56 protein-coding genes and 1 tRNA gene (2 of these 57 only partly in view) are annotated in these 55208 nt (G+C 69.8%); 22 read left to right on the top strand and 35 right to left on the bottom strand.

Going from position 1 to position 55208, the window contains the following annotated elements; all coding sequences use genetic code 11:
* From EAT51_RS10255 to thrS, 17 genes are all read right to left on the bottom strand, one after another.
* Nucleotides 1-35: the start of a GumK N-terminal domain-containing glycosyltransferase gene (locus tag EAT51_RS10255; RefSeq protein ID WP_228257879.1), read on the bottom strand. Its footprint begins 1165 nt before the window's first position; the window shows 35 of its 1200 coding nt (coding positions 1-35); its start codon is at nt 33-35; its stop codon lies beyond the left edge, outside the window.
* Nucleotides 36-298: 263 nt separating this feature from the next.
* Complete coding sequence (locus tag EAT51_RS10250; protein ID WP_425478224.1) at nt 299-1795, bottom strand: lipopolysaccharide biosynthesis protein; 1497 nt, start codon at nt 1793-1795, stop codon at nt 299-301.
* Between the two features lie 4 nt (nt 1796-1799).
* Nucleotides 1800-2903 carry a glycosyltransferase gene (locus tag EAT51_RS10245; RefSeq protein ID WP_205953519.1) on the bottom strand — a complete coding sequence of 368 codons (1104 nt, stop codon included), beginning with the start codon at nt 2901-2903 and terminating at the stop codon, nt 1800-1802.
* Nucleotides 2903-4033, bottom strand: coding sequence for a glycosyltransferase family 4 protein (locus tag EAT51_RS10240; protein ID WP_130517558.1), 1131 nt, complete (start codon nt 4031-4033; stop codon nt 2903-2905). The genes EAT51_RS10245 and EAT51_RS10240 overlap by 1 nt, the downstream gene beginning before the upstream one ends.
* Nucleotides 4030-5352 carry a polysaccharide biosynthesis protein GumE gene (locus EAT51_RS10235; RefSeq protein WP_130517557.1) on the bottom strand — a complete coding sequence of 441 codons (1323 nt, stop codon included), beginning with the start codon at nt 5350-5352 and terminating at the stop codon, nt 4030-4032. Before EAT51_RS10235 ends, EAT51_RS10240 begins: the two co-directional genes overlap by 4 nt.
* A 3-nt stretch (nt 5353-5355) precedes the next feature.
* Complete coding sequence (locus EAT51_RS10230; RefSeq protein WP_130517556.1) at nt 5356-6822, bottom strand: undecaprenyl-phosphate glucose phosphotransferase; 1467 nt, start codon at nt 6820-6822, stop codon at nt 5356-5358.
* Between the two features lie 287 nt (nt 6823-7109).
* Nucleotides 7110-8534, bottom strand: coding sequence for a GumC family protein (locus tag EAT51_RS10225; protein ID WP_130517555.1), 1425 nt, complete (start codon nt 8532-8534; stop codon nt 7110-7112).
* On the bottom strand, nt 8531-9235 hold the full coding sequence (locus EAT51_RS10220; protein ID WP_130517554.1) for a polysaccharide biosynthesis/export family protein: 705 nt from the start codon (nt 9233-9235) through the stop codon (nt 8531-8533). The genes EAT51_RS10225 and EAT51_RS10220 overlap by 4 nt, the downstream gene beginning before the upstream one ends.
* Before the next feature lie 501 nt (nt 9236-9736).
* Nucleotides 9737-9813, bottom strand: a tRNA-Pro gene (locus EAT51_RS10215).
* 112 nt (nt 9814-9925) lie between these two features.
* Entirely contained in the window at nt 9926-10282 is a 357-nt protein-coding gene (locus EAT51_RS10210) for a MerR family transcriptional regulator (RefSeq protein WP_093136322.1), read from the bottom strand.
* A complete protein-coding gene (locus EAT51_RS10205) occupies nt 10275-10580 on the bottom strand; it encodes an integration host factor subunit alpha (RefSeq protein WP_093136318.1) in 306 nt (101 codons plus the stop codon). Before EAT51_RS10205 ends, EAT51_RS10210 begins: the two co-directional genes overlap by 8 nt.
* A 19-nt stretch (nt 10581-10599) precedes the next feature.
* Nucleotides 10600-12975, bottom strand: a complete 2376-nt coding sequence (gene pheT, locus EAT51_RS10200) for a phenylalanine--tRNA ligase subunit beta (protein ID WP_130517553.1) — start codon at nt 12973-12975, stop codon at nt 10600-10602.
* A gap of 124 nt (nt 12976-13099) precedes the next feature.
* Nucleotides 13100-14095, bottom strand: a complete 996-nt coding sequence (gene pheS, locus EAT51_RS10195) for a phenylalanine--tRNA ligase subunit alpha (protein WP_130517552.1) — start codon at nt 14093-14095, stop codon at nt 13100-13102.
* 160 nt (nt 14096-14255) lie between these two features.
* Nucleotides 14256-14615, bottom strand: a complete 360-nt coding sequence (rplT, locus tag EAT51_RS10190; RefSeq protein ID WP_130517550.1) for a 50S ribosomal protein L20 — start codon at nt 14613-14615, stop codon at nt 14256-14258.
* 11 nt (nt 14616-14626) lie between these two features.
* Nucleotides 14627-14824, bottom strand: a complete 198-nt coding sequence (gene rpmI, locus EAT51_RS10185) for a 50S ribosomal protein L35 (protein WP_014160066.1) — start codon at nt 14822-14824, stop codon at nt 14627-14629.
* Nucleotides 14825-15106: 282 nt separating this feature from the next.
* Complete coding sequence (infC, locus tag EAT51_RS10180; protein ID WP_224096549.1) at nt 15107-15634, bottom strand: translation initiation factor IF-3; 528 nt, start codon at nt 15632-15634, stop codon at nt 15107-15109.
* A 58-nt stretch (nt 15635-15692) separates the two neighbouring features.
* A complete protein-coding gene (thrS, locus tag EAT51_RS10175; RefSeq protein WP_130561581.1) occupies nt 15693-17597 on the bottom strand; it encodes a threonine--tRNA ligase in 1905 nt (634 codons plus the stop codon).
* Between the two features lie 301 nt (nt 17598-17898).
* Between thrS and EAT51_RS10170 the strand changes: the two genes are divergently transcribed.
* From EAT51_RS10170 to EAT51_RS20870, 3 genes are all read left to right on the top strand, one after another.
* Entirely contained in the window at nt 17899-18807 is a 909-nt protein-coding gene (locus tag EAT51_RS10170) for an acyl-CoA thioesterase (RefSeq protein ID WP_130517544.1), read from the top strand.
* Nucleotides 18808-18816: 9 nt separating this feature from the next.
* On the top strand, nt 18817-19353 hold the full coding sequence (locus EAT51_RS10165) for a hypothetical protein (RefSeq protein WP_130517542.1): 537 nt from the start codon (nt 18817-18819) through the stop codon (nt 19351-19353).
* A gap of 61 nt (nt 19354-19414) precedes the next feature.
* Entirely contained in the window at nt 19415-20563 is a 1149-nt protein-coding gene (locus tag EAT51_RS20870; protein ID WP_130517540.1) for an RNA polymerase sigma factor, read from the top strand.
* 110 nt (nt 20564-20673) lie between these two features.
* Here the strand turns inward: EAT51_RS20870 and EAT51_RS10155 are convergent, their stop codons facing one another.
* Entirely contained in the window at nt 20674-21303 is a 630-nt protein-coding gene (locus EAT51_RS10155) for an EF-hand domain-containing protein (protein ID WP_130517538.1), read from the bottom strand.
* Between the two features lie 309 nt (nt 21304-21612).
* On the opposite strand from EAT51_RS10155, the gene EAT51_RS10150 reads away from it, so the two are divergent.
* Nucleotides 21613-22350 carry an arginyltransferase gene (locus tag EAT51_RS10150; RefSeq protein WP_425478223.1) on the top strand — a complete coding sequence of 246 codons (738 nt, stop codon included), beginning with the start codon at nt 21613-21615 and terminating at the stop codon, nt 22348-22350.
* A gap of 182 nt (nt 22351-22532) precedes the next feature.
* Nucleotides 22533-23708, top strand: coding sequence for an endonuclease/exonuclease/phosphatase family protein (locus tag EAT51_RS10145; protein WP_228257886.1), 1176 nt, complete (start codon nt 22533-22535; stop codon nt 23706-23708).
* A gap of 30 nt (nt 23709-23738) precedes the next feature.
* Here EAT51_RS10145 and EAT51_RS10140 read toward each other — a convergent pair whose 3' ends face one another.
* Nucleotides 23739-24632 carry a LysR family transcriptional regulator gene (locus EAT51_RS10140; RefSeq protein WP_130517534.1) on the bottom strand — a complete coding sequence of 298 codons (894 nt, stop codon included), beginning with the start codon at nt 24630-24632 and terminating at the stop codon, nt 23739-23741.
* Nucleotides 24633-24742: 110 nt separating this feature from the next.
* Between EAT51_RS10140 and EAT51_RS10135 the strand changes: the two genes are divergently transcribed.
* Nucleotides 24743-26269: an MFS transporter gene (locus tag EAT51_RS10135; RefSeq protein ID WP_130517532.1), complete on the top strand. Its 1527-nt coding sequence runs from the start codon at nt 24743-24745 to the stop codon at nt 26267-26269.
* Between the two features lie 57 nt (nt 26270-26326).
* On the opposite strand, the gene EAT51_RS10130 is transcribed toward EAT51_RS10135, so the two are convergent.
* Both EAT51_RS10130 and purT read right to left on the bottom strand, forming a co-directional pair.
* Complete coding sequence (locus EAT51_RS10130) at nt 26327-27106, bottom strand: nucleotidyltransferase domain-containing protein (protein ID WP_130517530.1); 780 nt, start codon at nt 27104-27106, stop codon at nt 26327-26329.
* 10 nt (nt 27107-27116) lie between these two features.
* Nucleotides 27117-28313 carry a formate-dependent phosphoribosylglycinamide formyltransferase gene (purT, locus tag EAT51_RS10125; protein ID WP_130517528.1) on the bottom strand — a complete coding sequence of 399 codons (1197 nt, stop codon included), beginning with the start codon at nt 28311-28313 and terminating at the stop codon, nt 27117-27119.
* Nucleotides 28314-28461: 148 nt separating this feature from the next.
* Here purT and EAT51_RS10120 point away from each other — a divergent pair, with 148 nt between their 5' ends.
* From EAT51_RS10120 to EAT51_RS10095, 6 genes are all read left to right on the top strand, one after another.
* Nucleotides 28462-29346 (top strand): SPFH domain-containing protein, encoded by an 885-nt coding sequence (locus tag EAT51_RS10120; RefSeq protein WP_130517526.1) that lies wholly within the window; start codon nt 28462-28464, stop codon nt 29344-29346.
* 93 nt (nt 29347-29439) lie between these two features.
* Nucleotides 29440-29625: a type II toxin-antitoxin system antitoxin gene (locus EAT51_RS10115; RefSeq protein WP_130517524.1), complete on the top strand. Its 186-nt coding sequence runs from the start codon at nt 29440-29442 to the stop codon at nt 29623-29625.
* The gene (locus EAT51_RS10110) at nt 29622-29807 is read left to right on the top strand and encodes a DUF4177 domain-containing protein (RefSeq protein ID WP_130517522.1); all 186 of its coding nucleotides are present in this window, start codon (nt 29622-29624) and stop codon (nt 29805-29807) included. The genes EAT51_RS10115 and EAT51_RS10110 overlap by 4 nt, the downstream gene beginning before the upstream one ends.
* The gene (locus EAT51_RS10105; RefSeq protein WP_130517520.1) at nt 29804-30610 is read left to right on the top strand and encodes a CPBP family intramembrane glutamic endopeptidase; all 807 of its coding nucleotides are present in this window, start codon (nt 29804-29806) and stop codon (nt 30608-30610) included. The genes EAT51_RS10110 and EAT51_RS10105 overlap by 4 nt, the downstream gene beginning before the upstream one ends.
* On the top strand, nt 30607-31209 hold the full coding sequence (locus tag EAT51_RS10100) for a hypothetical protein (RefSeq protein ID WP_130517518.1): 603 nt from the start codon (nt 30607-30609) through the stop codon (nt 31207-31209). Before EAT51_RS10105 ends, EAT51_RS10100 begins: the two co-directional genes overlap by 4 nt.
* A gap of 10 nt (nt 31210-31219) precedes the next feature.
* On the top strand, nt 31220-32032 hold the full coding sequence (locus EAT51_RS10095) for a M15 family metallopeptidase (RefSeq protein WP_130517516.1): 813 nt from the start codon (nt 31220-31222) through the stop codon (nt 32030-32032).
* 24 nt (nt 32033-32056) lie between these two features.
* Here the strand turns inward: EAT51_RS10095 and EAT51_RS10090 are convergent, their stop codons facing one another.
* From EAT51_RS10090 to EAT51_RS10075, 4 genes are all read right to left on the bottom strand, one after another.
* A complete protein-coding gene (locus EAT51_RS10090) occupies nt 32057-32422 on the bottom strand; it encodes a DUF423 domain-containing protein (protein WP_130517514.1) in 366 nt (121 codons plus the stop codon).
* 115 nt (nt 32423-32537) lie between these two features.
* Nucleotides 32538-33701, bottom strand: a complete 1164-nt coding sequence (locus EAT51_RS10085) for a polyketide cyclase (RefSeq protein ID WP_130517512.1) — start codon at nt 33699-33701, stop codon at nt 32538-32540.
* Between the two features lie 660 nt (nt 33702-34361).
* Nucleotides 34362-35003: a response regulator gene (locus tag EAT51_RS10080; protein ID WP_130517510.1), complete on the bottom strand. Its 642-nt coding sequence runs from the start codon at nt 35001-35003 to the stop codon at nt 34362-34364.
* Nucleotides 35000-36235, bottom strand: coding sequence for a sensor histidine kinase (locus EAT51_RS10075; RefSeq protein WP_130517508.1), 1236 nt, complete (start codon nt 36233-36235; stop codon nt 35000-35002). The genes EAT51_RS10080 and EAT51_RS10075 overlap by 4 nt, the downstream gene beginning before the upstream one ends.
* Before the next feature lie 149 nt (nt 36236-36384).
* Here EAT51_RS10075 and EAT51_RS10070 point away from each other — a divergent pair, with 149 nt between their 5' ends.
* The 7 genes from EAT51_RS10070 (at nt 36385) to EAT51_RS10040 (ending at nt 42352) form a co-directional block, all read left to right on the top strand.
* Nucleotides 36385-36981, top strand: a complete 597-nt coding sequence (locus EAT51_RS10070) for a GNAT family N-acetyltransferase (RefSeq protein ID WP_130517506.1) — start codon at nt 36385-36387, stop codon at nt 36979-36981.
* A complete protein-coding gene (gene minC, locus EAT51_RS10065; RefSeq protein WP_130517504.1) occupies nt 36978-37739 on the top strand; it encodes a septum site-determining protein MinC in 762 nt (253 codons plus the stop codon). Before EAT51_RS10070 ends, minC begins: the two co-directional genes overlap by 4 nt.
* A gap of 83 nt (nt 37740-37822) precedes the next feature.
* The gene (gene minD, locus EAT51_RS10060) at nt 37823-38632 is read left to right on the top strand and encodes a septum site-determining protein MinD (protein WP_130517502.1); all 810 of its coding nucleotides are present in this window, start codon (nt 37823-37825) and stop codon (nt 38630-38632) included.
* Between the two features lie 2 nt (nt 38633-38634).
* Nucleotides 38635-38889: a cell division topological specificity factor MinE gene (minE, locus tag EAT51_RS10055; protein ID WP_130517500.1), complete on the top strand. Its 255-nt coding sequence runs from the start codon at nt 38635-38637 to the stop codon at nt 38887-38889.
* A 53-nt stretch (nt 38890-38942) separates the two neighbouring features.
* Nucleotides 38943-39467, top strand: coding sequence for a hypothetical protein (locus EAT51_RS10050; protein ID WP_130517498.1), 525 nt, complete (start codon nt 38943-38945; stop codon nt 39465-39467).
* Nucleotides 39468-39513: 46 nt separating this feature from the next.
* A complete protein-coding gene (locus EAT51_RS10045; RefSeq protein WP_130517496.1) occupies nt 39514-40206 on the top strand; it encodes a YrbL family protein in 693 nt (230 codons plus the stop codon).
* Between the two features lie 70 nt (nt 40207-40276).
* Entirely contained in the window at nt 40277-42352 is a 2076-nt protein-coding gene (locus EAT51_RS10040; protein WP_130554022.1) for a M2 family metallopeptidase, read from the top strand.
* Nucleotides 42353-42357: 5 nt separating this feature from the next.
* Here the strand turns inward: EAT51_RS10040 and EAT51_RS10035 are convergent, their stop codons facing one another.
* From EAT51_RS10035 to EAT51_RS10020, 4 genes are all read right to left on the bottom strand, one after another.
* A complete protein-coding gene (locus tag EAT51_RS10035; RefSeq protein WP_130554021.1) occupies nt 42358-42882 on the bottom strand; it encodes a GNAT family N-acetyltransferase in 525 nt (174 codons plus the stop codon).
* A gap of 5 nt (nt 42883-42887) precedes the next feature.
* Nucleotides 42888-43292 carry a hypothetical protein gene (locus EAT51_RS10030; protein ID WP_130554020.1) on the bottom strand — a complete coding sequence of 135 codons (405 nt, stop codon included), beginning with the start codon at nt 43290-43292 and terminating at the stop codon, nt 42888-42890.
* A gap of 225 nt (nt 43293-43517) precedes the next feature.
* Nucleotides 43518-44513 carry an LLM class flavin-dependent oxidoreductase gene (locus EAT51_RS10025; protein WP_130554025.1) on the bottom strand — a complete coding sequence of 332 codons (996 nt, stop codon included), beginning with the start codon at nt 44511-44513 and terminating at the stop codon, nt 43518-43520.
* 76 nt (nt 44514-44589) lie between these two features.
* Nucleotides 44590-45261, bottom strand: coding sequence for a glutathione S-transferase (locus EAT51_RS10020; protein WP_130554019.1), 672 nt, complete (start codon nt 45259-45261; stop codon nt 44590-44592).
* A 113-nt stretch (nt 45262-45374) separates the two neighbouring features.
* On the opposite strand from EAT51_RS10020, the gene EAT51_RS10015 reads away from it, so the two are divergent.
* Nucleotides 45375-46457, top strand: coding sequence for a GGDEF domain-containing protein (locus tag EAT51_RS10015; protein ID WP_130554018.1), 1083 nt, complete (start codon nt 45375-45377; stop codon nt 46455-46457).
* Between the two features lie 2 nt (nt 46458-46459).
* On the opposite strand, the gene EAT51_RS10010 is transcribed toward EAT51_RS10015, so the two are convergent.
* A complete protein-coding gene (locus tag EAT51_RS10010; protein WP_130554017.1) occupies nt 46460-47197 on the bottom strand; it encodes a sulfurtransferase in 738 nt (245 codons plus the stop codon).
* 20 nt (nt 47198-47217) lie between these two features.
* Nucleotides 47218-47583 (bottom strand): DUF6164 family protein, encoded by a 366-nt coding sequence (locus EAT51_RS10005; protein WP_130554016.1) that lies wholly within the window; start codon nt 47581-47583, stop codon nt 47218-47220.
* A 101-nt stretch (nt 47584-47684) separates the two neighbouring features.
* Between EAT51_RS10005 and EAT51_RS10000 the strand changes: the two genes are divergently transcribed.
* Nucleotides 47685-48122, top strand: a complete 438-nt coding sequence (locus tag EAT51_RS10000) for an FKBP-type peptidyl-prolyl cis-trans isomerase (protein ID WP_130554024.1) — start codon at nt 47685-47687, stop codon at nt 48120-48122.
* 278 nt (nt 48123-48400) lie between these two features.
* On the opposite strand, the gene EAT51_RS09995 is transcribed toward EAT51_RS10000, so the two are convergent.
* A complete protein-coding gene (locus EAT51_RS09995) occupies nt 48401-50008 on the bottom strand; it encodes a serine hydrolase (protein WP_130554015.1) in 1608 nt (535 codons plus the stop codon).
* Nucleotides 50009-50118: 110 nt separating this feature from the next.
* Between EAT51_RS09995 and EAT51_RS09990 the strand changes: the two genes are divergently transcribed.
* A complete protein-coding gene (locus EAT51_RS09990) occupies nt 50119-51372 on the top strand; it encodes a TIGR03862 family flavoprotein (RefSeq protein ID WP_130517476.1) in 1254 nt (417 codons plus the stop codon).
* Nucleotides 51373-51697: 325 nt separating this feature from the next.
* Here the strand turns inward: EAT51_RS09990 and EAT51_RS09985 are convergent, their stop codons facing one another.
* The 3 genes from EAT51_RS09985 to thrC form a co-directional block, all read right to left on the bottom strand.
* On the bottom strand, nt 51698-52294 hold the full coding sequence (locus EAT51_RS09985) for an HD domain-containing protein (RefSeq protein WP_130517474.1): 597 nt from the start codon (nt 52292-52294) through the stop codon (nt 51698-51700).
* 279 nt (nt 52295-52573) lie between these two features.
* Entirely contained in the window at nt 52574-55009 is a 2436-nt protein-coding gene (locus EAT51_RS09980) for a DUF3772 domain-containing protein (RefSeq protein ID WP_228257878.1), read from the bottom strand.
* 103 nt (nt 55010-55112) lie between these two features.
* Nucleotides 55113-55208: the end of a threonine synthase gene (gene thrC / locus EAT51_RS09975; protein ID WP_130517472.1), read on the bottom strand. 1197 nt of this gene lie beyond the right edge of the window; only the last 96 of its 1293 coding nucleotides appear in the window; its start codon lies beyond the right edge, outside the window; it ends in the stop codon at nt 55113-55115.

Genomic DNA, 55208 nt, shown 5'->3' with positions numbered 1-55208 from the left:
GCGGTGGCGGAAGGCGAAGCGTCGAAGGCCGGCATGGCAACTCCAGTGGGGGGATGGAGAGCGGGTACGGTCGCTACAGCGTCGTGGCCTGCAGCGACGGCAAGCATGTGTCGGCCGCCACATCCAAGTCCGGGTGCTGCGTCGCAAAAATCACGGCCCGGGGCCTGGAATCGGCCGGTCACACCAGCGAGGGTGGCCCGCGGCGCGTTCACCGAACATGAGCCAGGAGGCGTCATCGACGCCGAAACTGAACCCGCGCGGCCTTAAATCACGCGCGAGATGCGAAGTGCGAACTCCATCACGCGGCCGAGCCGCGCCGGCGTAGCAGCTCGCGGCTGCTCAGGATCGTGGCCACGTCCCGCCGGAACGCCGGCCACAGCAGGCACACCAGGCCGAACGCCAGGACGATCGCCACGAAGCCGATCGCCAGCTCCAGCACCGGCGTCTGCGTCCAGTGTCGCGCCGCCGCCCACGAGGCCGCGCCGCACAGGCCGTAGCCGACCAGCGCCCGCAGCCCGTTGTTGAACATCGCCCTGCCCGGCGCCTGGCCGATCCGGGTGACCCAGATCACCGACATCGGCCACATCAGCGCCAGGCCCAGCGCATAGCCGACCGCCACGCCTAGCGCGCCCCAGTGCGAGCCCACCAGGATGCACACGATCAGCAGCGCGCGTGCGATCACCGAGTAGATCAGCTGCGCCCGCATCAGGCCCAGCGACAGGAACACCCAGTAGGTCGCATAGGCCACGACCTGGAACACGCCACCCAGCGTCAGCACCTGGAAGATCGGCACCGCCCCGCGCCACTGCTCGCCCAGGAACAGCCGGATCAGCGGCTCGCCCTGCGCGCAGGCGAAGGCGAAGATGGCCACGATCAGATGGACCATCACCGTCTGCCCGCGCAGCAGGAAGGTCGAATAGCGTTCGCGCTCGTCCTGCAGCTTGGACAGCACCGGCAGGGCGACGGTGGTGGCCGGCGCGTTGATCTGGTTCAGCGGCATCATCAGCAGCTGGAAGGCGCGGTTGTAGAGGCCCAGCGCCTCGGCGCCGAGGCGATAGCCGATCAGCACCTGACCGATGTTCTGGCTGGCGTAGCCCAGCGCCTGGGCAGCCATCAGGTTCCAGCCGAAGCTGAGGAAGTGGCGCATCTCCACGCCACGCTGCGGGCGACCGGGCAGCCAGCGCGCGGCGATCATCGCGACCAGCAGGCCGACCGCGCCGCCGACCACCTGCTGGATCACCAGCGCCCAATAGCCCAGGCCGGCCAGCGCGGCGATCACCGCCGCGATCAGCCCCAGCGACTGCCCGCCGACATCGCTCAGCGCCAGGCGACCGAACATCAGCTCGCGGCTCAGATGCGCGCGGTACTGGGTATTCATGCCGCTGAGCAGGAAGGTCACCGACATGACCTGGCTGACCGCCGCCAGGCGCGGCTCGTGATAGAAGCGCGCGATCCAGCCGGCGCCCGCGAACACCATCAGGCCCAGCACCAGGCCAATGGCACTGTTCATCCAGAACAGGTTGTCGCGCTGCGCCTTGGACAGGCTCTTGGCCTGGATCGCGGCCGAGGACAGGCCGAAGTCGCGCAGGATCTCGCAGATGCCGACCAGCGCGGTCACCATCGCCATGACGCCGTAGTCTTCCGGGCTCAGCAGGCGCGCCAGCAGGATGATCCCGCCGAACTGCACGACCATGCGCGCGCCCTGCCCGGCCATGGTCTTGGCCGCGCCGGCCGCGGCCCGGCTGCCCAGGCCCGGATGCGACGCGCCCGCGTCCGACTTCACGGCCACCGACACGCCCTCACCGGCTGCGGTCGTCCGCGGCGCGCCGATCGCGCGCGGGGTCGGTGTCGGCCGCCTGCGTCTGGCCACGGCGCTGGCGGAGCGCGGCGAGATAGCTGCGGTAATGCAGCTGCCCGGCCTGCGACCAGTCGCGCCGCGACAGATCGGGCGTCGGCGCGCGGGGCGTGTTACGCGCCTGCGCCAGGCCCCACTGGATCACCTGCGCATCCAGCTCGCCCTCGTACATGAAGACCCAGCCAGGCCCCACTTCGGCGGCGACGGCCGCGTTGTTGGCCGTGCGCGGCACCAGCACCGGCCGGCCCAACGACAGGGCCAGCAGCAGGGTGCCGGAGTTGTGCATCTCCTTGTAGGGCAGCACGACCAGCTCGGATTCGGACACTTCAAGGGCCAGCGTCGGATCGTCGACGTACTGCAGCAGGGCGCTGACCCGCGGATAGCGTGCGCAGGCCGCCTCCACAAGCGCGCGCATCTGCGGGCTGGCCGGGTTGCCCACCACGCGCAGGCTGCAGCCGGGCTCGTCGAGGTCGGCCATGGATGTCAGCAGGCCTTCCACGCCCTTGTAGGGCCGGATCAGGCCGAAGTGCAGCAAGCGCCCGGCCACCGGCCTGCCCTGCGGATGCGGCGCGAACCAGTCGATGTAATGGCCGTGCAGCGCGGTATCGGTGCCCGGCGCGCGCGGCTCGGTGGTCTCGTTGATGCGGATCCAGCGCGAGGTCATGCGGTCCATGCGCCGCAGCAGCCAGCGCTCGACCGCGCCGCCCTGCTCGTGCGGGGCCAGGTTGTGCAGCGTGCGCACGATCGGCGTGCGCAGCACGGTCCAGCGCAGCAGCAGCAGCGCGACGGCGCACTGGCGCAGGCCGCGGCCCAGGGCGGTGGCATGCCGCATCGTGTATTCGGGCCAGTGCAGATGCACCACGTCGTAGCGCGAGAGCAGCGCCGTGCGCAGCGACCAGAAGCGCACGCGCACCAGCGGCGACAGGGCCGCCAGCAGCTGCACCAGGTAGGGGTTGGTCTTGGGCGTCGGCGCGTTGAACTGCTGCAGCACGGTCAGCAGCGGCTTGCCGGTGTCGCGCGCCTGCGCGTCCTGGTCGTGCGTCGCCATCACGCGCGCCCCGCCGTGCCCAGCGCGGCGTGATATTCGTCCACGTAACGTCCCACCACGTGGCGCCAGTGGTAGCGCTGCACGAAGTCCATGGCCGCCTGACGACGCGTGGCGAAGGCCTCTTCGGGCACGGCCGTCAGCGCCTGCGCCGCCTGCGCACCGGCCTTGGGTTCCATCGGGTCGACCAGCACGCCCAGTCCGGATTCCTCCACCAGCCGCCGGAACGGCGGGATATCGCTGAGCACCGGGATCAGTCCGGCGCTCATCGCCTCCACCGGCGCGATGCCGAAGCCCTCGTGCCGCGACAGGCAGACGAAGTACTGCGCACGTTCCAGCAAGGCGGCCAGCTCGGCCTCGGAGGGCGAGGCCACAACCTGCACGTGACCGGTCAGCCCGCGCGCGGCGATGTCGCGCGCCAGGCCGTCGGCGGTGAGGTCGTATTCGCGGCCGGCGATGATCAGCTTCCAGTCCGGATCCAGCGCGCGCAGCGCTTCGAACAGCGCCAGCGTCTCCAGCAGCCCCTTGTTGACCGACCAGCGCCCGAAATAGATCAGTGTCCGGCCCGGCGTCTGGCTGCCGCGACCGGCGAACTTCTGCACGTCCACGCCGTTCTCGATCACGCGCAGGCGCTTGGGCGCCACCACACGGGAGAACAGGCTGCCGTCGTTCTCGCTGGTCGCCACCACGCGCTGGTAGGCATGAGCCGAGGCCCGCGTGATGCTGGAAAACCACAGCTGCTTGAGCCGCGAGGCGTAGCCGGTGTGGAAGAAGCCGCCGTGCGTGGACACGATCATCGGCTTGCGATGCACCAGCCGGGTCGCGGCCAGATAGTCGAAGAAGAAATCGATGCCGTGCACATGGACCACGTCCGCCGACCTGATCGCGCCCAGCACGCTCGGCGTGAGCGGATAGCGGCTGGATCCGGACCACGGCAGGCGCCTGACCGGGATCTCGCGATGCGCGGCCTGGGCAGGCAGGCGCACCTCGGGCTCGCTGAAGATGCGATCCAGCGTCACCACTTCCACCTGGTCCTGGCTGTTGTCGCGATGATGCAGGGCGACGTTCAGCACCACGTCTTCCAGCCCGCCGACGGAGGGGTGGAACTGACGCACCACATGGACGACCTTCATCGCGCGACCTCCGGCGATGGCGCCACGGGGGGCCCCATCGCATGCGCCTCCTGCGCAAGACCGGTCGGCGTGCGCCAGGGCACGCCCTTGAGCTGCCACAGCGCACCGCAGACGAACCACCACAGCGCCGCGGACTTGACCGAGAACAGGCTGTTGGACACCAGCAGGCCGACGGAGAACGCCAGCATGAAGAAGTTCTTGAACGCCTGCCCGTCCTCGGTCGGCATGTCCAGGCCGAAGGCGTAGGCCAGCAGGAAGAAGCCCACCACCATGATCGACTGCGAGGCGATGAAGTAGGCGATGCCGCTGTCGAAGTACTTGTAGGGCGCGTCGAAATCCAGCCCCATCCAGGCCTCGGCCGGCATCTGCAGCATCGCATTCACGGTTAGGTAGACGCGGCCCAGCGTGTTGTCCTGGTAGGCGCTCACGCCCGAGATCCAGACGATCGCCGCCGCCCCCAGCAGCACCAGCGGCATGATCAGGAACGAGAGCCGTTGATCCAGACGTCTGAGGAACGGAGCACCCAGGATCAGCAGGAGACTGGTGCCCACCGCAAGCCGTCCGTCGGTGGCCACGATCAGGAACAGCAGCAGGCCCACCGACAGCGCCACCTGCCCCAAGCGCATCGAGCGCCAGAACGTCAGCAGGATCGCCACGAAGAACACGATGAAGTTGCCGGCGGTCACCGGCTCGACGAAGATCGAGGACGCGCGCGGCAGGTTGCTGCCCGGCAGGAAGTTGCGCTCGCCCGGACGCGTCGCGCTGACGAACAGGTTGCTGTCCTCGTTCCAGAAGCCGCCCTCGTCCAGGCCGCGCGTGTTGACGTAATAGCTCTTCGGGTTGACCCAGTCGCCATACAGATCCGGCGCGGCCAGCTCGAAACCGGCCACCAGGCTGATGATGACGGCCATGCGCACGAACAACTTCGGCAGCGAACCGCCGTACGCCGATCCGAGCACCAGGAAGGCGAACGGAATGATCGCGTCGCGGATGAACTTCGCGTCCACCCGCCACTCGATCAGATAGCGGAACAGCAGCACCGCGACGATCACGGTGATCCCGGCGATGAGCGCCACGACCTTGGAGCGCTCCAGGGTCCAGATCCCGATGCCGAAGCAGCCGGCGTAGATCAGCAGCTCGGCGACATAGGTCAGCGCCGGCGAGACCGGCGTGACCTTCGCGTTGACGAAGGCGAGCAGGAAGTTGTAACCGACGGCGAACAGCAGCAGCAGCTCGATCAGCAGATCGCGTTGCCGGTGCGTGGCCCGCGCGTGCGTGGCAGCGCGCACCGGCACGGCCTCATGGGGAACTGCGGCCATGGATCAGTACGCGGTCTTCTGGCCAAGCACACGCACGGCCGTGAGCACGATGATCTTGCAGTCCAGCCACAGCGACCAGCGGCGGATGTAGTCCAGGTCGTACTGCACGCGCTTCTTCATGGTGCGCAGCTCCGGCGTCTCGCCGCGGAAGCCGTTGACCTGCGCCCAGCCGGTGATCCCCGGCTTGACGTAATGGCGCTGCATGTAGCGGTTGATCAGCTTCTCGTAATGGCTGTTGTGCTGGGCCGCATGCGGGCGCGGCCCGACGATGGACATGCTGCCGCCGAGCACGTTGAAGATCTGCGGCAGCTCGTCGATGCTCGTGCGGCGCAGGAACCCGCCGAAGCGCGTGATGCGCGCATCGCCCTTGGTCGCCTGCTTCACCTCGCCCTTGCCCGCGCCGGGCTGGTCGACATACATCGAGCGGAACTTCAGCATGTAGAACTCGCGGCCGCCTAGGCCGTTGCGCTTCTGGCGGAAGAACACCGGGCCGGGCGAGCTGAGCTTGACGCCGATCGCCACGGCCAGCAGCAGTGGCCACAGCACCAGCAGCGCGCCGATGGCCACGATCTTGTCCTGCAGCGACTTGGCCACCACGAAGTAGTTGTTGCGGTCCACGCCGCCCTGGCGCAGGTTGATCACCGGCACGTTGCCGATCTGCTCGCCCTGCTGGTTGAGCATGCCGAAGTCGAACAGGTCGGGCACCAGCTTGACCGTGATCGGATAACGGTCCAGCACCTGCAGCAGCGCCTTGATGCGGTCGCGGTCGCCCAGCGGCATGGAGATCCACACCTGCTCGATGGTGTTCTCCTGCAGGTAGCGCTCGAGCTCCTCCGGCGCGGAGATGCCCAGGCACGGCAGGCGGCTGGACGCGGCGCTGGGCACCATGTCGTAGCGGCTCTGGAAATAGCCGACCAGCTGCAGACCCACCCAGCTGTTGCGCGACAGGTAGTGCTGCAGCTTGAACACCGGCGTGCGCAGGCCGATCACGACCACGCGCTGGGTATCCAGGCCGCTGCTGCGCAGCGCGCTCAGCACGTTGCGCAGGACGGTACGCGAGGCCACCAGGCCGACGAACCCCAGCAGATACCAGGCGCCGAGCCAGCTGCGCGAGACGAACTGCCCCATCTGCACCACCAGCGCGTGCACCGCGAACAGCGCGAACACGCCGCTCCAGGCCACGCCCAGCACCATTACCTCGCGGCCCAGGCCGCGCCCGCGCCAGCTGCGATACAGCGGAAAGGCGGTGAAGCAGATCACCGCATAGAGCAGCGTGGTGCCGATCACGCCGCGGTAGCCCACCGCCGGCAACCAGGTGTCAAACCGCAGCCGATAGGCGATCAGGGCCGCCGCGACCACCACCACGATGTCCGAGACCCGCAGCAAGACATCCGCCGCCGCCGAATACTTGGAAAGCAGACGCGGCGAGGTGCTTGTATCGGTACCGCTACTGAGGTCAGCAAGAAGCATGGCGCTCTCCAATCTGGTGCTTCACTGGCATGGCGCCTGGGCGCGCATGCCGGGAAACGATGCTCGATGTGGTTAACCCTTCCGGTTAACGCGCGAAACGCTTGAGAGCGTCCCGGACGTCAGGCCGACGGCCACCACCTCGCACTGGAGCACTGCATGTCCCCCTGTTCACCGAATAACTTCCCGGCGAACAAACCAGTTGCTGCGGTGCAACACTCGCAGAAAGACTGCGAAGGTTCTGTGCACCAGCTCACGGGTCGGGGCTCGAATGCAGGCTCCTCGTCTATTCAGTTTTGATGCGTCGTGTGGGGCTGCGAGCGTCGCAGCGAACCGGCCAGATGCAGCAGCAGCGCGAGCACCAGGCCGAGGAAGAAACCGAACACCAGGCCCAGTGCCAGGTTCACCACCAGCCGCGGCGAGCTGGGCGTGCTCGGAATTTCCGCCTTGTCGATGACCGAGATATTGTTGGCCCCGACGTTACCTGCGACGCCGATCTCCTTGAAGCGCTGCAGCAGCGCGTCGTACAGCTGACGGTTGGTGTCCACATCGCGCTTGAGCATGTTGTAGCGGATGCTGCGCTCTTCCAGATCCAGCTGGTCGTGCTTGAGCGCACTGATGCGCTGCTCGGTGAGCTGCTCCTGCTGGGCCGCCGCATCGTATTGCGACTTCAACGAGGCCCGGATGACCGCCACCTCGCGGCGGATCTGCTGGTTGCCCGCATCGATGCGGCTCTTCAGGCGCTGCATCTCCGGATAGTCGGGCTTGTAGGTGGCCAGCTTCTGGTTGTACTCGGTCTCCATCTCCGACTGCGCTTCGCGCAGGTTCTGGATCAGCGGGCTGGAGACCACCTGCGGCAGGTTCATCCCGTCGCCGGCGCGCGCCTCGTTCCAGGCGGCCTCGGCCTGCAGCTTGGCCGCCTGCGCGGTGGCCAGCATGCCGTTGAGCTCGCTCAGGTTCTGCGCGGGCAGCGAAGGCTGGTTGTCGCCGATCGAGACGATCTGCTGATCGCCCGAGTAGTCCACCAGCGCCCGCTCGGATTCCTCCACCTTGCCGCGCAACTGCTCCAGCCGGTCGGACAGATACTTGACCGCGAAGGTCGAGGCATCGAGCTGGCGCTGCAGGTTGTCGGCGATGAAGGTCGAGGCGTAGGCGTTGGCGACCTGCGCGGAGAGCGCCGGGTCGGGCGAGCTGAAGTGGACCTTGGCCAGACGCGAGTTGCGCACCGGCTCCACGTCCAGCCCGGCCAGCACGTTGTCGGTCAGCGCACGCTCGACCGCCTCCTGCTGCCGCTTGCGCACCGTGGCCTTGTCGCCCTCGGCGCCGTCGGCGGCCTGCGCGGCGACCTTCTCGGCCAGCTCCTTGTAGGCGGGATGCTCGGCCAGATGGGTCGTGCGGATGACCTGCTGGGCCAGCGAACGGCTGCGCAGCAGCTCGTACTGCGTGTCGTAGAAGTCGCGGTCCATCGGCGACTCGGCCGGCATCAGGTTCTCGATGTTGACCACGTTCATCGCGTCGCGATTGATCTGCAACGTGGTGGTGGCCTGGTACTTGGGCGTCATCAGCAGCGTGACCACCAGCACCAGCGCGGCCACGGCCAGCGTCACGCCCGCGATCAGCCAGCGGCGGGTGGTGATGGCGTGCCAGTACTCCAGCAGGGTGACGTCGGCGTGTCTTGCGTTGAGATGACCGGGGTGGTGGTCGACCGTACTCATCGATAAGCCCTGAAAACCATGACGAAGGGGGTCAGCTCAAGCACGGTGCGCAGGAGCAGGCGTGCGTCGGAGCGATAGACCACGACGATGTCGCCTCCGTAGATTTCCGGATCGGGGTTGGCGCCCTTCTCGATCTCGGTCAGATCGAAGCGCGCGATCATCTTCTGCCCGCCGATCTCGCGGAACACCACCACGTTCTTGCGGCTGGCCAGATCGCTCACGCCCTGCGCCTCGGCCAGGGCCTGCTGCAGGGTCAGCTGCGTGGCGCCGTTGAGCGGATAGTTGCCCGGCTTGGACACCGCGCCGGACACGGTGATGCGCTGGCTGGTGAACTCCTGGATCAGCACCGAGACCTGCGGGTCCTGCAGGAAGCGGGCGCCGTAGCGCTGGGTGATCTCGCCTTCCAGCTCGCTGCGCGTCAGCCCGGCCGCCTTGAGGTTGCCGATCAGCGGCAGCGAGATCATGCCCTCGTTGTCCACGCGCACCTGGCGCTCGAGATCCTCGATCTGGAAGACCTTGATCTCGATCAGATCGCCGGCACCGATGCGGTACTCCGGCGTTTCCTTCAGCTCGCCCAGCGGATCGGGAGCCGGCAGCGAGGTCGCGACCTCCTTGGGCACGGAATTGCAGCTGGTCAGAAACAGCACGCACGCCAGCGCGAGCCATGCCAACAAACTTCGAACAGAGGGCGATGAGGCCATAAAACGGTCGTCTACCTTTGGGTTGGGGGGAGGCCCGCGGGTGCCCAACCGGACGGGTGTTCCGGTGTGGCGAGAGTTTCGTGACGTGGTCCGACGATGTGACCTGTCGAACTCAAGGTCACCAGCCGAATGTGAATACGGCCTGCGATCGACTATCGCATAGCGATGCGTCGGCCTCCAGACTGACATCCCAACGAACGATGCCTCCAGTCACGAACCGCGTGCCGGCCTCCCCGGCGCATTTCCTGTCGTTTCCCGGCAAAACCCTTTGCTGCTGCTGCTTTGCACAAATTGGATAACGCGGGTCGTGCGCGACACCGGACAGACTTTTGTGACAGAGCGCGCGTCTGCGGCTTCAGGTCGCAGTTACTCGATGCTCAGCTAGCTCAAGGCGGTTTAACGCAATGGGCTGGGAGGCAAGTAAATCGAGCGGGCATGGTCCCAGCGCAGAAACGCAAAACGCCCGGAAGGCCGGGCGTTTGTCTGGAACTCCACTGCGATTGGTCGGGACGGCCGGATTTGAACCGACGACCCTCTGCCCCCCAGGCAGATGCGCTACCAGGCTGCGCTACGCCCCGACGTCGCAAAGAACTTCACCCACCGTCGCGGTGGGCCGCGCATCATACCGGATTCATCCGCGGGCGGGCACCCCACCGCGCTCCTTCGATGGCGTAAGCCGCGGCCGCGCCTTCAGCGGCGCAGCAGCTGCAGGACTTCTTCCAGCTCCAGGCGCACCTGGCGCACGATCTGGTTGCTCAGGGCCGATTCCTGCTTGGCGCCCTCGCCTTCCAGGCGCAGGCGCGCGCCGCCGATCGTATAGCCCTGTTCGTAGAGCAGGCCGCGGATCTGCCGGACCATCAGCACGTCGTGGCGCTGGTAGTAGCGGCGGTTGCCGCGGCGCTTGACCGGCTCCAGGCTGGGGAACTCGGTCTCCCAGTAGCGCAGCACGTGCGGCTTGACGTCGCACAGCTCGGACACCTCACCGATGGTGAAGTAGCGCTTGGCCGGGATCGGCGGCAATTCCTTGTTGCTGCCGGGATCAAGCATTCGGGTTGCCTCCTGCGTACGCCTCGACGCGTTCCTTGAGTTTCTGGCCCGGGCGGAAGGTGACCACGGTGCGGGCGGAGATCGGGATCTCCTCGCCGGTCTTGGGGTTGCGGCCCGGGCGCTGGTTCTTGCGGCGCAGGTCGAAGTTGCCGAAGCCGGACAGCTTGACCTGGCGCCCCTGTTCCAGGGCGTCACGCAGCACGTCGAAGTACGCGTCGACGAATTCCTTGGCCTCGCGCTTGTTCAGACCGACTTCGTCGAACAGGCGTTCGGCCATCTCCGCTTTGGTCAATGCCATTGGTATTTCCCCGAGAGCCTCATCCGCGCATGCCGGCGCCGTGTTCCTGCGCCAGGGCGGCCACCGTTGCGGCGACCACCTCGTCCACATCGCGATCGTTCAATGTGCGCGTGTTGTCCTGCAAAATCAAGCCCATAGCGAGGCTCTTTTGACCGGTTTCGACCCCGGCGCCGACGTAGCGGTCGAACAGCAGCACCTGCCTGAGCAGCGGGCCGGCCGCCTTCCACACCGTCCGCTCAATGGCGGCGAAGGGCACCGCCTCGGCCACGGTGAAGGCCAGGTCGCGGCGCACCGACGGGAAGCGCGAGAGCTCGCCCGCACGCGGGATCTGGCGCTGGACCAGCGGCGCCAGGTCCAGTTCGAACGCCAGCACCGGCAGATCCAGGTCCAGCGCCTTGAGCAGGCGCGGATGCAGCTGCCCGATCCAGCCGATCACCCGCCCCTCGCGCAGCACCCGCGCCGAGCGACCCGGATGGCCGAATCCCTCGCTCGCCGGCTCGAACGTCAGCGCCGCGCCCGACGCCGCCGCCAGGCTCTCCAGGTCGCCCTTGAGGTCGTGGAAATCCACCGCGCGCGCCGGCACGCCCCACTGCTCGGCATGCGCATCGCCACAGACCGCGGCGGCGATGCGCAGCGTCTCGCGCGGCGCCTCGCCCTGCCCGGCCGCGGCGAACACGTTGCCCAGCTCGAACAGGCGGATCCGGCTGGTCTGGCGCGCCGCATTGCGCTGCAGGGCGGCGACCAGACCGGGCAACAGGGAGGTGCGCATCACGCCCAGCTCGCTGCTGAGCGGATTGGCCAGCGGCACCGCGCCTTCGGTCAGCTCCCAGCGCGCCAGCAACTGGGCGTCGACGAAGGCGAAGTTGACCGTCTCCAGCAGGTCGCGCGCGGCCAGCTGGCGGCGCACGGTGGCCTGGTCCAGCCGGGTCTCGCTGTCGGCGGCGATGCGGGTGGCGCCGCCGGGCAGCGTGGCCGGGATGCGGTCGTAGCCGTGGATGCGGGCCAGTTCCTCGATTAGGTCTTCTTCGATGGCGATGTCGAAGCGCCGGCTGGGCGCGACCACCGACCAGCCGGCGTCGGTGGCGTCGACCTGCATGCCCAGCGCACGCAGGATGCGCTCGATTTCGGCGTCCGGGATCTCCAGACCGAGCACGCGCGCCACGCGGGCGCGGCGCAGCGCGATCGGCGCCGGCGCGGGCAGATGCTGATCCAGCGCCGCCTGCACGACCGGGCCGGGCTGGCCACCGGCCAGCTCGACGATCAGGCGCGTGGCCACCTCGATGGCCTGCGGCGCCAGCGCCGGATCGACGCCGCGCTCGTAGCGATGCGAGGCATCGGTATGCAGGCCCAGGCGCCGGCCACGGCCGATGATGGCGGCCGGCGCGAAGTAGGCCGACTCCAGGAACACGTTGCGCGTGGCGCTGGAGACCTTGGTGTCCTGCCCGCCCATGATGCCGGCCAGCGCGACCGGACGATCGGCATCGGTGATCACCAGGAAGCCATCGTCCAGCGCGGCGGTGCGGCCATCGAGCAGCTGCAGCGACTCGCCGCTGCGGCCGTGGCGCACGCCGACCGGACCGGTCAGCAGATCGCGGTCGAAGGCATGCATCGGCTGGCCCAGCTCCAGCATCACGTACTGGGTGATGTCCACCAGCAGCGATACCGGGCGCACGCCGCTGCGGCGCAGGCGCTCGGCCATCCAGATCGGCGTGGCGCGGGTCGGATCGACGCCCTCGATGACGCGGCCGCAGTAGCGCGGCGCATCGGCGCCGGCGTCCAGCGTCACCTGCAGCGCATGCTCGTGCACGGCGGGCACCGGCGTGGCGTCGAAGGGCACCACGTCGCTGCCGCTGGCGGCGGCCACGTCGAAGGCGATGCCGCGCACGCTGAAGCAGTCGGCGCGGTTGGGCGTCAGCTTGATCTCGATGCTGGCATCGGGCAGGCCCAGGTAGTCGGCGATCGGCGTCCCCACCGGCGCATCGTCCGGCAGTTCGAGCAGGCCGGAGGCGTCGGCATCCACGCCCAGCTCCTTGGCCGAGCAGAGCATGCCGTTGGAGTCCACGCCGCGCAGCTTGGCGGCCTTGATGGAGATCTCACCCAGCCTGGCGCCGACCATCGCCAGCGGCGCGACCAGCCCGGGGCGCGCATTGGGCGCGCCGCACACGATCTGCAGGCGCTCGCCGGTGCCGGCATCGACCTGACAGACCTGCAGGCGGTCGGCTTCCGGATGCCGGGCGCAGTCGACGATGCGCGCCACCACCACCTTGTCCAGGCCTTCGCCCAGTGCGGTGACGTCCTCGACCTCCAGGCCGATGGCGGTCAGCGTCGCCGACAGTTCCTCGCGCGTGGCGCCGGTGGGGACGTGGCTGCGCAGCCAGTTTTCGCTGAATTTCATTTTGAAATTCCGGGATTAGGGATTGGGGATTCGGGATGGGTGAGAAGCGGACTCATGCGAGGTCGGGGCCGGGCCCGAAATCCGCTCTTACGAATCCCGAATCCCGAATCCCCAATCCCATCGCTCAAGCAAACTGCCGCAAAAACCGCACATCGTTCTCGAAGAACGCGCGCAGATCGCTCACGCCGTAGCGCAGCATCGCGAAGCGCTCCACGCCCATGCCGAAGGCGAAGCCGGTGTAGCGCTCCGGGTCGATGCCCACGCTGCGCAGCACGTTCGGGTGGACCATGCCGCAGCCCAGCACTTCCAGCCAGCGCGTGCTGCCGTCGGGCTGCTGCCAGGCGATGTCCACTTCAGCGCCGGGTTCGACGAAGGGGAAGTAGCTGGGGCGGAAGCGCATCTCGAAATCGCGCTCGAAGAAGGCCCGCACGAACTCGCTCAAGGTGCCCTTGAGGTCGGCGAAGGTCGAATGCTCGTCTACCAGCAGGCCCTCGCACTGGTGGAACATGGGCGAATGGGTCTGGTCGCTGTCGCTGCGATACACCTTGCCCAGCGCGATCATGCGCAGCGGCGGGGCGTGTTCGCCCATGTAGCGCACCTGCACGCCGGAGGTATGGGTGCGCAGCAGGCGGCCATCACCAAAATAGAAGGTGTCGTGCATGGCGCGCGCCGGATGGTGCGGCGGAAAGTTCAGCGCCTCGAAGTTGTGCCAGTCGTCCTCGATCTCCGGGCCGTCGGCCAGCTCGTAGCCCAGCCGGCCGAAGATCTCGGCGATGCGCTCGATGGTGCGGCTGATCGGATGCAGGCCGCCGCGCGTGCCGTCGCGGCCCGGCAGGGTCACGTCGATCGCCTCACCGGCCAGGCGCGCGTCGAGCGCGGCGTCCTCCAGCACGGTCTTGCGTTCGGACAGCGCCTGGGCGATGGCATCGCGCGCGCGGTTGATGGCTTCGCCGGCGGCCTTGCGCTGGTCGGCCGGCAGCGTGCCGAGCGCCTTGAGCTGGGCGGTGACCTGGCCGTTCTTGCCCAGCAGCGCCACGCGCAGGGATTCGACCGCATCGGGCGCGGTGGCGGCGGCGATGTCGGCCAGCGCCTGCGCAGTGAGGGATTCGATTTGGCTCATCGGTCCTTGGAGGTCCTGGTAGGAGTCCGGCGGCGACCCGGCTCACGCCTTCGGGTCGCCCAAAACAAAAATGGGGAAGGACTCGCGCCCTTCCCCATGCATGCAATGCTGTTTCCGCCGAAGCGCCGCGCGGAGGCGGTGCGCTTCGATGGATCGACACTTATGCCGCGAGCGCGCCCTTGGCCTTTTCAGCCAGCGCCGCAAAACCGGCGGCGTCGTGGACGGCGATGTCGGCCAGGACCTTGCGGTCCAGGGTGATGCCAGCCTTCAGCAGGCCGTTCATGAAACGGCTGTAGCTCAGACCGTTGATGCGGGCCGCCGCGTTGATGCGGGTGATCCACAGCGAACGGAAGTTGCGCTTCTTCTGCTTGCGGCCGATGTAGGCGTACTGCTGGGCCTTGATGACGGCCTGCTTGGCGACGCGGAACACCTTGCGGCGCGCGTTGTAGTAGCCCTTGGCCTGGCTGATGATCTTCTTGTGACGGCGACGTGCGGTCACACCACGCTTGACTCGTGCCATGGTCTAGTTCCTCAGAGGTAGGGCAGCATGCGGTTCAGACGGCCGGAATCTTCGGCGCGAATGATGTTCGTCGCACGAAGACCACGCTTCCGCTTGGTCGCCTTCTTGGTGAGGATGTGGCTACGGTTGGCGTGGCCAGCCTTGAACTTGCCGGAGGCGGTCTTGCGGAAACGCTTCGCCGCCGCCCGGTGGGTCTTGATCTTGGGCATTGCTAGATCCTTGTGGGTTTCGATAACTGGTCTGGGCGGTGGCCTGCGCCACGCTTTCCGTCCTGCCCCAACCGGCTGGTAAGTCGCTGATCCGGAACGGATCGGCGACAGGTTCCTATGGCCTTTCGGCCGCCCGGCGATAAACCGGGCCGCGCATCATACATGGCCGGCGATTTCCTTGCAAATCAGCAGGTTCGCAAAGGGCCAGGAACGATGAACCGGGCGCGGGCCCGGTCAGGCGGCTTGCGCCACAGGGCGCCCGCGAAGGGCGCCACGGGAGGCTTACTGCTTCTTCTTCGGCGCGATCATCATGACCATCTGCCGGCCTTCCAGGCGCGGACGGGACTCGATGATGATGTCCTCGCCCAGGTCGCGCTCGATGCGCGAGGCCATCTCGCGACCCAACTCCTGGTGGCTCATTTCGCGGCCACGGAAGCGGATGTTGACCTTGACCTTGTCGCCCTCTTCCAGGAAGCGGCGCATGTTGCGCAGCTTGATCTGGTAGTCGCCCTCGTCGGTGACCGGGCGGAACTTGAGTTCCTTGATCTCGACCTGCTTGGTCTTCTTCTTGGCCTCGTTGGCCTTCTTCTGGGCTTCGAACTTGAACTTGCCGAAGTCCATGATCTTGCACACCGGCGGATCGGCCTGCGGCTGGATCTCGACCAGGTCCAGACCCTCGTCCTCGGCCATGGACAGCGCCTCGTCGCGCGAGAGCACGCCGATCATTTCGCCGTCGCTGCCGATCACGCGCACGCGCGGGACGCGGATCTCCTGGTTCTTGCGGTTTTGCTTGTTATCGGGGGTACTGATGTTGCAGTCTCCGTGATGGAATGGGGCCGGCACCCCTGACGTGCCGGTTCCTTAAAGGTCAGGCCGCTTGCTCGGCCGCGAGGCGTTCGGCGAAGGCCTGGACCGACATTGTGCCCAAATCCTCGCCTGCGCGCGTGCGCACGGCCACGGCGCCATTGTCCCTCTCGCGGTCTCCGACCACCAGCAGATACGGCACCCGCTGCAGCGTGTGTTCGCGGATCTTATAGCCGATCTTTTCGTTCCGCAAATCCGAAACCACGCGGAAACCTTGATTTGAAAGGGTTTTCGCCACCTGCTCGACGTACGGCGCCTGGGCGTCGGTGATGTTGGCGACCACCGCCTGGACCGGGGCCAGCCAGGCCGGGAAGGCCCCGGCGTGGTGCTCGATCAGGATGCCGATGAAGCGCTCCATCGAGCCGACGATGGCCCGGTGCAGCATGACCGGGTGCCGTTTCTGGCTGTTTTCGTCCACATACTCGGCACCCAGGCGGCCGGGCATCATGAAATCGACCTGCATCGTGCCCAGCTGCCAGGTGCGGCCGATGGCGTCGCGCAGGTGGTACTCGATCTTGGGGCCGTAGAAGGCGCCCTCGCCCGGCAGCTCCTGCCATTCCACCCCGCAGCTGCGCAGGGCCGAACGCAGCGCGTCCTCGGCCTTGTCCCAGGTGGCGTCGTCGCCCAGGCGGGATTCGGGGCGCAGGGCGATCTTGATCTGGATGTCCTCGAAACCGAAGTCGGCGTACACCTTCAGCGCCTGCTGGTGGAAGGCGGTGACCTCGGCCTCGATCTGCGCCTCGGTGCAGAAGATGTGGCCGTCGTCCTGGGTGAAGCCGCGCACGCGCAGGATGCCGTGCAGCGCGCCGGAGGGCTCGTTGCGGTGGCAGGCGCCGAACTCGCCGTAGCGGATCGGCAGGTAGCGGTAGCTGTGCAGGCCCTGGTTGAACACCTGGACGTGGCCCGGGCAGTTCATCGGCTTGACCGCGTAGGTGCGCTTCTCCGACTCGGTAAAGAACATGTTCTCCTTGTAGTTGTCCCAGTGGCCCGACTTCTGCCACAGCGACACGTCCAGGATCTGCGGGCAGCGTACCTCGCCGTAGCCGCTCTCGCGATAGACCCGGCGCATGTACTGCTCGACCACCTGCCACAGCGCCCAGCCCTTGGGATGCCAGAACACCAGGCCCGGGCCCTCTTCCTGCAGGTGGAACAGGTCCTGCTGCTTGCCGATGCGGCGGTGGTCGCGCTTCTCGGCTTCCTCGATGCGCTGGATGTAGGCGTCCAGCTGCTTCTTGTCGGCCCAGGCCGTGCCGTAGATGCGCTGCAGCTGTTCGTTCTTGGCATCGCCGCGCCAGTAGGCGCCGGAGATCCGGGTCAGCTTGAAGGCCTTGAGGAAGCGCGTGTTGGGCACGTGCGGGCCGCGGCACATGTCCACGTATTCCTGGTGGTAGTACATGCCCATGGCCTGGATGTCCTCGGGCATGTCCTCGATCAGGCGCAGCTTGTAGTCCTCGCCGCGGGCCTTGAAGATTTCGATCACCTCGGCGCGCGGGGTCATCCGCTTGATCACGTCGTAGTCCTGCGCGATCAGCTCGGCCATGCGCGCCTCGATGGCGGCCATGTCCTCGGGCGTGAAGGGGCGCTCGGAATAGATGTCGTAGTAGAAGCCTTCGGCGATCACCGGGCCGATGACCATCTTCACGTCCGGGTAGAGCTGCTTGACGGCATGCCCGACCAGATGCGCGGCGGAGTGGCGGATGATCTCCACGCCCTCCTCGTCCTTGGGCGTGATGATGCGCAGGGTCGCGTCGTGGTCGATGACGTCGCTGGCATCGACCAGCACGCCGTCCACGGCGCCGGCGACGGTGGCCTTGGCCAGGCCCGCGCCGATCGACTGGGCGACCTGCATGACGGAAACGGGGGCATCGAACTGACGGCGGCTGCCATCGGGGAGCGTGATCGTGATCATGGGCTTTTCAGGGGCTTGGGGCCGCGCCGACGACCGGGCGTCGGAGGCGAGGAAATCTGGGGACGGGTCTGCGCAAACACAAAGGGCGCCACACGGGCGCCCTTGCAGGTGACCATGTGCGTGGATCAGCGGTGGGCGGTGGTAGTGCTCATGTCGCACGCTCGGCCGGCGCGGGGCGCGGGCCACCTGACTCATCGTCGAAACGGACCTGCATGGTAGCGCAAAGCCCGCCGCGACGGGCAACGAGGCCCGCGGACGCCGCCGCTATACTGCCGGCCCACCCGCCCGCCCGCGCCCGCCCGTGTCCCCCGAACCCGTCGTCGCCGAACTGATCGAACTGCTCAGCCTGGAGCGCCTGGAGGAGAACCTCTTCCGCGGCCAAAGCCGGGACATCGGCACCAAGTACGTGTTCGGCGGCCAGGTGCTGGGCCAGGCCCTGTCGGCGGCGCAGGCCACGGTCGACCCGGCCGCCCAGCGCCGTGCGCACTCGCTGCACGCCTACTTCCTGCGCGCAGGCGATGTGGAAGCGCCGATCGTCTACGACGTGGACCGCACCCGCGACGGCGGCAGCTTCTCGGTGCGCCGGGTCACGGCGATCCAGCACGGCAAGGTGATCTTCTTCTGCGCCGCGTCCTTCCAGGGCGACGAGCCCGGGGTCGAGCACCAGCCGGAGATGCCGCAGGTGCCGGCGCCGGAGGACATCGACGAGCAGCCCTCGGTGCCGCCGCAGGTGATGGCCACCCTGCCGCCCAAGGTGCAGCGCTGGCTCAACCGGCTGGGGCCGTTCGAGTTCCGCCACGTGCAGCCGCGCAACGAGCTGGATCCGCAGCGCCTGCCGCCGCGGCAGCAGTTCTGGTTCCGGCTGTCCGAGCGGGTCGGCGACTCGCCCGAGCTGCACCGCACGCTGCTGGCCTATGCCTCGGACTACCAGCTGCTGGGCACGGCCAACTTCCCGCACGGCATCAGCTACTACCAGCCGAATGTGCAGATGGCCTCGCTGGACCATGCGATCTGGTTCCATCGCCCGTTCCGCGCCGACGACTGGCTGCTGTACGCCATCGACAGCCCGACCATGCAGAACGCGCGCGGCATGGCGCGCGGGCTGATCTTCGACCGTGCCGGTCGGCTGGTGGCCAGCACCGCGCAGGAGGGCCTGATCCGCGTGGTCCCCAGCGCCGGCGATGCGGCCCACGTGCCGGCCAAGGAATAAGGCAGCCCCGTGCGCCAGATCTTCACCAGCCAGCGCGTGGAAACCGTCGAGGGCGTGGCCCAGTTGCTCGAGCAGGCCGGCATCGCCACCTACATCAGCAACGGCCGCTCCTATCACGGCCGCCGCGGCAGCCAGTTCAAGTATTCCGACCCCACGCCCAAGGCCAAGCAGCCCACCGTGTGGGTGCGCCATGCCGACGACCAGCTGCACGCGCGCGAACTGCTGCGCGCCCAGGGCCTGCTGGAGACCACCCGGCCCGGCGTGGCGCAGCCGCTGGCCTTCGCCGAGCCGGACCAGGATGTCCACAACAAGCGCCGCTGGGCGCTGCGCATCCGCCTGGTGCTGCTGGCGCTGATCGTGGCCGCGGCGGCGTTCACCTTCCTGCACCACCGCGCCCTGCGCCAGCAGGCGCAGGCAGAAGCGCAAGCGGCCGCCGCCGCGCAGGCGGCCGCCCGCCAAGCGCGCACGCCGCAGGACGATGGGCTGAAGGACGACGAGCAGCGCGTGCGCATCCCGATGCTGCCGCCGGCTTCGCCGCCGCGCTGATCCGGTCACATCCGCCAGGCCGGCGCGTCATGGAACGAGGATTTCGACCGGAAGCCTTGCCATGCACGCCCTGACCCTGGATGCCACGCTGCACCACGAACTGCCCGCCGCCCGGCGCGGCGACACGGCCGCCTATGGCCGGATCGTGTCGGCCTGCCAGAACACGATCACCGCCATCGCCCTGTCGATCACGCGCGATGTGGCGGCCAGCGAGGACATCGCCCAGGAGGCCTTCCTGCGCGCCTGGCAGCGGCTGGACCGGCTGAAGAACCACGACAGCTTCCTGCCCTGGCTGCGGCAGATCACCCGGAATCTTGCCCGCGACCACCTGCGGGCACGCAAGCATGCCGCCATGACCGGGCAAGACGCCGAGCTGGCCATCGCCATCGCCGCCGATCCCGCGCCCGAACCCGGCGAACGGCTGCTGGTCACCGAGCAGGAGACCGCCGCGCTGGAACTCATCGACGCCCTGCCCGCCGAGAGCCGCGAGACGCTGCTGCTGTACTACCGCGAGGGCCAGAGCTCGCAACAGGTCGCCGCGCTGCTGGGCTTGTCCGATGCCGCCGTGCGAAAGCGCCTGTCGCGGGCGCGCGAGCAGGTGCGCAGCGAGCTGCTGGCGCGCTTCGGCGAATTCGCGCGCAGCTCGGCGCCGGCGGCGGCCTTCGCCCTGGTCGTGACCAGCGCGCTGACGGTCGGCACGCCGCCGGCCGCGGCGGCCACCGCGCTGGGGCTGGCCGGGTCGGTCGGCGCCAAGTCCGTGGGCAAGCTGCTGCTGGGCGGCCTGGGCAGCATCGGGATCGGCGCGGCCGGCGCGGGCCTGGGCGTCTGGCTGGGCCTCAAGCGCAACCTGCGCGGCGCCCTGGATGAGCGCGAGCGCACGCAGCTCAAGCGCAGCGCGGCGCTGAGCGCGCTGCTTTCGCTGGCCTTCGTCCTGGGCATGCTCGCCTATGCGTCCTGGGGCCACGGCTGGCTGGTGCCGCTGCTGCTGACGCTGGGACTGTTCGGCGGCGTCAGCTACCTGGGGCTGGTGGTCGAGCCGCGCATCAAGGCGCGGCGCCATGCCGTGGAAGCGCAGCGCGATCCGGTCAAGGCCGCGCGGGATCGCCGCCGCGAGCGCTGGATGGCCTGGGCCGGCTTCGTGCTGGGCATGGCGCTGGGCGGCGGCGGCCTGGTCTGGGGAATGATGGCCAGCGGTCGCCTGCCGTTCTGAGGCAGGAGCGCCGGGGAAGGACCGCGCCATGCGTCGAGGCGTGGTCGTCCTGAAAAGCAAAACCCCGCGCCGTTCCCGGCGCGGGGGCTGCTTGAACCGCAATCGACCCGTTACGACTTGGCCGGTGCGTCGGCCGGCGGCGGCGGGGGCGGCGGCACGCCGTCCGGGCCACCGCGATGCCCACGCGGACCGCGCTCGTCGCCCGGACCATGCATCGGGCGGTCCGGCTTGGCCGCGTCGAACTCGGCCTTGCTCAACAGGCCGTCCTTGTTGGTGTCGGCCTTGGCGAACCATTCGTCACGACGCTGCTTGACCTTCTGTTCGAAGTCGGCCTTGTCGACGAACCCATCCTTGTTGACGTCCATCTCCGCGAAGCGGGCGGCGAACTTGGGATCGGCCTTGGCTTCGGCGGCGCTGATACGGCCGTCGTGGTTGGTATCCAGCCTGGACAGCCAGCCATCAGGGCCCGGGCCGTGGCCGCGTTCACCGCGCGGCGGGCGCGGCAACTCGTCGCGGCTCAGGAAGCCGTCCTTGTTCTTGTCCAGGGCGTCGAACTGCTTGGCCAGCCAGGGGTTGGCGGCGGCTTCGGCACGGCTGATCTTGCCGTCCTGGTTGGTGTCCAGGGCCTTGGGCGACGGGGGCGGCGGCGGGGGCGGTGTGCCGGCGTCCTGGCCAGCGGCCCAGGCCGTGCCGGCGCCCAGCGCAGCGACGATGGAAAACGCGATCAGGGTCTTGCGCATGCGTGCTTCCTTCCAGTGTCGTGGCAACGTGCCACTGGCAAGGAGAACGCCGCATCGCGGCCCGCGTTGACCCCGGGCACGGGCGCATTAAGACGGCGGACAGCCGCGTCAAGACGAGGCGCCGACCGGCGGCGATGGCGGCGGCGGGCGGCAGGTCGTCTGCCCGCGCCACGACGCGGACCCGATCTCACATGGCGGGACGGCGAGGGCACAGTATGCTGCGGCCATGCCGACGCCCCTGCCCCATCCGCTCTGCAACGCCGCGCTGCCGCGGCGCGCGTGCGGCGCGCGGGGAGAAGGAGGCGCGGCATGATGGGCAGCGGCGCCCTGCCGCCGCGCGACGACGTGCGGCTGTTCCATACCGGCGAACATGCCTGCGGCTACTGGCCCGAGCGCACGGCGCGCGACCTGGTGCTCGACCCGCGCGATCCGCGTCTGCCGATGTTCTATCCGACCGCGCTGTCGTGGGGCTTCCGCCGCTCCGGCGATCTGGTCTATCGCCCGCATTGCCATGGCTGTCGCGCATGCGTGCCGGTGCGTATCCCGGTGGCGCATTTCACGCCCGATCGCAGCCAGCGTCGCTGCGCGGCGCGCAATGCGGGGGTGGAGGCGCGCGTGGTGCCCGCCCAGCGCAGCGAGGAGCATCTGGCCTTGTACCAGCGCTACCTCACCAGCCGCCATGTCGGTGGGGGCATGGACGATCACGGCGCGAACGAGTTCGAACAGTTCCTGGTCGGGCGCTGGTCGCAGACGCGCTTCCTGGAACTGCGCGAGGACGGCCGGCTGATCGCGGTGGCCGTCACCGACCGGGTGCCCGGCGCCCTGTCGGCGGTGTACACCTTCTTCGACCCGGACCTGGCCGCACGCAGCCTGGGCACGCTAGCGATCCTGCGCCAGATCGACTGGGCCCGACGCGACCTGCGCACGCATCTGTACCTGGGCTACTGGATCGATGGCCACCGCAAGATGGCCTACAAGCGCCGGTTCGCACCGCTGGAAGCCTTCGACGGACGCACTTGGGACCGCATCGAGGATGTGGCCGGCTAGCCGCTGACCCGCTCATTGTCGTTCCCGCGAAAGCGGGAACCCAAGGACGTTGGCGCTTGCGTGCGAAAGCCGCTGGAGTCCCGCCTTCGCAGGAATGACGGGCGTTGAAGGCTAGCCAGGCGCCGGGTGTCATCTGCGGCGCATAGAATCCTGCGATGCGACTGACTTCCCTGCTCTGCCTGATGGCCCTGTCCACGCTTGCCGGCTGCGCGCACGATGCCGCCGTGCCGCCCGCCCCCTCTGCCCCGCTGCGGGTGGCGACCTACAACACCTCGCTGTATTCGGACCAGGCCGGCGAACTGATCGCCGAACTGGAAGGCGACAGCGCACACGCGCGCAAGATCGCCGCGGTGCTGCAGGTCGTGCGGCCCGATCTGGTGCTGCTCAACGAGTTCGACTACGACCCGGCGCAGCGCGCGGCCGATCTGTTCCAGCATCGTTTCCTCGAAGTCGCCCAGCCCGGCGGCGGCGCGCCGCTGCGCTATCCCTACCGCTATCTGGCCGAGGTCAACACCGGCGTACCCAGTGGCCTGGACCTGGACAACGATGGCCAGGTCGGCGGACCGGGACGCGCGGGCGGCAACGATGCCTGGGGCTATGGCCTGCATCCGGGGCAATACGGGATGCTGGTGCTGTCCAAGTATCCGATCGATGCGGACGCGGTGCGCAGCTTCCGCCTGCTGAAGTGGTCGCAGGTGCCCGGCGCGGCCAACCCGATCGATCCGCGCAACGGCAAGCCCTGGTATTCGGCCGTGGCCTGGTCGCAGCTGCGGCTGTCGTCCAAGTCGCATTGGGACGTGCCGGTACGCGCGCCGGGCGGTGTGGTCCACTTCCTGGTCTCGCATCCGACTCCGCCGGTGTTCGACGGGCCGGAGGACCGCAACGGCGCGCGCAATGCGCAGGAAATCGCGCTGTGGCGCCATTACCTGGACAACGCGCCTGGCGCCGCCTGGCTGTGCGACGACGCCGGCCGCTGCGGCGGACTGGAGGCGGACGCGCGGTTCGTCATCGCCGGCGATCTCAACAACGACCCGGTCGACGGCGACGGCCACCACGAGGCCATCGTCGAACTGCTCGAACATCCGCGCGTGCTGCGCCATCCCACGCCGACCAGCGCCGGCGGCGAGGCGACCGCGCGCGCCTACGCCGCCAAGGGCGTCGCCCATCGCGGCGCCCCGGCCCAGGTCACCGGCGACTTCGGTCCCAAGGCCGGCGCGATGCGGCTGGACTATGTGCTGCCGTCGGTAGGCTTCTCGTATCTGGGCGGCGGCGTGTTCTGGCCCGCCAGCGACGATCCGCACGCGGCCATCGCCGATGGCAGCGACCATCACCTGGTGTGGGCGGACCTGCAGCGCTGACGATCGCCGTCGCTCGCGCGTCCCCGGGCTTCAGGGCGAGACGAACAGCCGCTCGCTGAGGAAGTCCACCCAGACGCGCAGCTTCGGCGAGAGCTGGCGGCTGGACGGCCACAGGATGGAGAACTGCCCCGGTGTCTCCATGAAGGCCGGCAGCAGGGACACCAGGCGCCCGTCCTTGATCGCATCGCGGGCGAGGAACTCGGGCATGTAGGCGATGCCCATGCCGCCGATGGCCGCCGCGCGCAAGGCCTCCATGTTGTTGCAGGTCAGCACGGCGCTCACCGACTGACCCGCATCGCCTTCGACCCCCGAGAGCGACCAGGGCTGCAGCTTGCCGGTGGTCGGGAAGCGGAAGCGCAGCGCGTCATGCGCCTGTAGTTGCGCCGGGGTGTGGGGCGTGCCGCGCAGGGCCAGGTAGTCCGGCGATGCGCACAGGACGAAGTGGAATGGTCCGAGCCGCCGCGACATCAGGCTGGAGTCGGGCAGCACGCCGCTGCGGATCACCGCGTCCATGCCCGATTCGACGACATCCACGATGCGGTCGTTGAAGTCCAGGTCGAGCTCGACCTGCGGATACAGGCGGCGGAACTCGGGCAGCAGCGGCAGCAGGAACCGGTAGCCGATCACCGGCAGGCCGATGCGCAGGGTGCCGCGCGGCGTGCGCTGGGCCTGCGACAGCATGGCCTGGGCATCCTGCAGCTCATCCAGGATGCGGCGGCAGCGCTCCAGGAACAGGTGGCCGGACTCGGTCAGCACGATGCGGCGCGTGGTCCGCTGGAACAGGCGCGCGCCCAGCGATTGCTCCAGCGCGGCGATCCGCTTGCCCACCGCCGACGCCGACAGGCCGAGCGAAGCGCCGGCAGCGACGAAGCTGCGCAGCTCGGCGGCCTTGACGAAGACGTTGATGGCGGACAACTGATCCATGCCGCGGTCATTGCGGAGATTTTTTCCTCAATTTACGGAAATCCTGGCGGTTTTTCGAGCGTTGCAGACGCCATAGCGTGTCACGACGTTCCCCGCGCCCTGATGCCCCCATGTCCCACCTTTCCTCCTCATCCCCTGCCGCGCATGGCGGCCTGTTGCTGCTGGCCGTCTGCGCCGTCGCCCTGGCCATGCCGCTGAGCTTTTCCGCCGGCGCGCTGGCCGTGCCGGCCATCGCCCGCGATCTCGGCGGCAGCGCCGCGGCCCTGAACTGGGTCACCAATGCCTTCATGCTGGCCTTCGGCAGCCTGCTGATGGTGGCCGGCGCGCTGGCCGATCGCTTCGGCCGCCGGCGCCTGTTCCTCGCCGGCACGGCCGGGTTCGCGGCCAGCTCGGTGCTGCTGTGCCTGGCGCCCAGCCTGCTGTGGCTGGACCTGCTGCGCGCCTGCCAGGGCGTCGCCGCCGCCGCGTCCCTGGCCAGCGGCAGCGCGGCGCTGGCGCAGCGCTTCGAGGGCCCGGCGCGCCTGCGCGCCTTTAGCCTGCTGGGCACCACCTTCGGCACCGGACTGGCGATCGGGCCGCTGCTGGCGGGCAGCCTGGTGGTCTGGCTTGGCTGGCGGGCGGTGTTCGCCGCCGGCGCGCTGCTGGCCGGTCCGGCCTGGTGGCTGGCGCGCCGCACCATGCGGGAAAGCCGGGCACCTTCGAGCGGTCCACTGGACTGGCCAGGCGCGGTGGCCTTCACCGCGACCGTTTCGCTGCTGACCCTGGCCCTGATGCAGGTGCCGCTGCATGGCTGGCTCGGCGCCGGCACGCTGGGCTGCGCAGGCGCGAGCCTGGCGCTGCTGGCGCTCTTCATCGCGATCGAGGGCCGTCGTCCGCAGCCGATGCTCGACCTCTCGCTGTTCCGCTATGCGCGCTTCGTCGGGGTGCAGGTGCTGCCGGTGGCCACCTGCTATGGCTATGTCGTCCTGCTGGTGCTGCTGCCCCTGCACCTGATCGGCATCGAAGGTCTCGACCCGGCGCGTGCGGGACTGGTGATGCTGGCCCTGTCGGCGCCGATGCTGGGCGTGCCGATGCTGGCCGCACGGCTCGCGCGCGAGGTGTCCGCGGGCGCTCTGTGCGGGGTGGGCCTGCTCGTGGCGGCGCTGGGGCTGGCCTGGCTGGCGAGCCGGATCGGCGGCCCGCCGGCCGGTCTGGTGGCGCCGCTGCTGGTGATCGGCGCCGGCACGGGCCTGCCCTGGGGGCTGATGGATGCGCTGTCGGTCAGCGTCGTGCCCACCTCACGCGCCGGCATGGCCGCAGGCATCTTCGGCACGATGCGCGTGGCCGGCGAAGGCATCGCGCTGGCGCTGGTGGGCGCCCTGCTCGCCGACTTGAGTCGATCGCACCTCGTGCACATGGGCGCGGCAGGCGACCACGCTCCGGCGGCGGCGGCCGCGCTGGCCGCCGGCGACCTGGGGCAGGCCGCGCGCCTGATTCCCACGCTGCCCGCGGCACGGCTGGTCGCGCTGCAGACCGATGCGCTGCAGCTGCTGCTCTGGGTGCTCTGCGCCATCACCGGCGTCGCCGCGCTGGTGGTGCTTGTCATGCTGCGCCGGCCGGCCGCGCCCAACGACGCGCACGCGACCGCATCTGCTTGAGCGTCCCTGCCGTCCGGACAGCGCAAGCGTCGTCCGGAAGCAGGCACGCCCCCGCGATCAACCTCCTGCGACGGGCGGCGGCGTTGGATCGATGCCCGAATCCCATTCGAAGAAGCCGGACACGCCCAGGATCCGATCGGCGGCAGCGCGCAGCGCGTCGCTGGCCTGCTCGCCCGAGCCGGTGAGCGACTGGCGCAACAGCGCCGCCAACACCGGGTCGGCTTGCGAGAGCAGCGCCAGGCGCTCCTTGGGCCGAGGCAGAAACTGGCCCTGCTGCAGGCTGTGGTAGGCCACCAGGGCCTCGACGGCCAGGGCACGGGCCTGCGCCGCGTCGGCCACGTCGGGCTCGGCGATGAAGTCCAGCGCATCCTCCACCAGCGTGGCCGCTGCATAGCGCTCGCGCGTCAGCGCCTGTTCGTCCAGGCCGGGGCCGCGCTGCAGCCGTTCCGAGGCCAGGCGCTGCAAGTCCGCCATCGCGCCGCGGGGATCGGCCACCAGGACGCCGGTGGCCAGCATGTGCGCCATCACCGGCCGGCCCGCATCGGCCTCGCTGTGGATCGCGTGCAGCAGCCAGGCGCGGGAATTGAAGAACAGCTCGGCCGGCACGCCGTTGAAGCGGCGCTGCACGCGACGGCGCCACGCGCCGTCATGGAGGATGACCACATCCAGATCGCTGGACGGCCCTGGATTGCCGCGCACGATGCTGCCCGACACGACCAACCCCGCCGGCGCGACGATCTGCGGCACCCAGGCCAGCAGTTCGACGAGGGCCTGCCGATGCCGGGGCTGCAATGTTTCGCCCAGTGCGGCCCACGACCTCTGCGTCTGCTCCTGCATCGCCGCTCCCTCAGGCCAGCGTGATCTCGATCGCCGCCGCGGCCTCGCGCGCCTTGGCGCGGGCGGCGTCGATGTCGGCGCCGCGGGCCAGGGTGACGCCGACGCGGCGCTGGCCTTCCACGCGCGGCTTGCCGAACAGGCGCAGCGCGGTATCGGGCGCTGCCAGGGCGGCCTCGACGTGGGCGAACACCGGCACGCCGTGGCCTTGAGCCAGCATCGCGCACGAGGCCGAAGGCGCGACGGTCGTGATCGTCTCGCCATCGCCCGCGCCAACCGGCAGGCCGAGGATGGCGCGCGCATGCAGGGCGAACTCGCTCAGGTCCTGCGACACCAGCGTCACCAGGCCGGTGTCGTGCGGGCGCGGGGACACCTCGGAGAACCACACCGCGTCGCCCTTGACGAACAGCTCCACGCCGAACAGGCCGCGCCCGCCCAGGTCGTCGGTCACCGCGCGGGCGATCTGCTGGGCGCGCGCCAGCGCGGCCGCGCTCATCGGCTGCGGCTGCCAGCTCTCACGGTAGTCGCCGTCCTTCTGCCAGTGGCCGATCGGCGCGCAGAAGCTGGCGCCGCCGGCGTGGCGCACGGTCAGCAGGGTGATCTCGTAATCGAAGTCGATGAAGCCCTCGACGATGCAGCGCCCGGCTCCGGCGCGGCCGCCGGTCTGCGCGTAATCCCACGCCGGGGCGATGTCGGCCTCGCTGCGCAGCGTGCTCTGGCCCTTGCCCGAGGAGGACATCAGCGGCTTGACCACGCACGGCAGGCCGATGGCCGCGACCGCGGCGAGATAATCCTCGCGCGTGTCGACGAAGCGGTACGGCGAGGTCGGCAGGCCCAGCGTCTCGGCGGCCAGGCGGCGGATGCCTTCGCGGTCCATGGTCAGGCGCGCGGCGCGCGCGGTCGGGATCACGTGCAGGCCGTCGGCTTCCAGCTCGACCAGGGTCGGGGTGTGGATGGCCTCGATCTCCGGCACCACCAGGTGCGGCCGCTCCTGCACGATCAGCGCGCGCAGCGCGGCGGGGTCGAGCATGTCCAGCACATGGCTGCGGTGGGCGACCTGCATGGCCGGCGCGTCGGCATAGCGGTCGGCGGCGATGACCTCCACGCCGAAGCGCTGCAGCTCGATGGCCACCTCCTTGCCCAGTTCGCCCGAGCCGAGGAGCAGGACGCGGGTGGCGGAAGGCGAGCGCGGCGTGCCGAGCGTGGTCATGGGCGGCGGATCCAGGCAGAAGGGGCGGCCATTCTAGCCAGCCCGTCTCTTGCGTCCCCGGACCGACCCGGCCCGCCTGCGCCGACGGATGGCACTTGCAGGACGATATCAATTTGATATCTTTCCCTTGACATCCGAGGACACCGCCATGAAAGAACAACCCGTCCGTTCCCTGCCCGGCCTTCCCTTCCTGTTGGTGCTGCTGGTGCTGCTGGCCGGCGCGGTGTGGCTGTTCGCCACCGGCCTGGGTCCCGACCCGGACGGCGCCGGCGTGGCCTCGGCGAGCCGGGTGGTGGTGGCCATCGTGCTGGCCGCGGCGCTGCTGTTCTGCCTGATCGGCCTGTACACGCTGCAGCCCAACCAGGCCGCGGTGATCAGCCTGTTCGGCAAGTACGTGGGCACCGACAAGCAGTCCGGCCTGCGCTGGAACAACCCCTTCTACGCCAAGAAGAAGGTTTCCCTGCGCGTGCGCAACTTCGAGAGCGGCCGGCTGAAGGTCAACGAGCTGGACGGCTCGCCCATCGAGATCGCCGCGGTCATCGTCTGGCAGGTCAGCGTGGCCTCCGAGGCGGTCTACAACGTGGACGACTACGAGAGCTTCGTGCACATCCAGTCCGAGGCGGCGCTGCGCGCGATGGCCACCAGCCATCCCTACGACCAGCACGAGGACGGCCAGGTCTCGCTGCGCAGCCATCCGGCCGAGATCAGCGAGCAGCTCAAGCACCACCTGGACGAGCGCCTGACCCAGGCCGGCGTGGACGTGATCGAGGCGCGCATCAGCCATCTGGCCTACGCGCCGGAGATCGCCCAGGCCATGCTGCAGCGCCAGCAGGCCAACGCGGTCATCGCCGCGCGCACGCGCATCGTCGCCGGCGCGGTGGGCATGGTCGAAATGGCCCTGGCCGAGCTGGAAAAGAGCGGCACCGTGCAGCTGGACGAGGAGCGTCGCGCCGCGATGGTCAGCAACCTGCTGGTGGTGCTGTGCGGCGATCGGGCCACCCAGCCCATCGTCAACGCCGGCAGCTTGTACTGAGCAACGCCAGTGCCTGCCCACGTCTCCGCTGCCGTCCTGCTCGTCGTGCTCGCCGTCCGGCGCGGACGCCGGAACACGGACGGCTGAGCCCATATGGCAGAGAAGAAGGCCTACCCGCTGCGCATCAGCGCCGAGGTGCTCGCCGCGGCCCAGAAGTGGGCCGACGACGACCTGCGTTCGCTCAACGCGCAGATCGAGTACCTGCTGCGCGACGCGCTGCGCAAGGCCGGCCGCCTGCCCAGACCCCCGATCCCCGATCCACAGGAAGACGACGCATGAGCACCGACCGCCGCTGGAGCTATCTCACCGTGGAAGTGAAGCCCAGCCTGCTGGGCGCCCTGAAGACCGAGCTGGTCCAGGAGGAACTCACCAGGCAGGGCAACCAGGGCTGGGAGCTGGTCAACCTGATCGTGCCGGCGCCGGCGCAGCCGGTGGTGCTGGTCTTCAAGCGTCCGCAATGAACGCCGCCCCCGCACCGGCCGCGCCGCGCGGCGTGGACGATCTCAAGCTCGCCGCGGTCTGGGGCGTGCTCGCCGCGCTGGCGGTGGTGGCGCTGATGCCTTATCTGGCGCAGACCATGCCCGAGCGCTTCGCCAGGCTGCCGGTGCCGCTGGGGCTGGTCATGGTGCTGCAGGCGCTGCAGACCGTGGTCCTCATCGGCGCGATGGCCTGGCTGGGCCTGCGCATGGGTCACCGCGTCGGCCTGGGCAGCCCGGTGCTGCGCGCCTGGCTGGTCGATCGCACCCCGCTGGACTGGACGCGGCTGCGCCCGGCCACCAGCGCCCTGCTGGGCCTGGGCGCGGGCCTGGCGATCGTGGCGCTCTCGCCGCTGTCCGATCGCTGGCTGCCGCCGATGACGCATCCCCCGGCGCACGTCGGCGCGCAGGCCTCGGCCATCAACGGCGCGCTGGCGTCGTTCTATGGCGGGATCGCCGAAGAACTGCAGCTGCGCCTGTTCCTGATGACCCTGCTGGTCTGGGGCGTGGCGCGCCTGCGTCGCGCCGTGCCCGGTGCCGGCGTGTACTGGGCGGCGATCCTCGTCGCGGCGCTGCTGTTCGGCGCCGGCCACCTGCCGACGGCCGCCCAGGTCTGGGGTCTCACGCCCGGCGTGGTGGCGCGCACCCTGCTGCTCAACGGCGTGGGTGGGATCGTGTTCGGCTGGCTGTACTGGCGGCGCGGACTGGAGATGGCGATGCTCGGCCACTTCTGCGCCGACCTGGTCCTGCACGTGGCCATGCCGCTCATCGGCCTGGTGCGGCCATGACATCGCACGCACGATCGCATGCGGCGGGCGCGGCGCCGGCCCTCACGCCGCCGCCCGGCAGCGCGCGGCTCTGGCTGTTCGTGCTGGTGGTCGGCCTGCCGCTGCTGCTTTGCACCGCCGCGCTGGCGATCGCGCCTCTGACGGGTCGGGCGACCCCGCAGCCGGCCGGCGGCGTCCTCGGCGCCATCGCCCTCCAACTGGCGTCGGTGGCGATGTTGACCGTGCCGCTGTGGGCCGCGCTGGACTGGGCGCTGCGCCGGCAGGCGCTGCGCATCGACCACGGCGAACTGGACGTGCGCAGCACCTTCTTCCGCAGCCGCGTGGCCCTGGCGCAGCTGCAGCTGGCGCAGGCGCGCGTGATCGACCTGGACGAGCGCCTCGAACTGCACCCGCAGCTCAAGACCCGCGGCTATTCCCTGCCCGGCCTGCGCAGCGGCTGGTACCGGCTGCGCAACAAGCGCAAGGCCTTCGTCGCCACCGCCGACAGCCGCCACGTGCTGTGGCTGCCCACCGCGGCCGGCCACGCGCTGCTGCTGGACGTACGCGATCCGCACGGGCTGCTGGCGCTGCTGCACGAGCGCTGCGGGCACGCACGCTAGAGTGGCGCGCATGTCTGCTCACCCCCTGCCCCAAACCGGCCTGCTGCTCAACACCGCCGAGGTGGAACTGTGGCCGGCGCCGCTGCTGCGCGCGCGCGCCAACGCCGATGCGCGCGTGCTGGCCCGCGCCTCGCGCGTCCTGCGGCGCAAGGACGACGGCCGCTACCTGGCCGCCGTGATACCCGAGGGGCTGGTCGGCCTGCTGCCCGGCTGGAGCCGCACGCCGGGCATCGACGAGGCGCTGGACCGCCTGGAGGCCATCGAACAGGCGCGCCCCCTGCCCGGCGCCGGCGAGGCGGACCTGCCGCTCACCGGCCTGCGCAGACGCCTGGACCGCCTGGGCCTGGACGCCGACGACTACGCCGCGCGCACCGGCCTGGCGCTGATCGCCGAGCCGGCCACGCTCTGGCTGGCCGGGCGCGATCGCTATGACCGTCCGCTCTGGCTGACCCGCGCGGCCGGCCGTGCGTGGCGCGCCATGCAGGCCGCGGCATGGGAGGACCAGGTGCGGCTGGACGCGATCTCCGGCTATCGCAGCCACGCTTACCAACTGGGCATCTTCGAGCGCAAGCGCGCGCGCGGGCAGACGGTCGAGCAGATCCTCACCGTCAACGCCGCGCCCGGCTACAGCGAACACCACGCCGGCACCGCGCTGGACATCGGCACGCCGGGTGAGGCGCCGGCCGAGGAATCCTTCGAACGCACGCCCGCCTTCGCCTGGCTGGGCGCGCATGCCGGCCGCTTCGGCTTCGCCATGAGCTATCCGCGCGACAACCCGCACGGCATCGTCTACGAGCCCTGGCACTGGCGGCACCAGGGCTGAGGGCCGGCACCCGGCGCGGCGCCCTCAGCGCCGCAGCACGTCCACCGCCCAGAGCAGCCAGGCCAGCATCATCGCCACCCCGCCCGCCGGTGCCAGCCCACTGCTGACCCCGGCCAGATGGTGCGCGGCGATGCTGCCGGAAAACAGCAGCGTGCCGACCAGCAGCAGGCGCAGCGCCCACTGGCCCAGCGCGCGCCGGGCGCGCGGCGCCAGGGCCGCCAGCGCGATGCCATGGCCGAAACCGTAAAGGCAGGCGCTCTGCAGCGCGGCCTGCGCCTTGGCGTCGGCCACGCCGTGGGCGGCGTAGGCGGCCAGGCCGATGGACAGCGCACACAGCACCGCACCGATGGCCGCCAGCGGTGAGGGAACGGGCGAACGAAGCAGGATCATGCGACACCCCTGTGCAAGGCGCGGCCACGCCGGCCGCAAATGAAAACGCCGCGCCTTCGGGATGCGAAGGCGCGGCGCGTGGACATCGAAGCGGGCGCCCGTCAGGCGCCGGCGATCAGTACTTGATCGCCCAGTAGATGTCGTAGGTGGAGCTCTCGTCGGTGAACGACTTGTCCACGCCGCTGTTCCAGGTCTCGTACGGACGGTCGGTCATGGCATGGCCGTTGGTCAGCGCCCAGGCACGCAGGCCGTTGCGGGCGGCGTCCAGCTCGGACATGTAGCCGGTGTACTTGGCGGTGGCGGCCTGGTGCGCATCGGTGTGCACGTAGGTCACCGGGGTCCCGGCTGTCTTGACCTGCAGCTGCGCCGCATCGCCCGCCGGCGCCGGCGTCGCCGCGGCGGCATCGTCGGTCTTGGCGTCGTCGGCCTTGGCCGCGCCGCCCTTCTTGCGGACCGGCTGGACCACGTCGAAGGTGTAGGTCTGCGTGGCCAGTTCCGTGGTGACGATGCGGAACGGACCGGCGGGCTCCAGGTCGTTGGCGTCCATCACGCGCTTGATCCACTCCTGGTTGGCCAGGATCGACTTCTTGATCGCGTCGTTGCTGCGCTCGATGCTGCCGGCGTTGACCACCAGCAGGTTCTCGGCGGGGACCTCGGTGATCTTCAGGTCGGTCAGCTTGGTCCCTTCGACGCGATAGTCGAAGTTGGGGATGGTCGCCAGGTTGGACGAGAGCTTGGCCAGGCCGGCATCGAGCGAGTCGCCGATCTGGCTCTTGATGTACATGCCCAGGAAGCGGCCGTAGAGGTTCCAGCCGTAGTCCACGTCATAGGACTGGCTGATACGCACGTTGCGGTTGTTGCGGCCGGTCGGGGTCAGGTTGATCTCCGAGGACTTGTTGCTGCCCGGGGTCTGGTCGACGATCGCATAGACCACCTTGGCCGGGCCGCCGCCAGCGGGCGGGGCCTGGCTGTCGGTGATTTCCCAACTGCCGCTCTTCCAGGCGCTGGCCACGTCCGAGGTGAACTCGACCTTGGCGCCCTTGCCGACGTTGCCATCGGCACCGCCGGAATACTTCAGGTGGGCCGGGTCACCCGGCAGCATCAGGCTCCAATCCTTGAGGCGCCGCACGTTGTTCACCGTGTCGTACACGATGGTCATCTTGCGGTTGCTTTCCACGCTTCCTTCGAGGTGCCGATGGGACGGCAGGACCACGCCGATGACCAGGAACAGCGCCAATACCAGCGCCAGGGCGATCAAGAACTCGAGCAAACGGGTCATTCAGCGGTCTCCGGGGCCGGTGAGAGGCCATGGGGGGTTAAGGAACAAGTCAGTCCTGAATCGTAGCAGGCTTGGATCGAGACGGTCAGCCGAAAAATGCACCGGAATCATTGCCTTCTGCCGCGAGAACGAAGTCTTAACAGACCAAGGGCATACCAGCTGGAGTGTGAGCGCTGTCGAAGGGCGCCTGTGCGGTGTGGTGGCGCGGTCGGAGACTGGCCCTGTGGGAGCAACTGTCTCCTCAAATCTCGCAGCGGCCTGCCTGTAGAGCGGAGCTCGCTCCGCTGCTCTTCGTTCGGTTCGTGGGGGAGGCCCCAGCGGAGCAAGCTCCGCTGCTCTACAGGTGGGCGCCATGGCGGCGAAGGGCTTTACCGGGGAAGCCTCATCGCCGCATGGCGGCTCCCACGGGGGCTTGGTGCGGGCTCATGCTCTTTTGCAGACCTGCCAACTCAAGGCGAAGGCCGGAGCTGAATGGGCGCGCCTGCGTTCCCCGAAGCTGGACAGAACGGCTAACAAGAAAGCCGTCGTTCGCGCGAAAGCGGGAATCTATGGACCCTCACGCGGTAGAGCCCCGAAGTCCCTGGATTCCCGCGTTCGCGGGAATGACGGTGGCGGGGGATGTCGGCGGCGTGTGGGGAAAGGCCCGTTGGCCCCTCTGCCTCAGACCAGCTGCAGCTCGAAGGCCTTCAGCACCGCCCGGGTGCGGTCGCGCACCCCCAGCTTGGACAGGATGTTGGAGACGTGGTTCTTGATCGTGCCCTCGGCCACGCCCAGCGAATTGGCGATCTCCTTGTTGGAGAAGCCCGAGGCCATCAGGCGCAGGATCTCGGTCTCGCGGTCGGTCAGCGGGTCCGGGCGGTCGAGGCTGACGAACTCGTTGCGCATGTGCTCCAGGCCCGAGAGCAGGCGCTGGGTCACCGCCGGCTGCACCAGCGAGCCGCCTTCGGCCACGGTGCGGATGGCGCCGACCAGCTGTTCCAGCGAGACGTCCTTGAGCAGATAGCCCTTGGCGCCGGCCTTGAGCCCGGCCAGCACCAGCTGGTCGTCATCGAAGGTGGTCAGGATGATCGAGGGCGGCAGCTGGCCGGCGCGGGCCAGCGCCTGCAGCGCCTCCAGCCCGGACATCACCGGCATGCGCATGTCCATCAGGACCACGTCGGGGCGGACCTGCGGGATCAGCTCGACGGCCTGGCGGCCGTCGGCGGCCTCGCCGACGACCTCGATGCCGTCGTCCAGGGCCAGCAGCGAACGGATGCCCTGGCGGACCAGGTTCTGGTCGTCGACCAGGCAGACGCGGATCATGGAAGTTCTCCGGAAGAAATCAGGGGCGCCGAGGCCGGCGTCAGCGGGCCGGACAGCAGCGGATCGTCGCTGGCCGCCGGCAGGCGCAGGGCCAGGCGGAAGCCCGCCCCCGGCGCGGTGTCCAGCTGCAGCTGGCCGCCATACTGACGCAGGCGCTCGCGCATGCCGCGCAGGCCGTTGCCGCCGATCAGCTCGGCCGCGCCGCGGCCGTCGTCGCGCGCGTCCATCACCAGCTCGGCGCCCTCGCGCCGGCAGCGGATCCACAGATTGCGCGCCGCGGCATGGCGCACGGCGTTGGTGATGATCTCCTGGGCGCAGCGGAGCAGCACGTGGGCGCGCTCGGGATCCTCCAGGGTCAACGGCTCGTGCAGGTCCAGGTGGATGTGCAGCGAGGGTACGTGCTCGGCCAGCGGGCGCAGGGTGGCGGCCAGGTCGATCGAGCCGGACTCGCGCAGCTGGCTGACCGCCTCGCGCACGTCGTTGAGCAGCAGCCGCGCCAGGGTATGCGCCTGACGCACATGCTCCTGAGCCCGGCCCTCGGTGATGTGGCTGGCCACTTCCAGGTTGAGGCTGAGCGCGGTGAGGTGGTGGCCGAGCAGGTCGTGCAGCTCGCGCGAGATGCGGGTGCGCTCGTTGACGCGCGCGCTCTCGGTCAGCAGCACGCGGGTGGCGCGCAGCTCGGCATTGAGCCGGCGCTGCTCCTCGCGCGCCTGGGCCTGCTGCCGCGCCACATAGGCGGTGACCAGCACGAAGGCGGCGAAGCCCACATAGAAGGAGGACTGGAACACAGACTCCCAGAAGTTGAAGTCGTCCAGCGCCATGAACGAGGGCACCAGCGGCACGTGGGCGAACATCAGCCACAGCACCGCCCAGCGCAGCTCCAGCATCCACGGCAGCACGCCGGCCACCACCGCCAGCAGCAGCGCGCCCAGGCCGGTGCGGGTATAGAAGCCCACCGCCACGGCCGAGGAGATCATCACCAGCAGCAACAGCACGCTGGACAGGCTGTGATGCTGCGGCGGGCGCTCGTGCAGGGTGCGGGTGGCCAGCCAGTAGCACAGGCCGAAGGCCAGATAGGCCAGCAGCGACATCGGCACGTTCAGGCTGGCGCCCTCGGCCCCGCGCGAGGGCGGCAGGAACCAGGCGTTGAGCACGATGGGAATGCCGACCAGCGCCCAGGTGTAGAGCCCGGCGGCACGCAACAGGCGGGTGTGGGCGATTCGTCCGAGCATGGCGGCATCTTACGGGCGCGCCGCGACCCGCGACCCGGCCTGAAGTCATGCCTGCGCGCATCCGACCTGCCGCAGCGGCCAGCCACCCATGCGATAATCGGCCCGCCCCGGCGGTGTCGGGCGCAGTTTTCCCCCGGAGTTGAAGCCCGATGTCCATCGTCATCCGCGACGTGCGCGAGCGCGAGCTGGATTCCGTCCTGGCCCTGAACAACAACGCTGGTCTGGCGATCCTGCCGCTGGACAGCGCCCGTGTGCACGAGTTCTACGAGCGGGCCGAGTATTTCCGCGTCGCCGAGCGCGATGGCAACCTGGCCGGCTTCCTGGTCGGCTTCGGCGCCGGCCAGGAGCACGACAGCAGCAACTACCGCTGGTTCCAGGAGCGCTATCCGGCCTTCTTCTATATCGACCGCATCGTGGTGGCCAGCCGCCGCCGCGGCGGCGGCGTGGGCCGGGCCTTCTATGCCGATGTGCAGAGCTATGCCGAGCTGCGCTACCCGCAGCTGGCCTGCGAGGTGTTCCTGGACCACGGCGCCGACTCGGCGCTGCTGTTCCATGGCAGCTTCGGCTTCCGCGAGGTCGGCCAGCACGTCATGGCCGGCGTCAAGGTCCGCGCCAGCATGCTGATGAAGGAGCTGTGCAGCTATCCCTGGGTGCTGGAGACCTACGGCGGCAAGCTGCCGCAGACCCCGTGGACGCGCACCCGCGCCTTCACCCCCGCCGGCGCGCAGGGGGCGAGCAACGCGTGAGCAGCCCGTCCCCCACCACACCCAACTACGAGCAGGCCGGCGAACTGAAGATCGGCCAGGTCGGCATCGCCAACCTGCGCGTGCGCACGCTGGACGTGGCCGCGCTGGTGCGCGAGATGCGCGAGCGCGTGGACCGCGCGCCCAAGCTGTTCGGCCGCGCCGCGGTGATCGTGGACTTCGGCGGCCTGATCCAGGCCCCGGACCTGACCACCGCCCGGGCGCTGGTCGACGGCCTGACCGGCGCCGGCGTGCTACCGGTGGCCCTGGCCTACGGCACGGCCGAGATAGAAGCGCTGGCCGAACAGCTCGGCCTGCCGCTGCTGGCCAAGTTCCGCGCCCAGTACGAGCGCAGCGAACCGGTCCAGGCCGCGCCGCCGCCTCCGCCTCCCCCGCCCGCCCCGGAGCCGCCCAAGCCCAAGACCGTCGCCCAGCCCGGCATGGTGCTCAAGACCGCGGTGCGCTCGGGCCAGCAGATCTATGCCGAGCAGCGCGACCTGACCGTGCTGACCTCGGTCGGTGCCGGCGCCGAGGTCATCGCCGACGGCTCGATCCACATCTACGGCCCGCTGCGCGGGCGCGCGCTGGCCGGTGCCCAGGGCAACGAGGACGCGCGCATCTTCTGCAGCGCCTTCCACGCCGAACTGGTCGCCGTGGCCGGCCACTACAAGGTGCTGGACGACGTCCCGCGCGCGCTGCACGGCAAGCCCGTGCAGGTGTGGCTGGAGGACGGACAGCTGAACATCGCCGCGCAGACCTAGCGCGGCACCGATGGCCCCTCGCCGGGCCGTTCCCGCAACATGGCAACGCTCCACCGCATTTCACATTTCCCAGGAGAACACCATTGGCTGAGATCATCGTCGTCACGTCCGGCAAGGGCGGCGTAGGCAAGACCACCACCAGCGCCAGCCTGGCCGTCGGCCTGGCCCGGCGCGGCAAGAAGGTCGCCGTCATCGACTTCGACGTGGGTCTGCGCAACCTGGACCTGATCATGGGCTGCGAGCGCCGCGTGGTGTACGACTTCATCAACGTCACCCAGGGCGAGGCTTCGCTCAAGCAGGCGCTGATCAAGGACAAGCGCTTCGACACGCTGTACGTGCTGGCCGCCTCGCAGACCCGGGACAAGGACGCCCTGACCACCGAAGGCGTGGAGAAGGTGCTCAAGGACCTGGACGCCGACGGCTTCGACTTCGTGGTCTGCGACTCGCCGGCCGGCATCGAGAAGGGCGCCTTCCTGGCGATGTACTTCGCCGACAAGGCGATCGTGGTGGTCAATCCGGAAGTGTCATCGGTGCGCGACTCCGACCGCATCCTGGGCCTGCTGGATTCCAAGACCCGCAAGGCCGAACAGGGCGGCACGCTCAAGCCCAACCTGCTGCTGACGCGCTACAACCCGGCGCGCGTGGAGACAGGCGAAATGCTCTCGATCAAGGACGTGGAAGAGGTCCTGGGCCTGAAGACCATCGGCGTGATCCCCGAGTCGGGCGATGTGCTCAACGCCTCCAACAAGGGCGAGCCGGTGATCCTGGATCTGGAATCCCCGGCCGGCCAGGCCTACGACGATGCGGTGGCGCGCCTGCTGGGCGAAGACCGCCCGATGCGCTTCACCACAACGGAGAAGAAGGGCTTCTTCAGCAAGCTGTTCGGAGGTTGAGCATGGGCATGTTCGATTTCCTCAAGGCCAAGAAGAACACCGCCGAGACGGCCAAGAACCGTCTGCAGATCATCATCGCCCAGGAGCGCACCCAGCGCGGCGGGCCGGACTATCTGCCGCTGCTGCAGCGCGAGCTGCTGGAAGTGATCAAGAAGTACGTCAACATCGACGCCGACGCGGTCAAGGTCGACCTGCTCAAGGAAGGCGATCACGACGTGCTGGACATCTCGGTGGCCCTGCCCGAAGGCAAGGCCTGATCCAACCCGGCGCGGGCCGCCATGCCCGCGCCTTGCGCACAAGCACCGCCCCCATGTCGTCCCCGCACAACGCCCTGCCCGCTTCCGATTCCTCCCCGCCGCCCGGCAGCGAGGCGGCCATGGCCACGGTGCTGCGCGTGGACGAACTGCCGTTCGACACGCTGGCCGCGCTGCTGGCGCGCTTCGACCTGGTGCTGCACCGGGTGCCCGACGGCGTGCCGATCCCGGGCAGCTTCTGGGGCGATCCGGAGGCCGGGGTGATCGCGCACAACGTCTACGTGCGCGGCGACACGCCGGTGCACTCGCTGCTGCACGAGGCCTGCCACCTGATCGTGCTCACGCCCGAGGCGCGCGCGCTGGTGCACACCGATGCCACCGATTCGGACATCGAGGAAGACGCCACCTGCTACCTGCAGGTGGTGCTGGCCGACGAGCTGCCCGGCGTGGGCCGCGCGCGGCTGATGGCCGACATGGACGCGTGGGGCTATTCGTTCCGCATGGGCTCCACCGCCGGCTGGATGCAGCACGACGCCGAGGACGCGCGCCGCTGGCTGGCCCAGCGCGGCCTGCCGCACTGACGGCGCACGGCTTCGACGACCCACTTCTTCGCGTTCGGGGACGCGCATGGACACCACTGCCGCTCCCAGGCCCGGACAGGCCTGGAACCACATGATCGTGATCGGCCGCGGCGCCAACCGCGTGTGCGTGATCGACCGGCGCGACACGCGCCAGTGCCTGAAATTCATGCTGCCGCCGGCGCAGCGCACGCGCGTGGGCCTGCGCCAGCGGCTGGCGCGCTGGCGCGCGCAGCGCAAGCCCGCGCGCGATGAGAACCACGCCGAGCTGCGCGCCTGGCTGCAGCTTTCCGCGCGCATCCCGGCCGAGGATCTGGCGCCGCACCTGGCCACCGTGCTGGGCATGTTCCGCACCGTCTACGGCCAGGCCCTGTGCTGCCAGCGGGTGACCCTGCCCGAAGGCGGCGACGCGCCCAGCCTGTATGCGCTGCTGTTCGAGGCGCCGCGCTATCCGGCCGCGACCCTGTGCGCGGCGGTGAGCGTGTTCGAGCAATGGCTGCTGCGCCATCGCATCCCGCTGTTCGACCTCAACGCCGGCAACCTGCTGGTGCTGCCCGACGGGGATGGCGTGCGCCTGGTCTGCGTGGACGCCAAGTCGGTGGTGGCCGGCAAGGAGATCGTGCCGTTCTCGCGCTGGGTCGGCGCGCTGGGCCGGCGCAAGATCCGCCGCCGCGCCGAGCGCCTGCGCGCGCGCATCCGCGCCGCCCTGCCCGACACCGGCGCGCCCGCGAGCGCGCCATGAGCCGCGCTTGCGGCGCCTGGTCGGCTTCTCTAGCCTGCGGGCTCACCGCCTGAAGCAAAGGAAGCGCGCCGTGCCGCCACGCCACCTCGTGTTCGCCCTGGGCGCCGTGTCCCTGCTGGCCCTGGCCGGCTGCGGTTCGGACCAGCCGCCGGCCGATGGGATCCACGCCGCGCCCGAGGGCGAGACCGCGCAGGCCTTCGTCGCGCGCGTCAACGCCGGCCTGCGCGAGAGCGCGCCGGAGGTGAGCGCGGCGCAGTGGCTGTCCTCGACCTATATCAATCCGGACAGCCAGCGCCTGGCCGCCAAGGCCAACGAGCGCGCGCTGACCCAGCTCAATGCCTGGATCGCGCAGTCTCGGCGCTTCGAAGGCCAGCAGATGGCGCCCTCCGATGCGCGCGCCATCCACCTGCTCAAGCTGATGAGCGCCATGCCCGCACCGCAGGACCCAGCCAAGCTGGCGCGCCTGACCCAGCTGTCGACCGAGCTGGAAGGCATGTACGGCGCCGGCAAGGCCTGCACCGGCGACGGCCCGACGCGCAGCTGCCGCAGCCTGGGCGAGCTGGAACAGGTGCTGGCCCACAGCCGCGACTACGACGCCCAGCTGCAGGCCTGGAGCGGCTGGCACGATGCGGCCACGCCGATGCGGGCGCGCTATGGGCAGTTCGTCGACCTGATCAACGAAGGGGCGCGCGATATCGGCTTCGCCGATGCCGGCGAGCAGTGGCGCAGCGGCTACGACATGGCCCCGGGCGAGATCGCCGCGCAGACCGATCGCCTGTGGAACCAGGTCAAGCCGCTCTACCAGCAGCTGCACTGCTACGCGCGCACCCGGCTGGAGGCGCGCTACGGCATGCGCGGCCAGGTCGACGGCGGCCTGCTGCCTGCGCATCTGATGGGCAATATGTGGCAGCAGGACTGGAGCAACCTGTGGGACCTGCTGCAGCCCTATCCCGAGGCCGACGCGCTGGACATCACCGGCGCGCTGCAGGCGCGCAACGACGCCCAGTACGAGCGCACGCTGACCGACGCTGGCCTGGACACCACCGACCCGTTCGAATCCGCGCGCGACGCGGCCTATGGCGCGCAGCTGCGCGCCCTGGGCCATGCGCCCGACGCTAACGAACGCGAGCGCCTGAGCCGCAGCGCCTACGACGCGGCCATCGCGCGCCTGGGCGACCTGCGCCGCGACGCGGACCTGGCCGGCGCCAAGGACATGGCCCGGCGCGCGCAGGACTTCTACACCTCGCTGGGCATGCCGCCGCTGCCGGAGAGCTACTGGACCCGCGCGCAATTCATCAAGCCGCGCGACCGCGAGGTGGTCTGCCACGCCAGCGCCTGGGACATGGACATGGCCGGCGACGTGCGCACCAAGATGTGCATCCGGCCCGACGAGGACAGCTTCACCACGCTCTACCACGAGCTGGGGCACCTGTATTACGACCTGGCCTACCACCAGCAGCCGCCGGTGTTCCAGGCCGGCGCCAACGACGGCTTCCACGAGGCCATCGGCGACACTATCGTGCTGGCGATGACGCCCCGCTACCTGGCCTCGATCGGCCTGGTGCGCGAGGCGACGCAGGACGAACCGGCGCTGGTCAACGCGCAGATGCGCATGGCGCTGAGCAAGGTGGCCTTCCTGCCGTTCGGGCTGATGATCGACCGCTGGCGCTGGGGCGTGTTCGACGGCTCGATCAAGCCGGACCACTACAACCGCGCCTGGTGGCAGCTCAAGGCGCAGTACCAGGGCGTGGCCCCGGCCACGCCGCGCGGCGAGGAGTACTTCGACGCCGGCGCCAAGTATCACGTGCCGGCCAACACGCCGTACACGCGCTACTTCATGGCGGCGATCCTGCAGTTCCAGTTCTACAAGGCGCTGTGCGATGCCGCCGGCCATACCGGGCCGCTCAACCAGTGCAGCTTCTACGGCAACAAGGTCGCCGGGCAGAAGTTCTGGGCGATGCTGAGCCAGGGCGCCAGCCAGCCCTGGCCGCAGACGCTCAAGGCGCTGACCGGCAGCGAGACGATGGACGCCGGCCCGATGCTGGAATACTTCCAGCCCCTGCAGGCCTGGCTCAATCAGCAGAACGAGGGGCGCAGCTGCGGCTGGCAGGTGCCGGCGGCCACTGCGGCCGACACCGCGGGCTGAAGCCGCTAGAAGCCGGCCTCGTCGGCCAGCAGCGCCCAGCGCTCGTGGTCCCGCCAGATGCCGTCGATACGCAGATAGCGCGGCGAGAAGCCTTCCAGGCGGAAGCCGGCGCCGCGGGCCAACGCGATCGAGGCGGCGTTGCCGGGCTGGATGTTGGCCTCGAGGCGATGCAGGCCGACCTCGCCGAACAGATGCGCGGTCACCTGCGGCAGCGCCTCGCGCATCAGGCCGCGCCCGGCGCAGGGCACGCAGGCGTAGTAGCCCAGGTAGGCGCTGAGCAGGTTTCCGCGGCTGATCTGGCTGGCGTTGAACACCCCGACGACGGCGCCGCTGTCGCGTTCGCGCGCGATCAGGCTCACGTAGTCATCGGCCAGGGTGCGGGCGAACCAGGCCTCGAATCCGGCCTGGTCCAGGCAGGGCGACACCCAGGGACGATGCAGGGCCACGCTGGCGCGGTGCGCGGCGATCAGCGCGGTCGCATCGGTGCGCAGCAGCGGCCGCACGCCGACGCGCGAGGCGGAAACGGCCATGCGGCTCAGTGGGTCTCCGGCTCGCCCTGCAGGCCGGCCACCAGCCGCTGGCGGAACTGGTCGAAGCTCAGGCCCTGCCCAGCGGCCTCGGCATGGGCGGCATGCTTGAGATCGTCCGAGTAGACCAGGCGCACGTTGGTGCCGGCGCGGTCGTGCAGTTCGGCCGCGCGCAGGATCAGCGCCAGCACATGCGCGGCACTGTCCGATTCGCCGGCAATGCGCCCGTCCATGCCCAGCACCCACTGCCCGTCGCGGCGCACGATCCCGGCCAGCAGCTGCTTGTCGTCGTCGCGCAGCTCGGCATGCGGTTCGATCGGCGAGGCCGCGCCAAGGCCGGCGGCGGCCTGGTTGCGGGCCCGCTGCTCGCGGCGCTTGCGCGCATCGCGCCGCTGCTTGGAGGTGATCGACATGGCATCGGCCCGGGACGATAAGGGGCCGATAGGGTACCGCGGCGGGGTCTGGCCCGGGTCTGTCGACCGGCCCCGGGACGCCATGGGAAGTGCCCGAACCGTCGTTCCGGCGAAGGCGGGAACCCGGAACTTCGAGGGTTAGGCGTCGTGTCTCGATGACGACAGGGTTCGCCCCAAGAAACGGCAGGGCCCGCTCGTAAGAACGAGCCCGTTCCGCTCCCTCCCTTAAGCCGCCTTGGCCGGCGCCAGCGCCTCGGCGGCCAGCCGATACGAATGCTTGCGCGCCCCGTGGTCGTAGATGTTGGCCACGATGATCAGCTCGTCCGGGCGATGGCGATCGATGAAGGCCTTCAGCCCCTTGCGCACGGTCGCCGGCGCGCCGACCACGCTGCAGGCCAGCGCGCGCTCGACCCCGGCCTTCTCGTGCGGCTGCCAGTAGGCCTCGATATCGTCGATCGGCGGCGGGATCTTGCCCGGCCGGCCGCGGCGCAGGTTGACGAAGGCCTGTTGGGCGGTAGTGAACAGCCGGCGCGCCTCCTCGTCGGTGTCGGCGGCGATCACGTTGAGGCCGAGGGCGGCATAAGGCTGCTGCAGATGGCGCGAGGGCCGGAAGTCGCGGTGATACACCGCCAGCGCCTGGTCCATCGCATCGGGCGCGAAGTGCGAGGCGAAGGCGAACGGCAGCCCCAGCTGCGCGGCCAGGGTGGCACTGAACAGGCTCGAGCCCAGCAGCCAGACCGGCACGTCCAGGCCGGCGCCGGGCACGGCCTGCACCAGCTGTCCGGGCTCGGCCGGGGCGAAGTAGCGCAGCAGCTCGGTCACATCGGCCGGGAACTGGTCGGCGCTGTCGAAGTAGCGGCGCAGCGCGCGGGCGGTGGGCTGGTCGGTGCCCGGCGCGCGGCCCAGCCCCAGGTCGATGCGTCCGGGATACAGCGAGGCCAGCGTGCCGAACTGTTCGGCCACCTGCAGCGGCGCGTGGTTGGGCAGCATCACCCCGCCCGAGCCGACCCGGATGGTCGAGGTGCCGCCGGCGACATAGCCGATCAGCACCGCGGTGGCGGCGCTGGCGATGCCGGGCATGTTGTGGTGCTCGGCCAGCCAGTAGCGGGTATAGCCCAGGCCTTCGGCGTGGCGGGCCAGATCCAGCACGTTGGCGAAGGCCTGGCTCGGCGTGCTGCCCTCGCACACCGGGGCCAGGTCCAGGACCGAATAGGGAATGATCGGGGAAGAGGTACTCATGCCCTTGGAGATGGGGCCAGGGCGCCCGGCTTCCAGCCCTGCCGGTGCGATGCTGTATTCAGCTCAGCAGGTCGTACGGCCCGCCCTGGGCCAGCGCGCGCTGGTAGGCAGGCCGGGCGTGGATGCGCTGGATGAAGCCCGCCAGCAGCGGATGGCCCTCGAAGCCATAGCGCGCCTGCGCGGCCTCCAGCGGGAAGCTCATCTGCACGTCGGCGGCGCTGAAATCCTCGCCGGCGAACCAGGCGTGGCGGCCCAGCTCCTGCTCCAGATAGTCCAGATGCAGCTTGATCTGCGGGCGGGCGAAGCCGGCCATCGCCTTGTCGGCGATGCCGCGGGCGATGGGCTTGGCGAAGAACGGCATCGGCGCGGTGCGGATCCGGCTCAGCACCAGGGTGATCAGCAGCGGCTGCATCAGCGAGCCTTCCGCATAGTGCAGCCAGTAGCGATAGCGCAGGTGGGCATCGGTGCCCGGGGTCGGCGCGAAGGCGCGGGCCACGTCGTAGCGCTCGACCAGGTATTCGATGATTGCCCCGGATTCGGCCAGCAGCCGGCCTTCGTCCTCGATCAGCGGCGACTTGCCCAGCGGGTGGATCCTGCGCAGTTCCGGCGGCGCCAGCATCGTGCGCGGATCGCGCTGATAGCGGACCACGGTGTAGTCCAGGCCCAGTTCCTCCAGCAGCCACAGCACGCGCTGGGAGCGGGAATTGTTGAGGTGATGGACGGTGATCATGAACGGGAGGCTTCCAGGGCGGGCGATCGGTCAGGATAGCCTCGGACCCCGCTGCATCGCGTCGTCGTCAATTTGAGTATCGTGTCACCCTGGAATCAGGGGGCTGGTCACGGATGGGTTGGTTCAACGGTCGGGTCGATGACCTGGCTCCGGAGCAGCGCAGCGCGCTCATCGAGCAGCAGCAGCGTGAATCCGGGCGCTATGTCGAAGTGCTTTTCGTGGCGACGCCGCTGGTGTTCGTCATCAGCGGCATGCGCGACCTGCTGACCGGCCAACCCGACGCCTGGCGGCTGATGGCCGTGCGCGGCGCCACCGCGGTGGCGGTCCTGATCATCGGCTGGGTCGTGCGGATGCGCGGGCTGCGCTCGGACACGGCCGGCAGCCTGGCGGTGCTGGGCGTGCTGATCGCCAGCGGCGCGCTGGCCTACAGCGTCACCCTCGACCCGCACGGCCTGGGCCTGGCCCATGTGGTCCTGCTGCTGATGGCCATGCACGCCCTGCCGCTGAGCCTGCGCCTGCGCGATGCGATCGGCATGGGCGCGGCCCTGCTGCTGCCGTCGCTGGCGATGCTGGTGCTGGTGCATGCCTCGCTGGCGAGCTGGCTCCCCGACCTGGCCCTGCTCGTGCTGGGCATCGGCGCGGGGCTGATGCTGCGCCGGCGGCGCCTGGACATCGCCCTGGAGCTGTTCGAACTGCGCAGCAAGCTGGAGCTGCGCGTGGACATGGACATGCTGACCGGCCTGCTCAATCGCGAGGGCTGGTTCCGCGCCGCGCGGGTGGTGTTCACCCTGACCCGCGATGCGCGCCGGCCGATGACCCTGGCCTATCTGGATCTGGATCACTTCAAGCGCATCAACGACGAGCTGGGCCACGACGCCGGCGACCGCGCGCTGGCGCTGGTGGCCGACGCGATGCGCCGCTACGCGCGCCGCCAGGACATCGTCGGGCGCCTGGGCGGCGAGGAGTTCGTCCTGCTGATGCCGGGCCTGCCCGAGATGCAGGCCGTGCGCCAGATCCAGGACCTGTGCGAGGCGGTGCGGCGGATCGAGTTCGGCCGCAGCATCACCTTCAGCGCCGGCCTCAGCCAGGTGCGCACCACCGACCGCCTGGAGGACACCATGCGCCGCGCCGACCACGCCCTGCTGCAGGCCAAGCGCGACGGCCGCGACCGGGTGCTGCGCGCGCCGGCCAACTAGGCCTAGCCGGCCGCGACCGGGCGCAGATCCGGCGTCAGCGCCAAGCGGTCGTCGAACACGAAGCAGGCACCGTCGTAATGACGCCCGCCGACCTGCTCGAAGTAACCCAGGATGCCGCCCTCCAGCTGCAGCACGTTGGCCATGCCGGTGTCGTGCATCCACAGCGCGGCCTTCTCGCAGCGCACCCCGCCCGTGCAGAAGCTCACCACCGTCGCGTCGGCCAGCGCTGCGCGGTGCGGCGCCAGCGCCTCGGGCAGCTGGGTGAAGTCGGTGATCGGCAGGGTCAGCGCGCCGGCGAAGGTGCCGTGGCCGACCTCCTCTTCGTTGCGGGTATCGAGCAGCCGCACCGGCTTGCCCGCGTCGTCGTGCCCCTGGTCCAGCCAGCGCGCCAGCGTCTGCGGCGTCACCGCCGGGGCGCGGTCGCGGCCCAGCGGTTCGCTGCCGGGATGACGGAAGGTGATGATCTCCGGCTTGACCTTGGCCTTGAGCCGGGCGAAGGGCAGCGCCTGGCTCCAGCTCTCCTTGATGACGATGTCCGCCAGGCCCGGCTCGGCGCGCAGCGCCTGGACGAAGTCGCGCACCGCCGGCGCCTGCCCCGCCAGGAACACGTTCAGCCCTTCCGGCGCGACCAGCAGCGTGCCGCGCAGGTCGGCGGCCCGCGCGCGCGCCAGCAGCACATCGGCCAGGGCCTGCGGGTCGTCGATGGCGACGAAGTGATAGGCGGCGATGTTGAGGATCATGCCGGCCATTTTACGGGGGCTCAGCGCAGCAGCCACCACGGCAGCGCCAGGGTCAGCGCCAGGATCGCGACGATCGCCAGCAGCATCCCGGCCACGTACAGCGGCCGCGCGCGCAGCTGGCGGGCGAAGGTGTCGGCGGTGCCGTCCTGCTGCGCCTGCTGGCGAGCCGCCCGGGCCCGTTCGCCACGCTCGGCCTGGTACTCGGCCATCAAGGCCTTGGCGCGCGGCAGGTCCGCATCGTCCTTCAGCCAGATGCCGCCATGGCTGATGCCCCAGCTGCTGGGCGTGGTCTCGTAGAAGGCGATGCCCGCGCGCGTGAGCCATGCGCGCACCTCGCCGGCTTCGTCGTCGGGCACGTTGCGCAGGTTGAGCAGGAGCTTGGCCATGCGCACAGGATAGCGGGCTGCTACCTTGGCGCGCCTTGTCACCTCTACAGGAGCGCAAGATGCGCCGATGGATTCCTCTGGCCCTGACCCTGACCCTGACCCTGGCCCTGACCCTGACCCTGGCCCTGACCCTGGCGCTGGCCGCCTGCGCGCCGCCGCGCCAGCCGATCGAACTGCACGGCGGCGTGGATACGCTGCAGGTGCATGAGATCAGCGTCGGCCAGGGCGCACTGGCCAAGCCGGGCGACAACGTCAGCGTGCACTACACCGGCTGGATCTACGACGACACCAAGCCGGACAAGCACGGGCCGAAGTTCGACAGTTCCATCGATCGCGGCACGCCCTTCACCTTCCCGCTCGGCGGCGGCCAGGTCATCAAGGGCTGGGACCAGGGCGTGGCGGGGATGAAGGTCGGCGGCAAGCGCACGCTGATGATTCCTGCCGCGCTGGGCTATGGCGACGAGGGCGCCGGCGGCGTCATCCCGCCGGGCGCCTCGCTGGTGTTCGACGTGGAGCTGCTGGACGTCAAGGCGCCGTAGGCATCTAGCGCTCGGTGGGAGCCGCCATGGCGGCGCTGGAGCTTTCCCGGTAAAGCCTCATCGCCGCCATGGCGACTCCCACATGAAAAGCCTCGTAAGCGCGTGCTTTTCGTGGCGGCCGCCCCTGCGGCCTTATCGGCCTATGGCGGATCCCACCTGTAGAGCGGAGCTTGCTCCGCTGTGGCTTCCCGACGATCCGTCCGAAAGGCAGCGGAGCAAGCTCCGCTCTACACAGAGGCTGCGACTCGATCTGAGGCCCTGTTGCTCCCACGTAAGGCCTATTGCGCCTTCGTCGCCTTCACCGGCTTCAGCGCCAGATCCTGGAAGTCGAAGCTGAAGTCGGTCAGCGGCGAGATCGGCTCCATGCCGGCGCTGGTGATCTGGCCGTCGGCATCCAGCTGGAAGGTGAGGAAGGCATCGGCGTTGAGCCAGCGCTCGCGCCAGCGCACCACGAAGGTGTCGTGCTGCCAGTGGCTGAGCTCGCCGACCAGCTGCGGCGTCTTGGTGAAGCGGATCACCAGCTTGCCGTTCTCCTGCGCGATCACGATGTCGCCATACCAGGCATCGCGATAGGTCTGCGCGTAGCGGGCCAGCGGCAGCGAGGGCTTGGAGCTGGCGTCGCGCGCGGCCTGGTGCTTGGCCCAGCTTTCGTCGGCATCGCCGTGCGACTTGGCCACGGCCTTGGCGTAGGCGGCGTTCCAGTCGGTCTTCGGCGCGTCCAGGTAGGCGTCCAGCGCGCGCAGGGTGACCGCGTTGAAGGCGGCGCCGACCTCCTGGTTGGTCAGCACGATCACGCCCAGCTTCTCCTGCGGGACCAGGGTGATGCGCGAGACCATGCCCGGCCAGCCGCCGGTGTGCCAGACCAGCTTGCGGCCGCGATAGTCCGAGAGCATCCAGCCCTCGCCATAGCCGAAGTAGTTGGGCTTGACCGCGGCCAGCTCCGGCACCGAGGGCTCGGACACCGGGATGGGCGTGAGCATGGTCCACATGTCGGCCTGGCGCTTGGCGCTGAACAGGCGCTTGGCGTTTTCGCCCTCCCCGGAGATCACCCCGCCGTTGAGCTGGGCGATCACCCACTTGGACAGGTCGTGCACGCTGGAATAGATCCCGCCGGCGCCGCCGACATTGGACCAGGTCATGCGCGGCGCGGGCACCAGCCGGGTGAAATCCTCCTTGGAATGCCCGGTGGCCACATCGTCGCCGGGCTTGAGGTCGTCGCTGTTGTAGACCGTGTCGTCCATGCCCAGCGGCTTGAAGAAGCGCTGCTGCAGGAACTGCTTGTACGGCATGCCCGAGGCCTGCTCGATCACCAGCTGGGCCACGCCGAACAGGATGTTGTCGTAAGCGTACTGGTAGCGGAACCCGCCCTTGATCGGCACGTCCTTGAGCCGCTGCGCGACCTCCTGGTTGGTGTAGGTGGTCGTCGGCCAGTACAGCAGGTCGCCGGCGCCCAGCGACAGGCCGCTGCGATGGGCCAGCAGGTCGCGGATGCGCAGCTCGTGGGTGACCATGGGATCGGACATGCGGAACCACGGCAGGTGGTCGATGACGCGATCGTCCAGGCTCAGCTTGCCCTCGTCGGCGAGCATGGCGATGGAGGCGGAGGTGAAGGCCTTGGTGTTGGAGGCGATCGCGAACAGCGTCCTGGCGTCCACCTTCTCCGGCCTGCCCAGCTCGCGCAGGCCGTAACCGCGCTCGAGCACCACCTGACCGTCCTTGACGATGGCCACCGCGATGCCGGGCACATCGAAGGTTTCGCGCGTCTTGTCGACATAGGCGTCGAAGTCCACCAGCTGCGCCGGCGGCGGCTCGACGGACAGCGCCTGCCCGGAAGAGGCGGCGCCCAGCAGGCCAGCAGTCAACAGCGCCCCCGCAAGGGTCAGCATCACGCGCATCGAAGTTCCCCGGTTGGAAAGAGACAGCCTCGCACGATAGCCGCCGCGCGCGACGACGTGGCCTGCCATCGGTCATGCGCGCGGCCCTTCATAATGGCGCGATGTCCCAAGCTCGCTCCCCCGCTCCCACCCTGGCCGTGATCGGCGGCGGCCCGGCCGGCCTGATGGCGGCCCAGACCGCGCGGGAGGCAGGCCTGGAAGTGGCGGTCTACGAGGCCAAGGGCTCGGTCGGGCGCAAGTTCCTGATCGCCGGCAAGGGCGGCATGAACCTCACCCATTCCGAGCCACGTCCGCAGTTCGACGCCCGCTACTTCGAACGCGCCGCGCAGGTCGGTGCCTGGCTGGACGACTTCGATGCCGATGCGCTGCGCGCCTGGGCGCGCGGACTGGGCGTGGAGACCTTCGTCGGCAGTTCCGGGCGGGTGTTCCCCAGCGACATGAAGGCCGCGCCGCTGCTGCGCGCCTGGGTGCGCCGGCTCAAGGACCAGGGCGTGCGCTTCCACGTCCAGCATCGCTGGACCGGCTGGGAGGCGGACGGCGCGCTGCGCTTCGACACGCCGCAGGGTCCGCTGCGGGTGGCGGCCGATGCGACGGTGCTGGCCCTGGGTGGGGCGAGCTGGCCGCAGCTGGGCTCGGACGGCGCCTGGCAGCCGTGGCTGGCCGCGCGCGGCGTGGACGTGGTGCCGCTCAAACCCGCCAACTGCGGCTTCGACATCGCCTTCAGCGCGCACATGCGCCAGCACGCCGGCGCGCCGCTCAAGCCGGTGGTGGCGCACTGGCGCGACGCGGACGGTGCGGCGCACGCGCTACAGGGCGAATGCGTGCTCACCGAGACCGGCATCGAAGGCAGCCTGATCTACGCCATCGCCCCGGCCCTGCGCGAGGCGATCGCGCGCGAGGGCCAGGCCACGCTCGAACTCGACCTGGCGCCGGGCCGCGACCTGACGCGCCTGACCGCCGAGCTGTCGCGGCCGCGCAAGGGCCGCTCGGTGGGCGAACACCTGCGCCGCACCGTGGGCATCGAGCGCGCCAAGGCCGCGCTGGTGTTCGAGACCGTCGCCGCTGCCGCCCGGCAGGACGCCATCGCGCTGGCCCAGGCGATCCACCGCCTGCCGCTGATGCTGCTGCGCCCGCGCCCGGTGGCCGAGGTCATCAGCAGCGCCGGTGGCGTGCGTCTGGAGGCGCTGGACGCGCAGGCGATGCTGCAGGCGGTGCCGGGCACGTTCTGCGCCGGCGAGATGCTGGACTGGGAAGCCCCGACCGGTGGCTATCTGCTCACCGCGTGTTTCGCCTCGGGCCACCGCGCCGGCATGGGCGCGGCAGCCTGGGCGAAAGGTCGTCGCGTCGGGGACTGACGACCGCATTGGTCGTCCGCGAGGGCCGGAAGGAAGTCTTGCTTCAACCCCGGCGGTCGCGGAACGTGGGCGCATGATGCGCAGCCAAGTGTTTAAGTCCGGTGACGCGGACCGGTCGTGAACATGACAGATCGCGTGTGCGGTGCAGCAAAGCCTGCAGTGGCGCGGGCTGCGCCGATGAACGTTCGCAGATGACGATGTTGATGTGGTTCGGCGCGGCCAACCAAAGCGCGCCGCGGACTGATCCAACCCCCTCCCGGCCTCCCCCTGCTGCGCAAGGGGAGGGGCGGAGCGCGGGGCGCCAAGCGTCGTGGCGAGGCCTGACTCAGCGCGTCGCGCGCCGCAGGTTCGCGCGCGCGGCCGCGTCCAGGCGCGCGTGGAAGAAATCGCTGAGATAAATGCGCTCGCGCTGCAGCAGGTCCTTGAGGAACTGCTTGCGCTTGCGGCGGAAGATGAAGCCCGGCACCACGCCCGCGTATTCGCTGGCGATGCCGCGGTCGTAGGCGTCGAAGACCTCCGGCGCCGCGCCCAGGATCGCCATGTCGCAGTCCAGGAACAGCGCCGCCTCGGCATCCACATCGCCGGGCGAGAGGCCGCCATGGCGCGCGGTGAGTTCGATCAGCTCGACCACGCGGGCCGCGTCCACGCCCGGCTGCGGCCACTGTTCGAGATGGGCCTGCGCCAGCTGCGCCGAACGCGCCTCGTTGTCGCCGCGCCCGGCCACGTAGATCGCGTCGTGGTACAGCGCGGCCCACTGCACCTCGCGCGGCTGGCGCCAGCCCGGCCCCTGCGCGACCGCGTCGACCTGGCGCAGCACCTCCTGCACGTGGTCGATGGCGTGATAGGCGCGCGGCGGCGTGGCATAGGCCTGTTCGAGCGCCTGGCGCTGCGCCGGCGGCAGCTGCGCGAGGATCGGGTGCATGACGGACTCCTGTGTGGCGGCAGCCTACACCGCCGGTGTGCGGTGGTTGCGCGCATGAGCAGCCTGGCCTGGAACGTCTAAACACCATCGTTCCCGCGAAAGCGGGAACCTAGTGCCTTGGCTTGTCCGCGTGAAAGTCGCTGGGTTCCCGCCTTCGCGGGAACGACGGTACAAGTTTTTTCCGCGCAGGCTGCCGCGCTGCCCACTGCCCTCTTACCGCCCGATTCTGTCTTCCCGCTGCCTGTTGCCTAATCGACCCTAGGGCATCCACTCCGTAGCTCAGCCCGGCGCCTGCTCCTGACCGGTCGCCGGCGGCGCCGCATCGACGATCCGCACATCCTGCGGCGTGACCAGCGCGATCTGCGCATCGGCCAAGGCCTGGAGCAGCTCGAAGAACAGGTCGCTGCGCGTGCCATAGGTCGCGCGCGGGCTGGACACGTAGGCGAAGCTGTTGATGGCGATCATGCCGCCGGCGATCGAGTCGATGAACACCGACGGCGCCGGCTCGGCCAGCACGTTCTCGTGCGCGGCGTACAGGTCCAGCAGCAGCGTGCGCACCGCGCCCACATCGGTGCCCAGCGGCACCGAGAACTGCAGCTGCACGCGGCCCAGCGGACCGGCCATGGTCATGTTGCGGATGGTCTTGGTGATCAGGTCCGAGTTGGGCACGATCAGCGTGGAGCGGTCGGACACCTGGATCTCGGTGGAGCGCACGTTGATGCGGCGCACGTCGCCCTCGGCATCGCCGATGCGCACCCAGTCGCCGATCTTCACCGGACGCTCGGCCATCAGGATCAGCCCGGAGATGAAGTTCTGGGTGATCGCCTGCAGGCCGAAGCCGATGCCCACCGACAGCGCGCTGGCCACGATCGCCAGCTTGGTCATGTCCAGGCCCAGGGTCACCAGCACGCACAGCGCGACCACGGTGATGCCCAGGTAGCGCATCACCGCGGCCACCGAGGCGCGCGTGCTCAGCTCCAGCTCGGTGCTCGGCAGGTAGGTGCGCACCAGCCAGCGGTGCGCGGCCTTGACCAGGGCCAGGCCGATCAGCGCCACCAGCACCGCGCGCAGCACATCCCACGGCTGCAGCGGCAGGCCGCTGGCTGTCCACGCCTTGCGCGCCTGCACGATCCAGTCGGTGATGCTGGTGAAATTGGCGCCGTAAGGCACCAGCAGCGCGCCGATCACCATCAGCACCAGCCACAGTCGCGCCACCGCCGCGGTCAGCACGGCGGCCTGCTCCATGTGGCTGGAGCGCAGCCCCAGGCCGACGCTGGCGGCCTTGCCGAAGCGGCTGTCGGGCTTGAACAGCCACTGCGACAGGTCGTCGGCGAACATCATCAGCAGCCCGCCGGCGCCGCAGACCACCACCGCCCAGATGATCTGCTGGGTCGCGGCGCGGGCGAAGTTGACGTAGCCCAGCAGCGCGCCGACCAGGGCCGCGGCGACCACCAGCTGCGCCAGCAGCGAGATCAGCACCACCACGCCGGAACGGCGCTGCGGCACGGCAGGCGCGGCGGCCTCGCCGCTTTCGGCCGCGGCCTCGACCGGCCCGCGGTGGATGCGCAGCAGGCTCACCAGCATGGCGATCACCAGCGCCACGAACACCAGCGCGATCACCCCGTCCACGCCCACCCCAGTCACCGGGTTGGTGCGCGCCACGCGGTTGAGCGCGGTCAGCATGCCGCTCAGCCACACCGCCACCGAGGTCAGCCAGGCATAGCGGCCCAGCTTGACCGCCGTGTCGTCGTCGAACGGCAGCAGGCGCCAGGACGGCTGGCGCGGCAGCAGCAGCGCCGCGCTGGTGGCGCCGACGAAGGCGGAGAAGAAGGTCACCCGGACCACCGCGTCGGCCAGGCCGTCCAGGTCCTCGGGGATGGCCTGGATCGCGCGCAGCGTATCGATCAGCACCCAGGCCGCGATCGTCGGCAGCGCCGTGCCCAGCACCAGCGTCCAGACCGCCAGCGCCGAGCGCCGCAGGCGCCCGCCCGGCGTGCGTTGGATCACATAGCGCTGGCCGACCCAGCGCAGCGCCAGTGCACCGGGCAGCAGGATCAGCAGCGCGATCGCGATGCCGGTGGCCAGCGGCGCGGTGCCATGGGTGGCCACGCCCTGCTGGAGCGCCTGCGTGAGGTCCTGGCCGACCGCGCGCAGGCGCTGCAGGTCGTCGGGCCAGGCCTGGGCCATCTGCCGCCACAGGGTCGGCGAGAGCGGCGAGGCGACGCGGGCGAACAGCTGCTCGCCGAGCTGGCGCGCGCGGGCCTTCTCGATGGCATCGCCCAGCTGCTGGGCCTCGACCGAGAGCAGCTTGGCGCGCTTGATCGCGCCGTCCAGGCGGTCGTGGCTGGCCTGCAGCTGCTTGCGCTCGGCGGCGATGTCGCTGGCCTCGCGCGTGCCCGGGGCCAGGTCGCCCAGCTGCTTGAGGCGCTCGTCGATCTCGTCCAGCTGCGGCTGCAGGGCCAGGGCCTGGGCATCGGCCTGGCGCTGGGCGTCGGCCACCTGCAGGCCCAGCGCGTGCAGGTTCTCGGGGACCTGCTCGTCCTTGGACTGGTCCTGCAGCGTGCTCAGCGCATCGTCGATCTGCTGCAGGGCCTCATCGACGCTGGGCGCCGGCGCGGCCGGCCCCTGCGCCAGCGCCTGACCGGCGGCCAGGACCAGCAGCGCACTCAGCAGCCACAGCCGCCGGGCGGCACACGAAACGGAATGGAAGGACACGATCACGACACGGACAACGCGTGGACGCCACGCACCGGCGCCGATGATAAGTCAGCGCCCGTCGCCGGCCCGGCGGCGCGTGCCGCCGGCTTTCACCACCGGCTCAGGCGCCGGCCAGGACGTGGCCGACCAGGGCCTGGTAATCGGGCCCGATCGGCTCGGCGTGGGCCGGGCGCAGCAGCAGGTCGGCCAGGGCCGG

Source organism: Pseudoxanthomonas winnipegensis, assembly GCF_004283755.1.
Lineage (GTDB): Bacteria > Pseudomonadota > Gammaproteobacteria > Xanthomonadales > Xanthomonadaceae > Pseudoxanthomonas_A > Pseudoxanthomonas_A winnipegensis.
Note: the sequence above shows the minus strand (reverse complement) of the source record. Positions and strands in the feature narration are given on the sequence as shown.

What these genes read in the sequence shown, in the direction of transcription:
- EAT51_RS10245 (WP_205953519.1), bottom strand. Translation starts at nt 2,903, where the DNA reads ATGGCGACGCACGACCAGGACGCGCAGGCGCGCGACACCGGCAAGCCG.
- EAT51_RS10240 (WP_130517558.1), bottom strand. Translation starts at nt 4,033, where the DNA reads ATGAAGGTCGTCCATGTGGTGCGTCAGTTCCACCCCTCCGTCGGCGGG.
- EAT51_RS10235 (WP_130517557.1), bottom strand. Translation starts at nt 5,352, where the DNA reads ATGGCCGCAGTTCCCCATGAGGCCGTGCCGGTGCGCGCTGCCACGCAC.
- EAT51_RS10230 (WP_130517556.1), bottom strand. Translation starts at nt 6,822, where the DNA reads ATGCTTCTTGCTGACCTCAGTAGCGGTACCGATACAAGCACCTCGCCG.
- EAT51_RS10225 (WP_130517555.1), bottom strand. Translation starts at nt 8,534, where the DNA reads ATGAGTACGGTCGACCACCACCCCGGTCATCTCAACGCAAGACACGCC.
- EAT51_RS10220 (WP_130517554.1), bottom strand. Translation starts at nt 9,235, where the DNA reads ATGGCCTCATCGCCCTCTGTTCGAAGTTTGTTGGCATGGCTCGCGCTG.
- EAT51_RS10210 (WP_093136322.1), bottom strand. Translation starts at nt 10,282, where the DNA reads ATGCTTGATCCCGGCAGCAACAAGGAATTGCCGCCGATCCCGGCCAAG.
- EAT51_RS10205 (WP_093136318.1), bottom strand. Translation starts at nt 10,580, where the DNA reads ATGGCATTGACCAAAGCGGAGATGGCCGAACGCCTGTTCGACGAAGTC.
- pheT (WP_130517553.1), bottom strand. Translation starts at nt 12,975, where the DNA reads ATGAAATTCAGCGAAAACTGGCTGCGCAGCCACGTCCCCACCGGCGCC.
- pheS (WP_130517552.1), bottom strand. Translation starts at nt 14,095, where the DNA reads ATGAGCCAAATCGAATCCCTCACTGCGCAGGCGCTGGCCGACATCGCC.
- rplT (WP_130517550.1), bottom strand. Translation starts at nt 14,615, where the DNA reads ATGGCACGAGTCAAGCGTGGTGTGACCGCACGTCGCCGTCACAAGAAG.
- rpmI (WP_014160066.1), bottom strand. Translation starts at nt 14,824, where the DNA reads ATGCCCAAGATCAAGACCCACCGGGCGGCGGCGAAGCGTTTCCGCAAG.
- thrS (WP_130561581.1), bottom strand. Translation starts at nt 17,597, where the DNA reads ATGATCACGATCACGCTCCCCGATGGCAGCCGCCGTCAGTTCGATGCC.
- EAT51_RS20870 (WP_130517540.1), top strand. Translation starts at nt 19,415, where the DNA reads ATGCACGCCCTGACCCTGGATGCCACGCTGCACCACGAACTGCCCGCC.
- EAT51_RS10155 (WP_130517538.1), bottom strand. Translation starts at nt 21,303, where the DNA reads ATGCGCAAGACCCTGATCGCGTTTTCCATCGTCGCTGCGCTGGGCGCC.
- EAT51_RS10150 (WP_425478223.1), top strand. Translation starts at nt 21,613, where the DNA reads ATGATGGGCAGCGGCGCCCTGCCGCCGCGCGACGACGTGCGGCTGTTC.
- EAT51_RS10145 (WP_228257886.1), top strand. Translation starts at nt 22,533, where the DNA reads ATGGCCCTGTCCACGCTTGCCGGCTGCGCGCACGATGCCGCCGTGCCG.
- EAT51_RS10140 (WP_130517534.1), bottom strand. Translation starts at nt 24,632, where the DNA reads ATGGATCAGTTGTCCGCCATCAACGTCTTCGTCAAGGCCGCCGAGCTG.
- EAT51_RS10135 (WP_130517532.1), top strand. Translation starts at nt 24,743, where the DNA reads ATGTCCCACCTTTCCTCCTCATCCCCTGCCGCGCATGGCGGCCTGTTG.
- EAT51_RS10130 (WP_130517530.1), bottom strand. Translation starts at nt 27,106, where the DNA reads ATGCAGGAGCAGACGCAGAGGTCGTGGGCCGCACTGGGCGAAACATTG.
- purT (WP_130517528.1), bottom strand. Translation starts at nt 28,313, where the DNA reads ATGACCACGCTCGGCACGCCGCGCTCGCCTTCCGCCACCCGCGTCCTG.
- EAT51_RS10120 (WP_130517526.1), top strand. Translation starts at nt 28,462, where the DNA reads ATGAAAGAACAACCCGTCCGTTCCCTGCCCGGCCTTCCCTTCCTGTTG.
- EAT51_RS10115 (WP_130517524.1), top strand. Translation starts at nt 29,440, where the DNA reads ATGGCAGAGAAGAAGGCCTACCCGCTGCGCATCAGCGCCGAGGTGCTC.
- EAT51_RS10110 (WP_130517522.1), top strand. Translation starts at nt 29,622, where the DNA reads ATGAGCACCGACCGCCGCTGGAGCTATCTCACCGTGGAAGTGAAGCCC.
- EAT51_RS10105 (WP_130517520.1), top strand. Translation starts at nt 29,804, where the DNA reads ATGAACGCCGCCCCCGCACCGGCCGCGCCGCGCGGCGTGGACGATCTC.
- EAT51_RS10100 (WP_130517518.1), top strand. Translation starts at nt 30,607, where the DNA reads ATGACATCGCACGCACGATCGCATGCGGCGGGCGCGGCGCCGGCCCTC.
- EAT51_RS10095 (WP_130517516.1), top strand. Translation starts at nt 31,220, where the DNA reads ATGTCTGCTCACCCCCTGCCCCAAACCGGCCTGCTGCTCAACACCGCC.
- EAT51_RS10090 (WP_130517514.1), bottom strand. Translation starts at nt 32,422, where the DNA reads ATGATCCTGCTTCGTTCGCCCGTTCCCTCACCGCTGGCGGCCATCGGT.
- EAT51_RS10085 (WP_130517512.1), bottom strand. Translation starts at nt 33,701, where the DNA reads ATGACCCGTTTGCTCGAGTTCTTGATCGCCCTGGCGCTGGTATTGGCG.
- EAT51_RS10080 (WP_130517510.1), bottom strand. Translation starts at nt 35,003, where the DNA reads ATGATCCGCGTCTGCCTGGTCGACGACCAGAACCTGGTCCGCCAGGGC.
- EAT51_RS10075 (WP_130517508.1), bottom strand. Translation starts at nt 36,235, where the DNA reads ATGCTCGGACGAATCGCCCACACCCGCCTGTTGCGTGCCGCCGGGCTC.
- EAT51_RS10070 (WP_130517506.1), top strand. Translation starts at nt 36,385, where the DNA reads ATGTCCATCGTCATCCGCGACGTGCGCGAGCGCGAGCTGGATTCCGTC.
- minE (WP_130517500.1), top strand. Translation starts at nt 38,635, where the DNA reads ATGGGCATGTTCGATTTCCTCAAGGCCAAGAAGAACACCGCCGAGACG.
- EAT51_RS10050 (WP_130517498.1), top strand. Translation starts at nt 38,943, where the DNA reads ATGTCGTCCCCGCACAACGCCCTGCCCGCTTCCGATTCCTCCCCGCCG.
- EAT51_RS10045 (WP_130517496.1), top strand. Translation starts at nt 39,514, where the DNA reads ATGGACACCACTGCCGCTCCCAGGCCCGGACAGGCCTGGAACCACATG.
- EAT51_RS10035 (WP_130554021.1), bottom strand. Translation starts at nt 42,882, where the DNA reads ATGGCCGTTTCCGCCTCGCGCGTCGGCGTGCGGCCGCTGCTGCGCACC.
- EAT51_RS10030 (WP_130554020.1), bottom strand. Translation starts at nt 43,292, where the DNA reads ATGTCGATCACCTCCAAGCAGCGGCGCGATGCGCGCAAGCGCCGCGAG.
- EAT51_RS10020 (WP_130554019.1), bottom strand. Translation starts at nt 45,261, where the DNA reads ATGATCACCGTCCATCACCTCAACAATTCCCGCTCCCAGCGCGTGCTG.
- EAT51_RS10015 (WP_130554018.1), top strand. Translation starts at nt 45,375, where the DNA reads ATGGGTTGGTTCAACGGTCGGGTCGATGACCTGGCTCCGGAGCAGCGC.
- EAT51_RS10010 (WP_130554017.1), bottom strand. Translation starts at nt 47,197, where the DNA reads ATGATCCTCAACATCGCCGCCTATCACTTCGTCGCCATCGACGACCCG.
- EAT51_RS10005 (WP_130554016.1), bottom strand. Translation starts at nt 47,583, where the DNA reads ATGGCCAAGCTCCTGCTCAACCTGCGCAACGTGCCCGACGACGAAGCC.
- EAT51_RS09995 (WP_130554015.1), bottom strand. Translation starts at nt 50,008, where the DNA reads ATGCTGACCCTTGCGGGGGCGCTGTTGACTGCTGGCCTGCTGGGCGCC.
- EAT51_RS09990 (WP_130517476.1), top strand. Translation starts at nt 50,119, where the DNA reads ATGTCCCAAGCTCGCTCCCCCGCTCCCACCCTGGCCGTGATCGGCGGC.
- EAT51_RS09985 (WP_130517474.1), bottom strand. Translation starts at nt 52,294, where the DNA reads ATGCACCCGATCCTCGCGCAGCTGCCGCCGGCGCAGCGCCAGGCGCTC.